We start from the raw sequence: 57,671 nt of genomic DNA on the forward strand, positions 1-57,671 counted from the left end.
ATCACAGAGGACTATCCATTGAAAAAAGAATAAAAGCGGTTTTCTGGTGGTGCTACATGCACTCACCGAAACCGCTTTCATCCACAGAAATACTAAAGGTTATGCCGACCAATGAAAGTATTTCCGATATTTATAATACCATGAATGAACGAGGTAAATTAGAAGGATCAATTCCCACTTGGGGAGACGCTGTTGTTTGGGGAGAACTTCATAAAACTGATTTTGATATTAGTTTTTACTGGGACTAAAAACACACTTTTTGTCCTATAACCCTGCTTTTTGTATTGGTAAATTATATGACAGGTTGTCCGGTTTGCTTTTCTATACCGATAGAGACATTACCTGTCTTTATTTTTTGCCAAAAGATTGTAGAATACCTCAACCTTGTGGGAAACCGGAGCAGATTTTCTTTTGACTACGACCAGGCGGCTTTCCCAGGAGAGTTCATCCAGCTGACGGATGGTCAGCCCATGTCCCCAGCTGACAATGGAGCAGGGGACCAGAGCGATACCCATACCAACCTGAGCCAGCTGCAGGCAGGTACGCGCATCATCGGCAATGCAGAATATGGATGGGGTGAGCATTTCCCGGTTAAATGTATTCAGAATGGTTTTGGACCATCTTCTGTACAGAATAAGAGGGTGATGAGTCAGATCCCGGACGGTCAGTGAACTTTCGGTATTAAAGAATTCAGAAGTCCCGGCAGCGACCATGTGGTCATGCTGAATCGGGGAGATATCCAGACCGTCACCGGAAAAAGGGGTTCTGAGGATAGCCACTTCAATTTTGCCTTTTTCCAGCATATCCAGAAGTTCAAAGGTATTTCCTTCGTAAACCTTAAAGGATACATCTGGAAATGTCTTATGAAATCTGGCAAGGCTTCTGTACAGTCCGGGCGATGCGGAAGAGGAAACCAGTCCCAGTCGTATACTTCCTCTGGCTCCGGAAGTGAGGGAGGTGATTTCATCTTTGGCTACCTGTTCCAGCTCCAGCATTTCCATGGCATAACGATACAGGGCAATGCCGGGTTCGGTCAGCTTTATCTGGCGGGCACCACGGATAAACAGGACGGCGTCCAGTTCTTTTTCCAGCAGATGCATCTGATGGGAAAGCGGAGGCTGAGAAATATGAAGTTTTCTGGCGGCGCCGGTAATGGTGCCTTCTTCCACAATGGTGACAAAATAGGACAGCTGACGTAAATCCATAAACGAGTCCTTTCACGAATCATATTTTATAAATATGGAATACAAAGTAATAGATATTTTTACTATAGATTAACGGGTGGTATTATACAAGTATAGTTTTATGGATAACGGGAGGTTTTATGAATATACTCATCCAATTATTTCTTACATTTGCCAAAATCGGAGCTGTAACCTTTGGTGGGGGATATGCTATGCTTCCTATACTTCAGAGAGAGGTAGTGGACAGTAAGCATTGGGTCAGGGACGAAGAACTTATGGACTATTATGCTATTGGACAATGTACTCCAGGTGTTATTGCAGTTAATGTGTCTACTTTCGTTGGTAACAAACTGGCAGGAATCTCTGGCGGAATAGCAGCTACCCTTGGAGTCATCACACCTTCTATCATCATTATTACGATAATTTCTTTTTTCCTGAACAGTTTTGAGCATAACGTGTATGTAATGCATGCATTTGTTGGTATCCGTGCCTGTGTAGTTGTGCTTATTCTTGATACGGTAATCCGCATGATCAGAAAATCGGTTAAGGATACAAGACAGGGACTCATTTTCACAGGTATACTGTTGGGAGCACTTTTTTCAGGGGTTTCACCGGCAGTCCTCGTATTGGTTGCAGCTGTTGCCGGTTACTTCTTTATGCCGGAATCACTGATAAAAAGGGAGGATAGGAAATGATCTGGATTTCTATGTTTTATGAGTTTTTTAAAACTGGCCTTCTGGCGGCAGGAGGGGGACTGGCAACACTTCCCTTCCTGTATGCTATGGCAGCTAAGACTGGTTGGTTTACTACGATGGATATAGCCAATATGGTGGCGGTTTCTGAATCGACACCAGGACCGCTTGGAGTAAATATGGCTACCTATGTAGGCTTTCAGACGCTGGGAATTCTCGGAGGCATATGGGCTACAATTTCTCTGACCTGTCCGGCCATCATTGTGGTAACCTGCATTTCCAGGGCAATGAAGCGGTTTGAACATTCGGTAATGGTTCAGAAAATTTTTTATGGTCTACGTCCTGCTTCTTCGGCGCTGATTTTAGCGGCAGGACTCGGGGTGATGAAAATTGCTTTTTTTACGGTGGCAGGAGGAGCTGACGCTGGATGGTTTTCACATGTGAACTGGCCTGTCCTTGCCCTGGCTGTTGTTATCTGGGGGGCATACATAAAGTTCAGATGGCATCCCATCATTTATATTGCCCTTTCCGCAGTTGCAGGAATTGTTTTCAGCCTCTGATAGGGAGCCACAGGTATAAGAAATTTCTGCAGAAAATTCTGTTTATGAGAAACACTCTTTTCTATAATTCTATGAAAATCCGTGATATAATGTAGGAGCTGAATTGAATTTTTAGAAGAGGAGATGCGGCATGAACAACAAAACAGGTATCGCAGCAGATGACCGGATCATTATTGCATTGGACGTAAATTCTTTTGATAAAATGAAGAATATTGTCGATATGCTTGGTGATTCGGTCTCTTTTTACAAAGTGGGAATGGAATTGTTCTACAGCGCAGGCAGTCAGGCTGTCACCTATCTGAAGGAAAAGGGAAAACATGTATTTCTTGATCTGAAACTTCATGATATCCCGAATACGGTGGAACACAGCATCGCTGCCGTTGCCCGACTGGGCGCTGACCTGATCACTGTCCATGCTGCAGGGGGCCGCGGAATGATGGAAGCGGCAGTAAGAGGAGCCTCCGAGGCAGCAAAAGAATCGGGACGTCCGAGACCAAAGATCTTGGCGGTAACCGTACTTACCAGCTTTGATGATAAAGGCTGGGCAGAAACGGGCGGACAGCTTCCGATACTGAACCATGTTCTTCGCCTGGCGAAGCTGGCACATGAATCCGGTGTAGATGGCGTAGTGGCTTCTCCAAGAGAAGCGACGGCCATCCGGGAAATCTGCGGAGAACCCTTTGAAATTGTGACTCCGGGCATCCGTCCATCATTTGCTCAGTCCAACGACCAGAAGCGTATTGCCACACCGTCCAGAGCACTTCAGGATGGGGCTTCCCGCCTGGTTATCGGCCGCCCGGTAACTAAGGCAGAAAATCCGCAGAAAGCAGTAAGTCTTATTCTTAAAGAAATCAGAGGAGAATGAAAATGAACGAAAAAGAAGTAGAAGCATTACTCAGAAAAACCAAGGCCATTCTGGAAGGACATTTTTTACTTACATCGGGATTACACAGCCCTCTGTATGTAGAAAAGTTTAATGTACTGCAGCATCCGGAATATACAGAACAGCTCTGCCGTGAATTTGCAGAACATTTTAAGGATAAGGGTATTCAGACCGTTATTGGACCGGCTACAGGCGGTATTATTCTGTCTCAGGTAACCGGACGCCTTCTGGGTGTTCGTTCCATCTTTACAGAACGTGAAAACGGAAAGATGACCCTGCGCCGCGGTTTCCATATTGAACCAGGTGAAAAGGTTCTCATTGTTGAAGATATCGTTACTACTGGCGGTTCCATTAAGGAAGTCGTTGATGTGGTCAACAAGGCGCATGGCGATATCGTAGGCATTGGTCTGTTCGTCGACCGTTCCGGTGGTACAGCTGATTTCGGCGTACCGAAGGAAAAGGTATTCCCGTTGCTCCATCTTACGGTTCCTACTTACAAGCCGGAAGAATGTCCGCTTTGCAAGCAGGGAGTTGCGATTACAGAACGCGGAAGCCACCATTTGAAATAATCAGATTATACCGAAAAAAGGAGGGAGAGCTTCCTCCTTTTTTTCTGCCATGACACGTGTGGAATCTGGTATACTTATCCCTCTATTGCAGGGATTTCACGATTATGCTATAGTACTATCATCAGGTGATAATTGTGACAATACATATTAAGGCGAACAGAGAACAGAGAAGAACAGAGATGCGTGAAACTCTCCGGCAGAATCCTATGCTTACGGATTCTGATCTGGCAGAGATGTTTAGTGTCTCAAAAGCCACAATTCGTCTGGACCGGCAGGCTCTGGGGATTCCACAGATGCGTGAACGAATGGAACATGCGGTACAGAATGAAATGTCTTCATCTGGAGTCCATCATGAGAATATCGAAATTCTCCAGATGACAAGCGACAGAAATGGGCTTGCGCTTCTGGAAATAACTGATGATATGCTTGATGAGTCCGGTTATGTGCCGGCAGAGCGGCTTTACGGAATAGCCATAGGACTGGCCCGTAAGCTGGTTGGAGGCAGGCTGGAAGCTACACAGGTTGGAAATATTAAATACAAGAAACCGGTTACAGCAGGCACAAAGCTTATCATAAAGATGAAAGTAGCGCGCATGAGGCAGGAAAAGAAATACATCTATATCGTTATGGATGATAAGGAAACTGAAGTATTTCGTGCTAAGTTTATCGCAAATATTGCATCGAAGGGACGGTAATAGGAATGAAAAAAGTGGCAGTCGACGCTATGGGCGGCGATTTTGCTCCGCTGGAAATTGTCATGGGGGCAATTTTGGCAGTGAGGGACTTTCATATTCCTGTGGTTCTCGTAGGGGATAGTGAAAGAATCAGAAAGATTCTGGCGGATAACGGAGAGGAATCTAATCCTCTCATAGAAGTACATCATGCATCTCAGGTTATTGAGATGGGTGAACATCCGGGCATGGCTTTCCGCAGAAAGAAAGATGCATCCGTTTCTGTAGGGGCACGGCTGGTTAAAAGCGGAGAATGCGGTTCCCTGGTCGCGCCAGGATCCACAGGGGCGGCTGTAACAGCAGGCCTTCTGGGAATCGGGCGCATTAAGGGCATTGAACGCCCGGCCATTGTTACTCCGATTCCTAATGAAAAGGGCGGTCACACCTTTTTGATTGATTCCGGGGCCAGTGCCAATGCCAAGGCAAAAAATCTGCTGCAGAATGCCCTTTTAGGCTATAACTATGCCAAACGCGTTCGGCATATTGCAGAGCCAAAGGTGGGCCTCCTGAACATCGGGGCAGAAAGCACTAAAGGCAGCACAGAAGCAACGGAAGCCTATGAACTCCTTTCTAAACAGACCTGGTTCCCCTTTGCGGGAAACTGCGAAGGGCGGGATATCCCTACAGGAAAGTTTGATGTAGTGGTTACCGACGGATTTACAGGGAATGTGGTTCTGAAGTTTGGAGAAGGACTGGGACAGCTGTTTGTCACCATGATAAAAGATGCGGCAAACCGAGGCGGAATCACCGCTAAGCTGGGCGCTCTTCTTTTAAAACCGGCACTGAAGAAGTATATGATGAAAAAGCTGGATTATGAGGAAGAAGGCGGTGCACCGCTGCTCGGAATCAATGGTACGCTGATTATCAGTCATGGTGCATCCCGCAGGAGAGCTATCCGCAATGCGGTACGACTGGCGTCTCAGGTGGCGGAAGAGCGCATTCCGGATATTGTCAGAGAAACATTGCAGGAAGAATTGAAAGATTAATACAAAGATTAATACAGAGTCCAAGGAGGTTGCATTTTGAAAAAGGCATTTTTATTTCCAGGACAGGGTTCCCAGAAAGTGGGAATGGTACATGACTTATACACCAGATACGATGCGGTAAAGAAACTGATTGGGGAAGCGGATGAACGACTGGGCTTTTCCATCTCTAAACTTATGTTTGAAGGTCCGGATGATGAACTGATGAAGACAGAATTCACTCAGCCGGCCATCCTTACCGCCAGTGTCGCTGTCTGGACCGTACTTAAAGAACATGGAGTTACTCCGGACGTAGTGGCCGGCCACAGTCTGGGAGAATATTCTGCCCTGGTAGCGGCTGGGGTCATGTCTTTCAGCGACGCGGTACATACCGTTCATCTTCGCGGGAAATACATGCAGGAAGCCGTTCCTCTGGGAGAAGGCGGCATGGCGGCCATTATTGCGCTGAAGCCGGAAATTATTGAAGAAATCTGTGAAAAGATTTCTTCGGAAGGAAAACCGGTTCAGGCAGTAAATTACAACTGCCCGGGACAGGTGGTCATTGCCGGCGCAACGGAAGCGGTAAAGCAGGCCTGCGTGGAAATGAAAGAAGCTGGCGCTAAGATGGCCATTATGTTGAAGGTTTCTGCGCCGTTCCATTCTACTCTTATGGAACCGGCAGCGAAAAAACTGGAATCCGTTCTCTCGGATATCACCATTCATGACGCGCAGATTCCGGTTTACGCAAATTATACGGCTAAGCCGGAACTGAAAGCTGACGAAATCAGAAAGAACCTGATTATGCAGGCGGCTCATCCGGTACTGTGGGATGAATCTGTAAGGAATATGATTGCAGATGGGGCGGATCTGATGATTGAAGCTGGTCCGGGAACCGTTCTTTCCGGCTTCATGAAGCGTATTAGCCGTCGTACACGCACACTTCATGCGGAAGATGCAGAAACCATTGAAAATGTACTGACCAGTCTGGAGGCGGAATAATATGGAAAATACAGCAGTGAAAACAGCACTGGTTACCGGAGCATCCCGGGGCATTGGTGCGGCTATTGCAAAAAAACTGGCGGCCAGAGGATTTATGGTCATTATTAACTATGGTCACAGCAGCGCTGCTGCAGAAGAAGTGAAAAACCAGATTGAACAGGCTGGCGGACAGGCCGTCCTGATGCAGGGGGATGTATCCTCCGGGGACGACGTAGACAGAATGTTTAAAGATATTAAAAAGACCTGGGGCAAGCTGGATGTTCTGGTAAATAATGCTGGAATCAACAGAGATACCCTGCTCGTCCGTATGAAAGAAGATCAGTGGGATGCTGTACTCTCCACAGATCTGAAGAGCGTTTTCTTTACTACTAAGGCAGCTGCTTCCCTGATGATGCGTCAGAGAAGTGGTTCCATCATAAACATCGCTTCCGTTGTTGGTATTACTGGTAATGCAGGACAGGCAAACTATGCAGCTGCCAAGGCTGGTGTTATCGGATTTACCAAATCCGCGGCGAAGGAACTGGCAGCAAGGGGAATCCGTGTGAATGCCATTGCTCCTGGATTTATCGAAACAGACATGACAGACGCCATTCCGGAAAAGATTCGTGAAGGCATGCTGGAAACCATTCCGCTCCGCAGGGGCGGGAAGGCAGAAGATGTAGCGAATGCAGTGGCATTCCTTGCTTCTGATGACGCAGGTTATATTACCGGCCAGGTTTTAAAAGTAGACGGCGGCATGGTAATGTAATATAATCTAGAATGTAAAATTGACATGAAAGGTGGTGAAACAGATGAGCACATTTGACAGAGTTAAAAAGATCGTTGTTGATCAGTTGGGCGTAAACGAAGCTGACGTACAGATTGACTCCACATTCATTGATGATCTGGGAGCTGATTCTCTGGACATTGTTGAACTGATTATGGCATTTGAAGAAGAATTCGAAATCGAAATTCCGGATGATGCAGCAGAAAAGATTAAGACAGTTCGTAATGCAGTTGAATACATCGATCAGCAGATTCAGTAATTGAATAGTTGATAAGGAAATGGTTAATCAATGACGGCCGGGGATAGTTTTTATCCCCGGTTGCCATATGATTGACAATTCTTCAAAAAAGCGGAATCTTGTTGTTCCGTTTTTTTGAGGCATTGTCATATGTCTTGGGTAAGTAATCCTGTGTGTACAGGCATAAATAAAAATAGCTTTTAGAAGCATAGTTAAACAGAGAGGTGCTTTTGATGAAAAGAAGAGTAGCGGTAACTGGACTTGGTGTGGTTTCTCCAGTGGGTATTGGTCTGAAGACATTCTGGAGCAACCTTGTTGCCGGAAAATCCGGAATTACTAACATTACAAGTTTTGATACCACTGATTTCCCGATTAAGATTGCCGGGGAAGTAAAGGATTTTAACGCTTCTGATTTCATTGCGGACAGAAAGGCTGTCCGTCATATGGACAGAGATTCCCAGTTCGCTCTGGCTGCAGCCATTATGGCAGCAGAAGACTCCGGACTGGATATCTCCAAAGAGGACGCCAGCCGTATCGGTACATTCATTGGTACAGGGATCGGCGGAATTATCACTACGGAAGCTACTGTAGAAAGAATTGAAAAGCGCGGACCAACCAAGGTTAATCCGTTTGCAGTTCCTATGATGATTGCCAATATGCCGTCTGCGCATATTTCCATTCATTTTGGACTGGAAGGTCCGGTTCTCACCGATGTTACCGCCTGCGCATCCGGCAATAACGCTATTGGCCAGGCTGCCCGCATGATTCAGTATGGGGATGCCGACATTATGTTTGCCGGTGGTACAGAAGCAGCAGTAAGCAAGGCTCCGATGGCTGGATTCGCGGCTATGAAGGCCCTTTCCAGCAGAGACTGTGCTCCGGAAGAAGCATCCTGCCCATTTGATGCCCGCCGTGACGGATTTGTAATGGGCGAAGGCAGCGGCATTCTGATTCTCGAAGAATATGAACATGCCGTAGCCAGAGGAGCTCACATTTACGCTGAACTGGCAGGATATGGTACCAATGGAGATGCTTACCACATTACCGCGCCAAGACCGGATGGTGTTACACAGGTAAGATGTATGCGCAATGCGCTGGCTGATGCAGGCATTGCGCCGGAAGAAGTCAGCTATGTCAATGCCCATGGTACATCAACCCATCTGAACGACCTGACAGAAACCGCTTCCATGAAGAAGCTGTTTGGAGATAAGGCATATGATATTCCGGTAAGCTCCACTAAGTCCATGACAGGACATCTGCTGGGCGCTGCCGGTGCTGTGGAAGCTGTTGTATGCGCGCTGGCTATTGAAAATGACCAGATTCCACCGACCATCAATTACAAAGAAAAGGATCCGGAATGCGATCTGGACTATGTAACCGATGGCGCGCGCAAGCTGCCTGTTAATGTAACTATGTCCAATGCCTTTGGTTTTGGTGGACATAATGCAGTTCTGGTTATGAGAAAGCCGAGATAAATGAAGAAGAATATTGCCGAAGAACGTCAGGACCGGGTGAAAGAACTAACCCGCTTTGCAGAAGAAAACAAAATCCCTGTAAAGAACATGATTCTTTTAAATACGGCCCTGACGCATACATCCTATGTAAATGAACATAAGAACCAGGTACATCATGATAATGAACGTCTGGAGTTCTTAGGCGATGCAGTTCTTGATTTAGTGGTTGGAGAATATCTTTTTATGCGTTTTCCTTCCTGGCCGGAAGGGGACCTGACCCGGGCCAAGGCCAGCGTAGTATGTCTGCAGTCCTGTGCAGAATGTGCATCCAGGTTTCATATCGGCGAGCATATGCGTCTTGGTAAAGGAGAAGAAAAATCCGGCGGGCGTACTCGTGAAACCATCCTTGGCGATGCGTTTGAAGCCGTAATCGGCGCCATATACCTTGACAATGATTATGAAGTGGTTTCCCGGTTTATTCTTGGACATATGAAGAAGTTCCTTGATATTGTAGATGAGGGAACCTATGACCATGATTACAAATCGGATCTGCAGGAACTTGTGCAGAAGGACGGATGTTCCCATGTTGAATATAAGGTGGCCAGGAGTGAAGGCCCTGATCACGATAAAACCATCTGGATGGATGTATACATCAATGGTAAGTGTATGGGACATGGAACAGGAAAGAACAAAAAATCAGCTGCGCAGAAGGCAGCTAAAGAAGCGATGGCCACATTACAGCATAAATAATTTATTAAAAAGATGGAGCAGTCATATGTCTCCATCTTTTTGATTAATGGACGGCGAAACAGATATAAGCACATAATCCTTGAGGTGTTGGATTCACGTGGACGCATTTCTGGATTAACCAATACACACAGATGAATGTTTCCTCTGGGGATATATGCTGAATCATCCGGGCAACACATAAAACTATCAAATGTGATAAAATTAAGGGAATAGTTGTAAAGGAGATTAGATTTATAATGAACATCGCAGTAGCAGGCACAGGATATGTAGGCCTTTCTTTGGCCACATTGTTAGCTCAGAACAATCATGTTATGGCGGTAGATATTATTCCGGAAAAGGTGGACCTGGTAAATCAGAGGAAATCACCGATTCAGGATGATTATATTGAAAAATATCTGGCGGAAAAGGATTTGGACCTTGTTGCGACACTGGATGCTGAATCTGCTTACAGACAGGCAGATTTTGTCATTATTGCTACACCGACCAATTATGATAGCACCAAAAATTTCTTTGACACCAGCTCTGTAGAAGCGGTTATCCGTCTGGTTATGAAATATAATCCAGATGCCATTATGGTGATTAAATCTACCATTCCTGTTGGATATACAAAAGCTATCCGGGAAAAGACCGGATCAGAAAACATAATATTCAGTCCTGAGTTTTTGAGAGAAAGTAAGGCACTGTATGATAACCTGTATCCAAGCCGTATCATCGTGGGAACGGATTTAAACGACAAGCGACTGGTAGATGCAGCACATACTTTTGCCGGCTTACTGCAGGAAGGCGCAATAAAGCAGGATATCCCGGTAAGATTTATGGACTTTACCGAAGCGGAAGCAGTTAAACTGTTTGCCAATACCTATCTGGCCATGCGTGTTTCCTACTTTAATGAACTGGACACCTACGCGGAAGTTAAAGGACTCAATACAAAGCATATTATTGAAGGGGTATGCCTGGATCCGAGAATCGGCATGTTCTACAATAATCCTTCCTTTGGATATGGCGGATACTGTCTGCCAAAGGATACAAAGCAGCTTCTGGCTAATTATGCCGATGTTCCTGAAAACCTGATTGAAGCCATTGTACAGTCTAACCGCACAAGAAAAGATTTTATAGCCGATCAGGTACTGTCTAAAGCCGGATATTATCATGACAACAGTGCTTATAAGGCTTCCATGGAACATGAAATTGTAGTCGGAGTTTATCGACTTACCATGAAATCCAACAGTGATAATTTCCGTCAGAGCAGTATTCAGGGAATTATGAAGAGAATCAAGGCGAAAGGCGCCTCTGTCATTATTTATGAACCGACTCTGGATGATGGAAGTACGTTCTTTGGAAGCTCGGTAGTAAATAATCTTCAGGAATTTAAGAGAAAATCGCAGGTCATTATTGCCAATCGGTATGATAAAGTTCTGGATGATGTAAAAGATAAGGTATATACAAGGGATATTTACGAAAGAGATTGAGAAGAAGAAGGTGAATTTCATTCACCTTCTTCTTGATTTTCCGGATGTTCATCCATCTTCTTTTATAATGTATATACTAATTATCTCCGGTTATGTTAAAATACAGAGAGAAATTATAAGCAGATGATGGCGTATTTCTTTCTATATGAAATACATAGTCAGATATACGAACAGGAGGTTTGTGAATGCTTACGATAAAAGGACAGAGTATATCCGGATTGATTGCCATTGCTCCATTGCATGTTTTCCATCCGTTTACACCTGATGTAACCAGAAAAGAAATTAAAGATACAGATACGGAAGTTTCCCGTTTTATAACGGCCCGTGATACAGCGTCAACCATTATGCAGAAACTGCATGATCAGGCATTATCCACCAGCGGCGCTGATAATGCCGCTATTTTTGAAAACTACAGACAACTTCTGGCGGCACCGGAATTCACAAATCAGACGACCGGTATTATCAGAAGCCAGAAAGTAAATTTCGAATATGCGGTAAAGCAGGTAGAGGAAAATTACAGACAGATCCTTGCCTCAGATAATGCGGCCTATGCAAGTTCCAGCATGGCTGATTTTTCCGTAGTAGTTAATGCGGTAATTGAGGCCCTGCAGTCCGGAGTGCAGAGAGACACCCTTACCGGGCCATGCATTCTGGCATCCCACGACCTTACACCGGAACAGACCATCCGTTTTGATAAGAGCAAACTGCTTGGTTTTGTAACGGTAGATGGCAATTCCCTGTCTCATACTGCCATTCTGGCCCGTTCCCTTGGCGTTCCGGCCATTCTGGCTACCGGTCATGAAATTGGCGATGAACTGAATGGACATCCGGCCATCATTGACGGATTCACCGGAACCGTATATGTTGATCCGACTCCTGAAATTATTCAGGAAATGAAGCAGAAACAGGCTGACCATAAGGCGCAGCGGGAACTGCTGGAAGAACTTCGCGGACTGCCGGCAGAAACGGAAGATGGCCGACGGGTTGAACTTTCCGCTAATATCAGCTCTGCAGGGGATCTGGCAGCCGTTATTAAGAATGATGCAGAAAGTATCGGACTGTTCCGCAGTGAATTCATATATATGGGACGGGATACTCTTCCCACAGAAGAGGAACAGTTTAAGATTTATAAGCTGGCAGCGGAAACCATGGCCGGCAAGCGAGTGATCATCCGTACCGTGGATATTGGTAACGATAAGCAGGCTTCTGCATTTGGTTTACCGAAAGAAGTCAATCCGGCTCTGGGTATGCGGGCTATCCGTGTAAGTCTGACCCGTCCGGATATATTCAAGACTCAGCTTCGCGCGATTCTCCGCGCCAGCGCATTTGGACGGATTGCCATTATGTTCCCGCTTATTACTTCCGTATGGGAAGTATGGAAAGCGAAGGAAATTCTTGAAAATGTAAAGACAGAACTGGACAAAAATCAGATTCCTTATGATCATCACCTGGAAGTCGGAATCATGGTAGAAACACCGGCGGCAGCTCTGATCAGCGATAAGCTGGCCAAGGAAGTCGATTTCTTCTCCATTGGTACCAACGACCTGTCCCAGTACACACTGGTAGTTGACAGAAATATTCAGGATTCCTCGCAGTTCTTCAATCCGCATCATCCGGCCGTTTTAAAACTTATCCGTATGACCATTGAAAATGCACATGCCAACCATATCTGGGTAGGCATCTGCGGTGAACTGGGCGCAGATCTGACTTTAACCAGAGAGTTCCTGGAAATGGGAGTGGATGAACTGTCTGTAGCACCATATGATATTCTTCCGCTGCGCAAGAAGGTACGTTCTCTCAATCTGTCTGAAAAATAAATAATGATGTATAACCATCAATAGCCATCAGGGGGCTGCGGACCGGTGAAATTTCATTTCCGGAGGCAGCTCCTTTTTGACGGTTCATCTTCGAAGGGATGGGGGATCTCTTTACATAATAATGACAAATTTCCTTATCCTGTATGAATATGGTAAAATATAAGAACAGGTTGTCATTGCAGCATAAATCATTTGTTTTGATTTCTGCAGGAATCTCCTATATACCGAGACGTTTTATGCTCAGATTCGACAGCCTTTTCTGATGTCTTTCCGGCAGAATGTATGATGAGAAAAACCTATGAACATGTTAAAAAAAGAGCGATTGACACAAATAATTATTTTTGTTGTTTCAATGCTTATTGTAGGATTTTTGCTGTGGTATATTAATTACCTCAATCCTCATTTTTATAAGACCATATGGCAGCTCAGTGCCAGAGGCGATATGATGGGACTTTCCGAATATATCGCGTCGTTTGGATACTTTTCGGCCATTATAACCATTGTCCTGCTGGCCATATGCAATATGACCGGTCTTCCCACTATCCCGTTTTTAACTGTAGCGGGTATTATTTTTGGTATAATTCCCGGGATTATCATTTCCTGGCTGGGAGAATTTATCGGCTGTATACTCAGTTTTGTGTTTACCCGCTTTTTCTTCCGCGCGCATGCAGAAAAACTGATTGAAAAGAATAATATGCTCACCCGGCTGGATTCATACAGTAATATGAAGTCCATGCTGATAGCCCGATCCATACCGTATTCACCAAACATTCTGATTACGGCTTTGGGTGCAGTGAGCAGTCTTTCCTTTAAGGCTCATTTCTGGGCGACATTTATAGGGAAATGGCCATCCGTCATCATAGAAGTCTTTCTTGGGCATGATCTGCTCAATCTGGCGGAACATGGTCTCCGTTTCATATTCCTTGTGGTTTTGTGTATCGCCGGATATTTCTATATGCGGTGGAGAAAAAACAGTAAAAACAGAAAATAGTGTGCTGTTTGGCTTACAGACACAGAGAGGATTCAGTTCGAGGGCAGGTCCTGCCGGGCTGATCCTTTTTATTTTCAGCGTTTTTAAAATTAAATTTGCTTTTTTATTCCAGTCTTGCTATTATGAGCTATATACATAGCTAGGAAGGGAAGAAGCTATAGGATTCCTTACAGAGAGCAGCTGGCTGGTGTGAAGCTGCAGGAAGAATATAACGAGTCACCCCGGAGCAGGCATTAACAGTGCACGTATGGCGGTCGTTACCCGCTGGAGAGAGATTATGGTGTTTTATAATACCCATAATTATTTAGGTGGTACCGCGGAAGTCTTTTCGTCCTATAGGGATGGAAAGGCCTTTTTTATTTTGAGGAGTTGAAAAGCATGAGAATGACAGACGAACTTGGAAAGTATGAACCAGGTCAGATTGAACAGAAATGGTATGACTACTGGGAATCTCATGGGGTATTCCATGATGAACCGGATGATACAAAAGAAGCATACAGCATTGTGCTTCCACCTCCGAATGTAACCGGCCAGCTTCACATGGGCCATGCGCTGGACAACACATTACAGGATATTCTGATCCGCTATAAGAGAATGCAGGGATACAATGTACTCTGGCTGCCAGGTAAGGACCATGCAGGTATTGCCACCCAGGTTAAGGTAGAAAGACAGATTGCGGAAGAAGGTCTTACCAAGTATGACCTGGGCCGTGAAAAGTTCCTGGAACGCGTCTGGGCATGGAAGGAAAAATATGGCGACCGTATCGGTAAGCAGATAAGACGTCTGGGCTCTTCCTGCGACTGGAGCCGTGAACGTTTTACCATGGATGATGTCTGTGCCCGCGCGGTACGTGAAGTTTTCGTTTCCCTTTATGAAAAGGGACTGATTTATCAGGGAAACCGTATCACCAACTGGTGCCCGCGCTGTCAGACCGCACTGTCGGATATTGAAGTTGATCATAAGGATGAACAGGGTCATCTCTGGTATTTCAATTACCCGCTCGCTGATGGAAGCGGATATATCCAGGTAGCTACGACCCGTCCTGAAACTATCCCGGGGGATACTGCCATTGCGGTAAATCCGGACGATGAACGGTATGCATCTCTGGTAGGCAAGATGGCTGTACTTCCGGTTAACGGAAGAGAGATTCCTATTGTTGCTGATGACTATGTAGATCCAGCCTATGGTACCGGCTGCGTAAAGATTACCCCGGCTCATGACCCCAACGACTTTGAAGTAGGTCTCCGTCATAATCTGCCGGTAATCCTGATTATGAATACTGACGGCACCCTGAATAAGGAAGCTGGCAAGTATGAAGGCATGACCCGTGATGAAGCACGTAAGGCAATTATCAAGGATCTGGATGACAAGGGCCTTCTCGTTAAGGTGGAAGAACAGGTACATGCAGTAGGTCATTGTTCCCGTTGTAAGACGACCGTGGAACCAATGACTACCAAGCAGTGGTTCGTAAAGATGAAGCCGCTCGCTGGTCCTGCACTGGAAGCTGTTAAGTCCGGAAAGACAAAGTTCGTTCCTGAACGTTTTACCAGCACCTATGTTCAGTGGCTGGAAAACATCCATGATTGGTGCATTTCCCGTCAGCTCTGGTGGGGGCACAGAATCCCAGTATGGTATTGCGATGATTGCGGTGCTGTTTCAGCATCCCGTACGGACCTGACCGAATGCCCGCACTGCCACAGCAAGAACATTCATCAGGATCCGGATGTTCTTGATACCTGGTTCTCTTCGGCACTCTGGCCGTTTTCCACCATGGGCTGGCCGGAACAGACTCCGGTACTTAAGAGATGGTATCCAACCAGTACTCTGGTAACCGGCTATGACATCATCTTCTTCTGGGTAGCCCGTATGATGTTCATGTCCATGGAATTTATGCATGAAGTGCCGTTCAGACACGTATTTATCCATGGTCTGGTTCGTGACTCTCAGGGCCGTAAGATGTCCAAGTCCCTTGGCAATGGCATTGATCCGCTGGAAGTTATTGATAAATATGGCGCCGATGCGCTGCGCTTCACTCTGGTAACCGGTAATACACCAGGCAATGATATGCGTTTCTATTATGAAAAGGTAGAAGGAAACCGTAACTTTGCCAATAAGCTGTGGAATGCCACTAAGTTTACCATTATGAATCTGGACGATTATGAGGAATCCTTCGTTCCGGACACGGCGGATCTTACTCTGGCAGACCGCTGGATTCTCGACCGCCTCAACCGTACCATTGAAGATGTAAGCCGGAACCTGGATAAGTTTGAACTGGGGGCAGCCGCTGATAACATTTATAACTTCGCCTGGAATTATTTCTGTGACTGGTATATTGAACTGGCTAAGAACCGTCTCTATGGGCCGCACAATAAGGACAGACAGGTTACACAGTATGTACTTGTTCATACACTGACACGCATGCTGGCACTTCTTCACCCGTTCATGCCGTTTATTACTGAACATCTGTGGCAGCATCTGCCGCACACCGGTGATAATCTGGCAAGATCTTCCTGGCCTGTTCAGGAAAAGGAATATGATTTTGCTGTGGAAGAAGAACAGATGGAACGCATTATGGATGCCATCAAGGCTATCCGCAATATGCGTGCAGGTTCTAATGTTGCACCTAACAGAATGTGCCATGTTCAGATTGCCTTTACCAGAGATGACCTGGTATCTGCAGTAACAGAACATAAGGAATACTTCGAAAAGCTGGCGCACGTGGAAGAAATCAAAGTACTTGATAAGAACTCCGCTAAGCCGGAAAATGCAGTAGCTTCTGTTGTGACCGGAATGGAAGTCTACATGGAACTTAAGGGTCTGGTAGATGTTGAAAAGGAAAGAGCAAGAGTTCTGAAGGCACAGGAAGCACTTAATAAGGATATTAAGCGCTCTTCCGGAAAGCTGAACAACCAGGGATTCCTGGCTAAGGCTCCAGCCGCTGTAGTGGAAAAAGAAAAGGCCAAGCTGGCTGAAATGGAAAAACAGATGAAATCATTAAACGAACGTCTGGACTTCCTTGCTAAACTTTAATAAACAGGCATAGCAAAAGCCGAAAAGCTGTGAAAAATGACTATTCATTTCTTTCACAGCTTTTTGATTGAAATACATGGCTATAGATTTTCCTTTGTATGATTTATAATGAAGAGGTCATAGATGTATATAGGTCTGCGCATTTTCCTGCCGGTCTGGATGGATAAGCCAGGACAGGTATTCCCGGGAATTTCCGCGGATTATGGATACACAGATGTGCATTAATAAGCAGGGAGGAAAGTTAATGAATTACAGGGAATCGATTTCCTATCTGGAGAAAGCCGTATCTTTTGGTATTAAACCCGGTCTGGAACGAATCAGCGCCTTACTGAAGTATCTGGGAAACCCGGAAAAGAAATATAAGATAATTCATGTCACAGGGACCAATGGCAAAGGAAGTACAACCGCCATGATCACTGCGGCACTGGAAGCAGCACATATTAAGGCAGGGCGTTATGTATCTCCGCATCTGGTAGAGTATACAGAACGTATTTATGCTATGGGAAAGGATATCAGCAGAGAGGACTTTGCTTACGTTGCCACGGCGGTAAGGCATGCAGCGGAATCCATTGTGGAAGAAGGATATGAAGCACCTACGGAATTTGAGCTTCTCACGGCGATGGCCTTTCTTTATTTTGCCAAAGTCGGTGTAGAATATGCAGTGGTTGAAGTCGGGATGGGTGGACTTTATGATTCCACCAATGTCATTGTGCCTGTGGTATCGGTTATTACCAATGTGGCTATGGATCATATGCAGTACCTGGGGAATACACTCACAGAGATTGCGCATAATAAGGCGGGAATCATAAAGGAGTCGGTTCCCTGTGTTACCGCTGCATCCGGAGAAGCATTAACTCAAATCCAGAAGGAAGCAAAAGAAAAACATGCTCCATTGTATATTTATGGGCGAGATTTTGCTGAAATAGCCCGACATGCCGTACATGGAGGACAGATTGTTTCCTTCCGCATCGGGGAAAAGGAAACCGGAGATATACATATTTCCCTTGTGGGGCCTCATCAGGCCATCAATGCCGCAGGAGCTGTCATGGCTCTGAAAATCGTATCCGGCTCCGATCCGCGGGTAACCGGTGATGCTGTCCGCTATGGTCTGGCGCATACCCGCTGGCCCGGTCGCTTTGATATGCACCATGTGGGAAACATACCGTTTGTTATGGATGGAGCCCATAATTCAGCCGGAGCAGTTACATTAAAAGCTTCGCTGGAAGAACAGTTTCCTGATAAGCGCAGACTGGTAGTATTTACCTCACTGAAAGATAAGGATACAGATAAGGTCATCCGGCTTATCATGCGGCCGCAGGATAAGGTATTTATTACGACAGCACCTACGCCACGCAGTCGTTCAGAAGATGATATTGCTGCGATGCTTCCCTGCCCATATAAAGAAGAACCGGATACGGACACAGCACTGAATGATGCAGTGGCAGAGGCAAAAGACGGAGATATGGTTCTCGTATGCGGATCTCTGTATATTCTCGGAGAAGTCATCACATGGCTGAATCGCCAGGAGGATAAATAAATCTGTCGGATAAGAGAACAGAATTTCGTCTTTTCATGGGGAATGTGTTCTCCTGTGATATAATGAGGACTGAACAAATGGGAGAACAGGAGAAACTTTATGCGAGCATTAGGGATAGATCCGGGAACGGGGCGTTGTGGATTCGGGATTGTTGATAAAGAGGGAAACCGGATTACAGCAGTTGATTATGGCATTATTGAAACGCCGAAGGAAATGGATCTGATTGAACGCATTCACATCGTGTATCAGGGGGTACGGGAACTGATTCAGATGTATAAGCCGCAGGTTATGGGAGTAGAGACTCTGTACTTTAACCGCAATATTACTACTGCAATTTCTGTTGCTGAAGCCAGAGGGGTTATTCTGCTTGCCGGATATCATGAAAAGATACCAGTGTATGAATGTACGCCGTTGCAGGTAAAACAGCAGGTCGTAGGTTATGGAAGAGCTGAAAAGAGTCAGGTTATCAAAATGATTATGCAGATGATGCATATTACAAAGAAAATATCTCCGGATGATGCAGCAGATGCGTTGGCTATAGGCATTACATCCATTTACCGGACTGAGCATGAAGCAATCTATGGAGGAATCAGGGGATGATTGGATACATAAAAGGAAAAATAACGGCACTTTTTGATAGGATGTGCTTTATAGAAACCGCAGGGGTAGGATATCGCGTATTTATTACAGATATAGATCACGATGAACTGCAGACGGGGGAAGAATCCAGGCTTTATATACATATGGCAGTAAGAGAAGATGCTATTACTCTGTACGGATTCCTTTCCAGGGAAACCTATGAGGCTTTTCTGTCCCTGCTGACTGTATCTAAAATCGGACCCAAGGCGGCTATGTCCATTCTCTCGGTTATGACACCAGGGACACTGGCGATAGCGGTGCAGAACAGAAATATCAGTGCCCTCACTAAGATTCCGGGAATAGGTAAAAAGACGGCAGAACGAATGCTGGTGGAATTAAAGGATAAACTTAAAGGATTTGTTCCTGCCGGGGAGGTCACTGCAGATGTGGCTGAACCCGCTATAGCTTCAGGCATTGAGGAGGAAGTTATGAATGCGCTCCGGTCTCTTGGTTATATGCCGGAAGAGGTGGCAGCGGTTATTCACAGGGTGGCTCTTGAACATCCTGAATTTACTGATGCAGGTCCGATGATTGGGGCAGTTCTTCGTGAACTTGGGAAGGAGAGAGGTTAAATGCTGGATCATATAAAAAGTCTGAGAACGGAAGAATCCGGTAAGGGAGAGCCAGAAGAAGGACGCATTGTAGCCCGTGAAGATTCAGGGCACGATGGGTGGCAGCATTCCCTCAGACCGAAAGCTCTGTCAGATTATATAGGTCAGCATACACTGCGTCAGAATCTTTCTGTATATATTCAGGCAGCTAAGAAGCGAAAGGAAGCGCTGGACCATGTGCTCCTTTATGGACCACCTGGACTGGGGAAAACTACTATGGCAAACATCATTGCTAATGAACTGGGAGTTAATTTCCGGATTACCAGCGGTCCGGCCATTGAACGTCCGGGAGATCTGGCAGCCCTCCTTACTAATCTGGAAGAACATGATGTGCTTTTTATTGACGAAATTCACAGACTGAATCGTTCTGTAGAAGAAATCCTCTATCCGGCCATGGAGGATTTCGCTCTGGATATCGTCATGGGGAAAGGCCCCGGGGCCAGATCGTATCGTCTCGATCTTCCACCGTTTACCCTGGTGGGGGCGACTACCAGGGCGGGAGCACTGGCAGCACCACTGCGGGATCGATTTGGTATCGTATTCCGTATGCAATTCTATACACCGGAAGAACTGACACTGATAATAAAAAGGGCCGCTTCCATCCTGAATATTGATATAGCCGATGAAGGGGCACGGGAAATTGCACGGCGTTCCCGGGGAACTCCGCGTATTGCCAACCGACTTCTTAAACGGGTCAGAGATTTTGCCCAGGTAATGGGAAGCGGTATAATAACCAATGAAATTGCAGCGCATGCGCTGGCTCAACTGCATGTGGATGGTATTGGGCTGGATGCCATTGATCGTGAAGTGCTCAAAACCATTATTTATAAATTTAACGGCGGACCGGTTGGTGTTGATACCATTGCGGCAGCTGTAAGTGAAGAGCGTGCAACGATTGAGGATGTTTATGAACCTTATCTTATGCAGATAGGATTTTTATCCCGCACTCCCAGAGGAAGAGTGGCTACCCGTGCCGCATATGATCATTTAGGAGTTCCGTGGAATCAGAATTCTTCAGAGACAGGGGAGGAATAGGATTTATGGGGAAAAGTCTGATTTTTCTTGGGGTTATTCTCATTGCTGCAGGAATTCTTATTTCTATTGGTGGTAAAATACCATTTATGGGGAATCTGCCAGGGGATATCCATTTTAAGTCAGGTAATACAGAAATATATTTTCCCTGGGTAACATGTCTTCTGATTTCCTTTCTGGGGACAATTATCCTCAATATATTTTTCAGACATTAATAAAGAGGCAAACATATGATGAAAAAGACCGCCTTAGTTATGGCAGTGTGTCTGGGACTGACAATCAGCTTTCCAGGGGCTGTCCGGGCTGCAAATGGGTCAACAATTAAAGTAGTAAGTATGGATGAGCTGGAAAAGGATTATCCGGAACTGGGTAATTCCGGCAAGCCAGACCTTAATGGCAGCCAGACCGTCGATTCGGGAAAAGTTAAGAAGGCAGACAAAAGTGCAGAAAAGAATAATAAGAAGAAAAAGGAAATAAAAAATAGGAAGAAGAAAGATAACAGTCAGAAAATCCGGAATGTGGATAAGGTTAACAACTTAGGTCCGGATATTTCTGTTGGACTGATTAATGGTAAGGTACTCGTACCGATTACCGGGCTGGTTGATTTTAAGGCGGTGGACCTGTCAGGAAATGAACTGGAAACCTATGATGCGGGTACAATACTTACGGTGACCAGAGATGGAAGCAATATATATATAAATGAAAATGATTATTCCGGACCGATTATCCTTAAGGCACAGGATGATAAAGATTCCGGGGCTGCATTTATTGTAAAAGGCAATAAATACAGGGGCTCTATCAAACTGCTTCCATCGCCTCAGAATGCGGGGGTGACCGTTGTCAATGTACTGCCAATGGAAGAATATCTGTATGGGGTAGTTCCTTCCGAATCTGTCCCAACATGGAAACCAAATGCACTGAGAGCGCAGGCGGTTGCGGCCAGAACCTATGCACTGAAACATAAGAATGGCTTTAAATCCAGAGGATATGATGTAACCGATACGACTGAATCGCAGGTTTATAATGGATATTCTGCAGAAACAAAAGCTACTAATGATGCGGTAGACAGTACGGCCGGTGAAATCATCACCTATAATGGGCAGCCTATTGATGCAGTTTTTTCTGCCAGTGCCGGGGGATACACTGAAAACAGTGAAAATGTATGGGGACAGGTAATTCCTTATCTGCGGGGCGTGAAGGAAGAAGATACTCCGGAAGTAAAGCAGGCGTGGACATCGAAAGTGTCGCTGGATACACTTCAGAAAAACCTGGGCATTGGAAACCTTCAGGAAATCCGTTTGTCCCGGTTGACAAGCGGCCCTATGTTTACTGGAGACCGCGGGGTATCTGGCCGTGTTAAGAGAATAATCTTTGTTGGATCCAATGGACAGAAGACCATAACCGGAGATAATTTCCGACGTCTGTTTGGGTTAAAGAGTACTATGTTTGACTTTGACCTTGAAGGAAATACACTCATGATTTATGGGTATGGCTGGGGCCATGGACTGGGAATGTCCCAGTGGGGGGCCGAAGCTATGGCTGAAAAGCATGATAAGGATGACGATGATTATTATAAGGATATACTGAGCCACTATTATACAGACACAGAAATTACTAAAATATATTAACGGGAGCAGGAAGAATGAAACTAGAAGAATTCAATTATGATTTACCTAAAGAACTGATTGCACAGGAACCGGCAGAACCAAGAGATTCTTGCCGGCTGATGATGCTGGACAGGAAAACAGGAGAATATACCCATCATACATTCCGGGATATACTGGATGAAATACGTCCGGGGGATGTATTTGTATTCAATAACACCAAAGTTATTCCTGCCCGCCTGTATGGGCACAGAAAAGAAACGGGCGGCAAAGTGGAAATCCTGCTGCTTACACCGAAGGGAAATGACAACTGGGAAATTCTGGTTAATCCGGGGAAAAAGGCACTCCCAGGACAGGTTATAGAATTTAATGAACATCTGTCCTGTGAAATTCTGGATAAAACTGATTTCGGAGGCCGGGTGGCACATTTTACCTATGATCAGGACTTTGACAGCATTCTTGAGGAAATTGGTGAAATGCCGATACCACCTTATATTCATAAGAAACTGGAAGATAATGATGAATATCAGACTGTGTATGCTAAGTATAAAGGATCGGCAGCAGCTCCTACCGCGGGCCTTCATTTTACAAAAGAACTGATGGAGGAAATGAAGAACAGAGGTGCGGAAATCCGTTATGTTACTCTGCACGTAGGGCTTGGCACATTCCGTCCGGTATCGGAAGAGAATATTGAAGAACACGAAATGCACAAGGAATTCTATTCCGTTACGGAAGAAACTGCTGAAGCTGTAAACCGGGCAAAAGCTGAAGGCCGTCGGATTATTGCGGTAGGGACTACTTCTGTACGCACGCTGGAATCAGCAGGTCAGAGTGGGAAACTTCAGGCAGGCTCAGGATGGACACAGCTCTATATTTATCCAGGATATACCTGGCATATTGTTGATGCCATCTGCACTAATTTCCATCTCCCGGAATCAACGCTTATCATGATGATGTGTTCTTTCGCAGGGAAAGAACATGTACTCAATGCGTATAAAGAGGCAGTAAGACAGAAGTACAGATTCTTCTCCTTTGGTGATGCCATGTTTATCCGCTGAAAAACAGAACGGTAATGGAGACAGAATAAAGACTGATGGGAGGATGTGTAAGGCCTGAGGACTCATCACATCCTCTTTTATAATGGAGCATCTGGTATTCTGCGCAGGAAAGGCAGATATATCTGTTACACATGCGGCAGAATGATGATATGGTGATATGGCTGGTCATCGGGCACATATCCTGTTATGATTAGCGGAGAGGGTCTTTTGACCAATATTACTAAAGGATAAGGATATAAAAATGGTTATTAATTACGAACTGATTGCACAGGACCCGGCGACCGGAGCAAGAGCCGGCCTGCTGCATACACCACATGGAACATTTAAAACACCGATGTTTATGCCTGTAGGCACACAGGCCACGGTAAAGACTGTGACTCCGGATGAGTTGGAAGAGATGGGGGCCCAGATTATTCTTGGCAACACCTATCATCTGTTTTTGCGTCCGGGAACGGAGCTGATTGCAGAGGCAGGCGGCCTTCATGATTTTATGAACTGGCATAAAGGAATCCTTACAGACAGCGGCGGATTCCAGGTATTCAGCCTTGGAGATACACGTAAGATTAAGGAGGAAGGGGTATATTTCCGCTCGATTCTTGATGGGTCAAAACAATTTCTGTCACCGGAAGTAGCTACCAGAGCGCAGGAAGAGCTTGGGAGTGATATTGCGATGGCATTTGATGAATGCATTCCTTATCCGGCTGAATACGATTATGCTAAAAAGTCCACGGAAAGAACCACCCGCTGGGCAGAAAGATGTCTGAAAGCCCATACACGCAAGGACAGAGGTATGTTTGGCATTATTCAGGGCGGGATGTATAAGGATCTGCGCAAGCAGAGCGCGGCGGAAATCACATCCCTTCCTTTCGATGGGTTCGCTATTGGCGGCCTGTCGGTGGGGGAACCGCATGATCTCATGTATGAGATTCTTGAACATACCACACAGTATATGCCTGTAAATAAGGCCAGATATCTTATGGGAGTAGGCACTCCTGACTGTCTGGTGGAAGGCGTTGCCCGCGGGGTGGATATGTTTGACTGCGTATTCCCTACCCGTGTAGCTCGAAATGGAATGGCGATGGTACATTCTGGAAGAATGAATATGAAGAATAAGCAGTATGAACGTGATTTTACACCGATTGAGGAAGGCTGTCAGTGCTATACTTGCCGTCATTTTACCCGTGCATACATTCGCCATCTGTATAAAGCAGAAGAGTTACTGGCCTTTCGTCTTATTACCATTCATAATCTTTTCTTCCTCCTGCAGTTTATGAGGGATATGAGACAGGCCATTATTGATGGAAATTTTGGGGATTTCAGGGAAAGTTTTATGGCAGGCTATAGTGCCAGGGCAAAATAAATGGAATTTCCATACACAGAAGCTGTAAGAATCAATTTATGATTATATGCTAAATCTCTGAGGATAAATTAAAAAGCATGTGATATAATGGATGGTATGAATTTTCAGGAGGTGAATAATCCATGGGTGAAATTATGACAGCTATTAAGGGCTTCTGGCCTTTGCTTCTGCTGCTTGCTTTTTTCTACTTTGCTTTAGTAAGACCGCAGAAAAAACAGCAGAATAAGAGAAATGCATTCCTTAATGCTCTTCAGAAGGGAGACTATGTCATCACGGCAGGTGGTGTATATGGTCTGGTAAAGAAGATTACAGGCAATGTCGTTTCTGTACAGATAGCTCCAGGGACAATTATCCAGGTTGATAAGCGTGCACTTCAGGCACCGCCGGAAGATGAAGGAGACAAGAAGTCTTCGGAAAAGTCCCAGCCAGCTCACAAAGAAGAGAATAGTGCCAAAGAGGATACAGAAGAAGATGCAAAGGACTGATTCGGCAATGTCCGATATAAAGCAATGTCTTCGAAAGAAAGTGCTCGCCGAAAGGCGGGCTCTTTCTTTTGACAGGATTTCATCCATGAGTCTCACACTGACAGAGAATCTTCTGGCACTGCCTGAGGTTAACGATGCCAGTTGCATTATGGCTTTCCTGGCTATGCCTGGAGAGTCCAATCTGGACGAATTTATCCGGATAATGCTGAAAAAGGGGACAAGAATCTGTATTCCTGTGTGTCTTCCGAAGAGACAGATGGAGGCAGGGCGTATCATGGATATGGAACATTTTGAGAAAGGACCGTTAGGTTTGCGCAACATTCCGTCTGGATATGATGTGATTGAACCGGAACAGATTGATCTTGTACTTGTTCCAGCGGTAGCCTGTGACAGGCAGGGGCGTCGCCTGGGAATGGGAGCCGGCTACTATGACCGGTATCTGGTTCATGTGCCTTATGAAAAACGGATTGCGGCACTCTGGGATTTCCAGGTGCTGGATGAAGATATTCCCGGAGAACCCTTTGATCAGAATGTATCTGCCATTGTAACAGATAAAAGAATTATTAGAATCCGGAAACCAAATGGGGTGAAATTTTGAATAACAAACGACCAAATACGCTGAGACCGGCAAAACTTTTCCGATTCTGGGCAGTTATTGCTGTGATTTTCGGTGTGTTTATTTTTACATTAGTGCCATTGGCCAAAAGCATCCGGCAGGGGCTTGACCTTCAGGGCGGGACCCACATTGTGATGCAGGCAGAAGATACACCTGAAAACAAAGTTACTCCTGAAGCAGTAACTCAGGTTATTGCCATCATGCAGAAGCGTATCAATGAAATGGGACTTACTGAACCTATTATTCAGCGCGAAGGTGCTAATCGGATCATCATCGAATTGCCTGGGGAAAAAGACCCGAAGAAGGCTATTGAAACCATTGGCAAGACGGCGGTACTGCAGTTTAAGGATGAAGACGGTAATGTGGCACTTACCGGAGAAGATCTGAAGACGGCGCAGGAACAGATGGACAGTAACTCGCGGAACCCGGTAGTTGCCCTGCAGTTTACTGATGAAGGGGGTAAGAAGTTCGCAAAACTTACCGCCGACAACATTGGACGCAAGATTGGCATCTACCTGGATGGCAAGCTGCTTACTGATCCTGTGGTTAATGAAGAAATTGATGGGGGAAGTGCGGTTATTACCGGACAGAGATCACTGGAAGAAGCAAAGAATCTGGCTATTCTGCTTCGCAGTGGTGCTCTCCCTGTCAAAGTATCCGTTATGGAAGTCCGTACCGTAGGTCCGTCTCTTGGCCAGGATTCCAAAGATAAGTCCGTTATGGCATTTACCATTGGGCTCTCTCTTACCGTGCTCTTCATGCTGGCTATGTACCGCATGGCAGGTTTTGTAGCAGATACCGCTCTTCTGGTATACGTGCTTATCCTGCTGGGGATACTGAGCGCATTGAAGGCAACTCTCACCTTACCAAGTATTGCGGGGGTCATACTATCCATAGGTATGGCCGTAGATGCCAATATTCTTATATTTGAACGATTTAAAGAAGAAATTGCAGCCGGTAAGGTACTGCGCCTGGCGGTGCAGGCCGGATTTAAGCGCGCTTTTACAACTATTTTTGATGCGAATATGACAGTTATCATTACCTCAGCTATTCTGTTCTTCCTCGGAAGTGGTACGGTCAAGGGCTTTGCTTTTACCCTGGGTCTGGGGGTTGCTGTAAGTATGTTTACTGCCATCACGGTAAGCCGCACATTGCTTATGCTCCTGATTGACGCATCCTGGATTCATAATCCATGGTGGTTCGGTGGAAAGAGGGGGTATGACCGTTGAAAAACTTTGATATTGTAGGACATCGTAAATGGTGGTTCTGTCTGTCCGGACTCCTCGTGCTGATTGCCCTCATCTGTATTATTGTGAAGGGATTCAATTTCGGAATTGATTTCACCGGTGGTACCATTCTGGATTTAAAATTTGCGCAGCCAGTAACCGTGGCTCAGGTCAGAACCGGTCTTGAACAGGACGGCCTGCAGAGCAGCGTCATTCAGCTCAGCGGGGATACTCATGAAGAATCGGGCAAGGAAGTTATTATCCGTACCCGCAGCCTGTCCTCTGAAGAAGCACAGACCATTACCAGCCATATCAGCGCTAAAGTCGGGAAGGCGGAAATCAACCGTGTAGAAACCGTTGGTGCGGTCATTGGGTCAGAAGTAACAAAGAATACCATCCTGAACGTAGGACTTTCCTTTACCATTCTGATTATCTATATGTCCATCCGTTTTGAACATCGCATTGCCTTTTCTGCGATTGCGGCCATTGTACATGATATTATCGTGGTACTTGGGGTATTTGCCCTTTTCCATCTGGAAATTGACGCTTCATTCCTTGCCGCCATTCTGACGGTACTTGGTTACTCCATGAATGAATCTGTCGTAATCTTTGACCGTATTCGTGAAAATATTCATACGCACAGACGTACAGACAGCTTCAAGGTTCTGGCCAACGATTCTATCCGCCAGACTTTCCGCAGAAGCTGCTATACACTGACTACGGTTCTTTTCTGCGTAGCCTCTCTGTACTTCTTTGGCGGGGAAACCACAAAGAACTTTGCTCTGGTTATGCTGGTAGGATTTATCAGTGGCGCATACTCTTCTATATGCGTAGCTACTTCTCTGTGGGTTACCTGGCATGAACATTCCAGAAGCCGCAGAAATGAGACTCCTGATAAGGAATAACCGTTTCGGCCTGTGAATTTGTGAGGATCAGGCGAATTTTTTGCAGAAACAGATTAAAAGGTGTCAGCTATAATCGGCTGACATCTTTTTGATTGGATAAAAGGAATAGATTCTCCATCTCCTTTATGTCAGGTAAAACAGGAAATGTTTCATCATGATATACTGAAGGGCAAATAGTTATTTAGTTTGTCCGGAAGGAGGCAGAGTTATGAAATGTTACGCTGTTATTGCTGCAGGGGAGACGGCTTTTTTTCGGGCCCGGGCCGATGCGCTGCTTTTTATCAGAGCGCGCAATGATAGTAACAGCCGTCTGGAAGTGCAGGAAACGACAGAACAGCAGCTGTCCGCTTTTGCTCTTTATGATTGTACGGAATGTATAAATCTTCCTGTGGCATGGCTGCCTTCCCGGGACATACAGGATTTCTGCCGGAATTTACTGTACCTGTGTACACACCGGGAATATTCCTGCACCGGGCTCAGAGATGTGGATATATTTAAAATAAGCACTGTGGATTTTCTTGATTATATGAAAATGGGAAAGTCAGGTATTTCGCCCCTGGATATAGTTAAATCCTGGATACGACAGCAGGATGAAGTCGATTTAGAACAGGATATGGAGTCCGGATTTGAAAGATTTCTGGCCGAGACGCCGGTTCGTGTTTATTCCAAGGATGAAAGTGCATGGAAAGATATATTCTGTGGGATATGGAAACGGGAGATGGCGGCACGCCGGTATCCTGATAAAAAGGAACCTGTGTTTTCGGATGCGGAATGGCAGATGATTATCCGGCAGTGCAAAATCCCGGACCAGAGAACGACAGGTAAAAACATTCATGCCAGGATACGTAACCGGAGAATTATTATTGATGCCGACGGTTGTCCTGTCATAGGGCTTACAGAGAAGAATGCGAGGAAATATGGATTTGCATGCTATATTTTCTGTGATGATACCCGGGTTATTCATTCCCGGTACAGCCGGGTGATACAGGTTCCGGAAGGAAGGAATGCCGCCGATGAGGCTATTATCTCTTTCTGCCATAATGGAGATCTGGTCATTACTCAGGATTTCGAACTGGCTGAAAAAGTGATGCGTAAAGGTGCGGCGGCAGTTCATCAGAATGGATGGATATATAATAAAGGTTTTTTTAATAAATCTGGTAAGACGGAAAGAAAATCATATATGATCCATTCGTTTCATAGACGTTGTGCAGAAGATGATATGAATTATGAAGAAATACTTACTGAACAGCTGGAAAGAGAAGCAGGGAAATAAAGCACTGATGGGTAATCAGACAGGAATATTGGACTGACAAGTATGGAATGTTGTGTTTATTCAGACTGGAAATGATGGTATAAAACGCAGATAAGGAAATACCTGAATTTTACATTAATCACGTATTGTAAATTCAGAAGGTAAATCCTGATTACATCAGCTGAAATCCCGATAAAAAAGCAGAACTGGGATTGCTCTGTTTCATGGAAAGGGAATAAACCTGTAAAGTATAAATCCATGGGATAGTATATTGATGCATTTAGAGTGAACTATTATACATAGAAGGTATTAATAATGAGACGTGAAAATAAAGAAAAACAGGCAAAACTCTGTTGCGTTTCATGGTGATAAATATTGTAATTTTTTTACTATTCTTGTTGATAATGCGGGACTGATATGTTAAACTTAACCTAAGTCCTAAAAAGGACGAAGTAGTTTTTTATCAGGAGGAAATACCATGAAGGGTACAGTTAAGTGGTTTAGCGCAGAAAAGGGTTATGGATTCATTGAAAAGGAAGATGGCGGCGACGTTTTCGTTCATTTCTCTGCAATCCAGGCTGACGGCTTCAAGACACTGAATGAAGGCCAGCAGGTTGAATTCGATGTTGTCTCCGGCGCTAGAGGAGATCAGGCTGCTAACGTTAGAGTCATTGCGTAATCACTTAAAGACTATAGATATATAGTTTCAAAAAGAATTAATCAATGAAAGTTTAGCCGTAAAAGGACTGTATCAGAAAATTTTGATGCAGTCCTTTTTCAGTTACTAAGGCATGGGGTACGTCGGAGATAAAGATTCGACAGGGGAGGGATAATTTAGGGTTATAGGACATTTTGTGTGTTTTTTAATGCCAATGGAGCTAGTGTTTATCGAGCTTCATTGGCATTTATTTTTTCTGAGATGATTTTTGAGGGTGGATAAAAAGTGATTCGTAAACGGGGAGCGAATTATCTCTGCCTTTGGCGAATCACCTGTATATAGTGGCCAGTCTTTCTTGTTACGTTTCTGATACATATTCCAACTTAACTATTTTCATGGTTTTAAATAACTTCCATTTTAGCTAAATGAGTAATCAACATTGATTTGTTAACTATACGACATTTTGCAAACACTCAGAGAATATCCTTTACATTAGAAAGATTTGTTTTATAATGTAATTAAATAGTAAGATTTTTATAAAATATTAGAAATTTGTATTTGAAATATTAATAGAATTAATTATAATTATAGTAGAGGATGTAAGATACATCTTCGAAAGGAGGATTCATTATGGAAGTTACAGTTAGAGGCAAAAATCTCGAAGTTACCCCGGCTTTGCGCAGCTATGTAGAAAAACACACGGATAAAGTACAGAGATATTTTGATAAACCAGTAAGAATTAATGCTTTACTCCGTATTTCTAATAAGACTGAAACATGCGAAGTGACTGTTTTTGTTGATGGTGTAATTCTTCGTGGGGTTGAAAAATCCGACGATATGTACAAGTCTATTGATTTGGTATTCGACAAGATTGAACGCCAGATTCATAAATATAAGACACGTCTGGCTAAGAGATTTAAAGCAAAGAACGTGCTGAGTGAACAGTTCATCGCAGCTGAACCCAGCAAAGATGAAGCAGCAGGCGAATTTGATATTGTAAGAACAAAGCATTTTACATTATCTCCAATGTCCGCTGAAGAAGCTATTCTGCAGATGAATCTGCTTGGACACAGTTTCTTTATGTTCATCAATGCTGATACCGATGAACCGGCTCTGGTATATCGCAGAAATGATGGCAGATATGGCCTGATCGAAGCCGATAATTAATGAGCTGACTTAGTATCACATTAAACAGGTAAAAAAGATTAACCCTGAGGAATATGATGATTCCTCAGGGTTTTCTGCTGTTTCCGTTACAGAAATAAGTAAATCCGGAATGTAAATCTATATATCAGAATTAATGCACGGAAAGTGGGGTTGCGGACAGATATCTGCTTTTTTGACTATAGCACCTCATTTTGATAAAATATACAAGATATAATTTCGGTTACTGTACCCTTTTGAAATCGAATCTTTGCTAATAAGGAGCTGGGTTAATGTTTAAATTTATCGAAAGACTGTTCAATGGTTCCAATGAACGTGAAATTAAAAAGATGAGGCGGGTAGTTGAGGAACAGATTAATCCGCTGGAAGCCTCCCTGAAAAATCTGAGTGATGCTTCATTGGCACATAAGACGGTAGAATTTAAAAACCGTCTGGCTAATGGAGAAACACTGGATGATATCCTGCCGGAGGCTTTTGCTGTTGTAAGGGAAGCTTCCCGCCGTGTTCTCGGTATGCGTCAGTATGATGTACAGCTTATCGGGGGTATGGTTCTTCACAGTGGCAACATTGCCGAAATGTGTACTGGTGAAGGTAAGACGCTGGTCGCTGTAGCACCTGTTTATCTGAATGCGCTGGAAGGCAAGGGTGCTCATGTCATTACGGTCAATGATTACCTGGCAAAACGAGACAGCGAGTGGATGGGACAGGTTTATAAGTTCCTTGGACTCTCTGTAGGTCTGATTGTTCATGATCTGGATTTTAATCAGAGAAAGATTGCCTATAATTCTGATGTTACCTATGGTACCAATAACGAATTTGGTTTTGACTATCTCCGTGATAACATGGTTACCCGTCTGGATCAGATGGTACAGCGCCCGCTTCATTATTGCTTAATCGATGAAGTGGACAGCATTCTTATTGATGAAGCTCGTACACCATTGATTATTTCCGGTCCGGGGCAGAAGTCCACTGATATGTACTATACAGTGGCTAAACTGGTTCCAAAGCTTGAAAAAGACGTGGACTATACCATTGATGAGAAACAGAAGACTGTGGCTCCGACAGAGGCTGGTGTTGCCAAGATGGAAAAACTGCTTCATGTGGACAATCTATATGACACCAAAAATCTGGAACTGAACCACATTTTCAACCAGGCACTTCGCGCAGAAACGATGATGAAGAGAGACCGTGACTATGTGGTCAAGGATGGCGAAGTCATCATTGTTGATGAATTTACCGGCCGTATGATGTATGGCCGCCGCTACTCCGATGGGCTTCATCAGGCGATTGAAGCTAAGGAAGGATGCAAGGTGGAAAGAGAAAGCCAGACGCTGGCAACCATTACTTTCCAGAATTATTTCCGTATGTATGACAAGCTGGCTGGTATGACAGGTACGGCTAAGACGGAAGAGCAGGAATTCATTAAGATTTATGGGCTTGAAGTTTTCCAGATTCCAACCAACAAACCGATTCGCCGCGTAGATTTGCCAGATGCAATTTATAAGACAAAACGTGGCAAGATCAGAGCCGTTGTACGTGAAGTAAAGAGACGTCATGCCACAGGACAGCCGATTCTTATTGGTACTACATCCATTGAACAGTCAGAAGAATTGAGCCATTACCTTAAGAAGGAAGGCATCGTTCATAATGTGCTCAATGCCAAGTATCATGAAAAGGAAGCTATGATTGTCGCACAGGCAGGTCAGAAGGGGCAGGTTACCATTGCTACCAACATGGCTGGCCGAGGAACCGATATTGTCCTTGGCGATGGTGTGGCAGAACTTGGCGGTCTGGCCATCATCGGTACAGAACGTCATGAAAGCCGCCGTATCGACAATCAGCTGAGAGGCCGTGCCGGCCGTCAGGGCGACCCGGGCAGCAGCCAGTTCTTCCTGTCTCTTGATGATGACCTGCTTCGCATTTTCGGCGGGGACAACATCAAGAAGTTCATGGAAAAGATGGGTCTTGACGAAGATGAGGAAATCAAGAGCAAGATGGTATCCAATGCCATTCGCAAGGCACAGCAGCGTGTAGAAAACCGTAACTTTGAAACCCGTAAGTACGTTCTGGAATACGATGATGTCATGAACCAGCAGCGTCAGGTTCTGTATGAACAGCGCCGCCGTATCCTGGAAGGGGAAGACATGAAGGATCAGATTATTCGTATGGTAGATGAACTGATTAATCATGCCATGAATACCTACGCGGACGAAAAGTTGTATCCGGAAGAATGGGATCTGGCAGGACTTATCAAATACTGTGAAAAGTATTTCCTGGTTCCAGGTGAGATCACGGTGGAACAGATTGAGGATATGAGCCGCGAAGAAATACAGAAGCTTCTCGTTAAGACAGCTCATGACACCTATGAATCCAGAGAAAAGTCCATTGGCTCGGAACTGATGAGAGAGCTGGAAAAGGCGGTTATGCTTAAGGTTGTTGACGCTAAGTGGATGGAACATCTGGACAATATGGATATGCTTAAGGAAGGAATCAATCTCCGCTCCTATGGTCAGCGTAATCCGATTGTTGAATACAAGGTGGAAGCCTTTGATATGTTTGAAGAAATGGAACATATCATTATGGAAACCATTATTCTCTATATGTACCATATTCAGATCCGCGTAACAGAACCAGTACAGGCACCGGCTACAGAAGACCACCTGAAGGGTTCTACGGCTCATTATGTGGATGACAACACCAATGAATCCGTAGCGGAAAACAATATTGATCATTAAGTAAAAGAAAATAACTAAGAATGGATGTGATGACATGCTTGAAGATTTGAAGAAAACCTTATCCGATATGCTGGCGCATGAAAAAGAAATCAGGGATTCACTTTGACCTCCCCAGACTGAAAGAAAAGATTCGCAGTTATGATGTGGAAATGAGCGATCCTTCCTTCTGGGATAATCCGGACAAAGCCCGTGAGATTTCACAGAAAGCTACAGAAGCTAAAGATACCTATGATACGTATACCCGGTTATTTGCTCAGGCAGAAGGTATACAGGAACTTCTGGACATGGCTATTGAAGAAGACGATGAATCAATGGAACCGGAGATTAAGGCGGAAATTGACCGCATTGGCGGTATTCTGAGAGAAAAGGAAATCGAATTACTTCTCAGTGGAAAATATGATACCAACAATGCCATTGTTACATTCCATGCCGGAGCCGGTGGTACGGAAGCGCAGGACTGGACAGAAATGCTCATCCGCATGTATATCAAGTGGGCAGAATCCAAAGGATTTGAGATTGAAGAACTGAACATGCTCCCAGGGGATGAAGCAGGTATCAAGTCTGCTGAATATATGATTCGCGGACGCTTTGCCTATGGACTCCTGAAATCGGAAAAGGGGGTTCATCGTCTGGTCCGTATTTCTCCGTTTGATGCGGCCAAGAGAAGACATACTTCATTCTCCGCGGTAGATGTTATGCCGGAAATTACGGATGATGTGGAAGTCAATCTGAACATGGCCGATGTCCGTGTTGACTATTACCGTGCCAGCGGCGCCGGCGGTCAGCATATTAACAAGACCAGTTCAGCGGTACGTATGACCCATCTGCCAACGGGGATTGTTGCTCAGTGTCAAAGTCAGAGATCGCAGCACCAGAACAAAGAACAGTGTCTGCGTCTTCTCCGTGCTAAACTTTATGAACTCGAACTGGAAAAGAGGGAAAAGGAAAAGCAGGCCATTGATGGAGAACAGCAGGCGATTGAATGGGGGAGCCAGATCCGTTCCTATGTATTCCAGCCATATACTCTGGTGAAAGATAACCGGACCGGAGTGGAAACAGGAAATATTCAGGCAGTCATGGACGGAGGACTGGATCCGTTTATTGAAGGCTTCCTGAAACATAGTAAACTCCATAAATAAAGGAAGAAAAGAATGAAACTTTTTCAGACAACGATTGGCAGGATATTGGCTGTCGTAGTCCTGATCTGCCTTTTGCCGGCGATGTATATCAGCTGGCAGAGAAATCAGGTGGAAACCAGAGCCAGAACTGTGGAAATGGTATATGATTACGACAATATTCTGAGTCGTGCCGCAGTTGAAAGAACCACAGTCGATGATTTATTCGCGTTATATCGCAAGAGTGGGATAACTTCCCTCGCATTGTATGATGAAACGGCAACCAAGCTGGTATCCCGAGGGGATGCCAGAGTTATGAGTGGCAGTGCCATGCATAATGCCGCATTGGATAATCCCGAAATTCGCGATGACTGTGTATATATCCAGCCATCTGCCACCGATACAGATCATGTGATTTTCAATGAACTGAAAAATGCGGTAAGAGATAATTTCCGGCCTCAGGATATCCGTGAACTCACAGTTAATGGTACGGATACTATAGAGGTCAGAGCGGATTATCAGGCATTTATTGAAACTCCGCTTGGAATTTTCCCATCCCGTGTTAAAGCGGCGGCAAGCCATGGATTCTATGTAGTCCTCCGGCCGAAGAACAATCCGGAAGCAGGAAAAGTGGCAATAGATGATTTCCTGAAGGCGGTAGATGCCTCACCGAAGGTCAGCGCGGTCATATTTACAGGTAAGGATGTTCTTGGTTTTTCACACAACCGATACAATCCTTATCTTTCTGAGGAACTGAACAAACGTCATATTCCGGTTGTACTTATTGAAGCGCAGAACCAGCTTGGTTTTGAACCGCAGCAGGGAATTCTGGATATGGCCAGAGAAGACGGGTACCGGAATGTCCGGCTGTACGCCATGTCAAAGGATGAACTGATAAAACTGTCACCGGAAGAAGCATCTTCCCGTTTCTATATCAGTGATATTGAAAGAAATATCCGGATGAATCTGTTCCCATCCTATAAGGATGCCCAGGCGGGGATGACCTTGTCAGAAACGAACGCATCCTACATTAATGATGTTAAAGATCGTTTGATTCATCATGGTTTCCATATTGGCAAAGCTTCCATTATGGATCCCTATTATCCGTCACCCGTACTGAGAGCGGTAGTTATGCTTGGCGCGGCCGCTTTAGGTACTATGGCGCTGCTTCTGATTATTCCGTCCCTTACCCGTTTTGGGTTCTGGATTTTCGGAGCCGGCGTGATTCTGACACAGGGGCTGTACTGGGGAACCCATTCTCATTCGGTAATGGCACTCCAGCTTCTGGCACTGGTCACGGAGATATGCACACCGGTTATTGTGGTGTCATTGTTTATGGATTATTGCTTCGCGAAAAAAGAAGAAGCCTATGTACATTATGGGCTGGTACGTATATTCGCGGAAGCCGTAGTGGTTCTCTGGGTCAGCGGCATGGCGGTACTTCTCTGTGCCAACTATGTATCCGCTCTCCTTGGAGATATTACATTCCTTTTGGAAGTACAGTACTTCCGCGGGGTTAAGCTTACCTTTGTTCTTCCTGTACTTCTTATATCTTTTGTATACATTCAGAAGTTTAAGGTGCTGGGACATCGAATCACCAATGATCGTGATTTTGTCTCATTCGTTAAGGAGTTCTGCAATATTCCGATTAAGATGGGTATCCTGATCCTTATGGGGATACTGGCGCTGACGGGCATTATTTTTGTAGGACGAAGCGGTAATAACGGGGCACCGGTTCCGGGATTTGAAGTGGCCTTTCGCCGGTATCTGGAAGCCGTTATGTATGCCAGACCGAGAGAAAAGGAATTCCTTTTTGGACATCCGGCAGTATTCATGGCCCTGGTTTCTTATTACAGAAAATGGCCTGAACTGCTTCATTTCCTCTTTATACTGGCATTCACTATTGGGCAGGGGTCTATGATTGAGACCTTTGCGCATATGCGCAGCCCATTCATACTGAGCCTTGTACGCGGACTGGATGGTCTGGCCGCAGGTACTGGTATTATGGTACTGGCACTTCTGGCAGTGGCGGTCCTTCTGAGAATCACCAAGTTTTTCGGGGGAAGATATGGCAAAGAATAAAATAGTACTTTCCGGCTATTATGGTTTCAGCAATGCCGGGGATGAGGCTATGCTTTATTCCATTTTGCGCTCACTGACCATGACCATAGATAACCCGGAAATCACCGTAATTTCCGGTCATCCTGAAGTTACAGAACAGCAGTTTAATGTCAAAGCGGTTTCGAGATTCGACGGCTGGGGCATTATCAAGGCTATATGGAAATCTGACATCCTTATCTCCGGAGGCGGAAGTCTGCTTCAGGATGTGACCAGCGCAAACAGTATTCTGTACTATATGCTTATAATTCTCATTGGAGTGCTGATGAGGAAAAAGGTTGTACTGTTTGCACAGGGCATTGGGCCGGTAAGATATCGGGTAACACGTATAACGCTGAAGCATGTGCTAAACCATGTGGACATCATTACAGTCCGGGATAAGGAGTCCAAAGGTTTCCTTACCCGGCTCGGGGTGAGAACACCGATTTATCATACGGCGGATGCGGTTATGCTTTTACCGTCTGTTTCCAAGGATACCGGCCGGAAGATTCTGAATGCCTATGGCGTACCAAAAGATAAAAAGCTTATAGGAATCAGCGTCAGAAACTGGGATGGCATCGAAAAATGGAAAGATGATTTTAACCGGTTTGTGAAAAAGCTGCTGGAAGACGAAAATCTTGCAATAGTGTTCATTACCATGCAGAATCCGGACGACGCAGAAGCGGCCGGCTGTATCATTCAGCCGGATAACAGGAGAGTGTTCCTGGTAAGGAACGTCATCAATGTCAATGAACTTATGTCAGTTATCGGGAATATGGATGTGCTCGTAGGTATGAGACTACATGCCCTTATCTTTGCTTCGATTATGCATGTTCCAACGGTTGGAATTTCTTACGATCCGAAGATAGATAACTTCCTTGATTCTATTCATGAGGAAGTCGCATGCCATATTTCTTCATTTGATGTTGAAAAGTTATATAATAAGACATGTGATTTATTAAAGGAACCTGCTGGCGAACATGACTGGAGTGCAGTAGAAGCTCTAAGAGACCGTTCACAGGAAACCATAAGGCTTCTCAAGAAGCTGGCTATTCATAGGGAGGATTAATATGGCACATTTAACAGAGGAAAGAGTTCTGGAATTGAAAGCTATTGCCAGAAAATTACGTGTGGATATTCTGGAAATGATAACTAAAGCTGCTTCCGGACACACCGGTGGTTCATTATCCATTGCTGATCTCATAACACTTCTTTATTTCGAAGAAATGCATATTGATCCGGCAAATCCAAAGATGGCTGACCGGGATCGTCTGGTGCTTTCCAAAGGACATGCAGCTCCGGCTATGTATGCCGCACTGGCTGAAAAGGGTTACTTTGATAAAGAAGAACTGAATCATCTTCGCCAGGCAGGACATATGCTTCAGGGGCATCCGGATATGAAGCATACTCCAGGTGTGGATATGACCACAGGCTCTCTTGGTCAGGGTATTTCCGCTGCGTGCGGAATGGCACTTGCCTCCAAAATGGATCATGCTTCCTGGAGAGTATATGCGATTTTAGGGGATGGCGAACTGGAAGAAGGCCAGGTATGGGAAGCAGCTATGTATGCTGCCCATTACAAGCTGGACCATCTGACTGCTTTTGTAGATAATAACGGCCTTCAGATTGATGGCCCGGTAAGTGAAGTTATGTCCCCGCTGCCCATTGGTGAAAAATTCAAGGCGTTCGGATGGCACGTAATTTCTGTAAACGGTCATGATATGTCTGCATTACATGATGCCATTGAAGAAGCGCATTCTGTAAGCGGACAACCAACGGTCATTGTGATGAAGACCGTTAAAGGCAAGGGCGTTAAGGAAACAGAAAATCAGGTGGGCTGGCATGGCAAGGCTCCAAGCCCGGAACAGTGTGTTCAGTTTGTTAAGGAAGTAGAGGAGGCAGAATAATGGCTAAGGCAACTCGTGAAGCATACGGTGAAACTTTGAAAGAACTGGGAGCACAGATTCCGGAAATTGTTGTGCTGGATGCCGACCTCTCGGCTTCCACTAAGACTGCTGTGTTTGCAAAAGCATTCCCAGACAGATTTTTCGATACTGGCATTGCAGAAGGTAATATGATGAGTGTGGCGGCAGGCCTTGCAGCTTCTGGTAAGATTCCATTTGCATCCACTTTTGCTGTATTTGGTGCTGGCCGTGCGTATGAACAGATTCGTAATTCCATATGCTATCCAAACCTTAACGTAAAGGTGGCAGTTACTCATGCTGGCCTTACGGTAGGGGAAGATGGAGCTACCCATCAGATGCTGGAAGATATTGCGCTGATGCGTGCCCTTCCCAATATGACCGTAGTTGTACCGGCAGATGCGGCAGAAACCGCGCAGGTAATCCGCTGGGCCGCTTCCTATCAGGGACCGGTATATATCCGAATGGGCCGCGCCAAGGTAGAAGATGTAATTTCTCCGGATGCGGAATTTGTACCAGGGAAGAGCACAACTCTTGCTGATGGCAGTGACGTAACCATTATGGCCTGTGGTATCATGACACAGCAGGCCCTTCAGGCCGCTAAGATGCTTGCTGAAGAAGGAATTTCCGCAAGAGTCATTAATATGAGCTCCATTAAACCTATTGATGAAGCGGCTATCGTAAAGGCAGCAAAGGAAACAGGAGCCATCGTTACCTGCGAAGAACACACGGTTATGGGAGGCCTCGGCAGTGCTGTGGCTGAAGTGGTTGTAAGACATTGCCCGGTTCCGATGGCTATGGTAGGGACTGAAGACGTATTCGGACAGTCCGGAAAAGCCAGTGAAGTACTTAAGGTATATGGTCTTACTCCGGAACACATTGCCCTTGAAGCTAAGAAACTTGTGGAGGCAAAATAAGCCATATGATTACTTTCAACAATGTGACAGTGCAGTATGATGCTTCTCATACCGCTCTTCGTGGGGTCAATATCCACATTGATAAGGGGGAATTCGTCTTTATCGTAGGGGCGAGCGGGGCAGGCAAGTCGACATTTGTTAAGATACTGACTCATGAACTGGTTCCTAAAGAAGGCTCGGTTATTGTCAATGGACAGGATATTACCCGTCTGTCCAACAGCAAGGTGCCTTATTACAGAAGAAAACTTGGCATCGTCTTTCAGGATTTCCGACTGCTTGAAGATAAGACCGTATATGAAAACGTAGCCTTTGTGCTTCGTGTAACCGGTGCGAAAAGCAGGGAAATACGTGAGAGAACAAGTCATGTACTGAACCTGGTAGGACTTCGCGGTAAGGAAAATGAAATGCCATCGAAACTTTCCGGCGGCGAACAGCAGAGAGTGGCTATCGCCAGGGCACTGGCCAATCAGCCGCTTCTCCTTATTGCGGACGAACCGACCGGTAACCTGGATCCTAATACCTCTCAGGAAATTATGGATTTGTTCAGTGCCATCAACCATATGGGGACTACCATTATCATGGTTACCCATAATCAGGATCTGGTTAATGCCATGCATAAGCGGGTTATTCTGATTGATGAAGGACACATAGTCAGTGATGTTGAGAAGGGGGGATACATTTCCCATGTTTAGTACAACCCGATATTTCTGGAGAGAAACATTCCGGTCTCTGTTCAGAAATAGCTTCATGTCTCTCGCATCCATTCTTACAGTTACCCTGTCCATGTTCATTCTCGGTATGTTTGTATGCGTGGTTACCAATATTGACCATATGGCCACCTATCTGGAAAGTCAGGTAGAAATGACGGTGTATCTGGATGATAACCTGTCTACGTCTCAGGTTATGAATGTAGGCAGTCAGATTAAAAAAATGCCGGGACTTACTAAAATTACGTTTACCAACAAAGATCAGGCCATGGTTAAATTCAGAGAAGAACTGGGAGATCAGGCCAGCATCCTTAATGCAGTAAGCGGGAATCCATTGCCGGCATCTTATGCGTTGTCCTTTGACTCTCCTGAACAACTGAAGGCTTCCGCACAGTCGGTTGCTAAGATACAGGGGGTTGAATCCGTTCAGTATGGACAGGATATTATTGAACAGCTGTATAAGGCAGCTCAATTTGTCCGTATTGCCGGAGTGATTATCATTGTATTCCTGGCTGGAGCTGAATTGTTTATTATCTCCAACACCATTCGTCTGACTGTGTTTGCGCGCCGTAAGGAAATCCAGATTATGAAATATGTAGGCGCAACCAATGGATTCATCCGCTGGCCGTTTATCAATGAAGGTCTGGTTATCGGGCTGGTAGGCTCCGGTATTGCGTCCGGTCTGGTTTATTATGGATATCAGCTGGCACTGAAGCAAATCACAGAAGCCGGTCTGGTGTTTATCCCATTTATGAAGACCTATCCGTTTATGATGTATACCGTACTGGCACTTCTTGGATCCGGCGCATTCATAGGTATTCTGGGCAGTGCAATTTCACTTCGTAAGTATATGAAAGTGTGAGTCATGAAAGAACGTAAATATGCAGTTTTTTCCGCTGCGCTTGCGTCATTGCTTCTTCTGAATTCCATAAACCCAATCCTGGCCGATGATACCACAAAGGGGCTGCGTAATCAGCTAAAGGATATTCAGGGACAGCTTTCCAATGCGCATGCAAAAAAGACCAATGCAGAAGCCATCATCCGTGAAATCACGGTTAAACTTGCCACTATTCAGGCTCAGTTGGATGCGGCGAATGCGGAACTGGTCCGTATTCATGCACAGCAGGCTCAGGTGAACCAGCAGATGGTGGTTACAAAACAGGAACTGGCGGTAGCAACACAGCATCTGATGGAGCGTCAGCAGGTTCTGGATAAACGTGTACGTGCGATTTACATTCACGGTCAGCTGAATTATCTGCAGGTTATTATGGGAGCCAAAGATTTCAGTGATTTTGCCAATCGTCTGGAGCTATTGAAACGTGTAGTCAGATCTGACTACAGTCTGCTCCAGGAAATACGACAGCAGCAGGCAGCTATCCAGCTTAAAAAAGATAAGCTGGAAGCCCAGAGACGCCAGCTGGCATCTCTGGAAAGTGATGCATTGCACACGCAGCAGAAGATTGCGGAAAAGAAATCAGAACAGCAGGAAGTTATGGATGAAGCCAAGGCACAGCGTGCCGCAGCTGAACAGATGGAAGCCGAACTTCAGGCGTCCAGTAATGATATTATGCGCCAGATTCAGGCTCATGAAGCTAAAATTCGTGCACAGCAGGAGGCAGCAAGGCGTCAGGCAGAAGCCGCTGCCAGGGCAGCCCGGGCTGCTAAGGCGGCTGGAAGAAAGGCACCACCGGTTCCTGTATATAAACCAATGGTTATCGGTACAGGGAGGCTTAGTCGTCCTTGTGGCGGTCCGGTTACTTCACCGTTTGGTTATCGTATTCATCCGATTTTCCATACTAAGATTTATCATGCCGGAGTCGATTTTGGTGTACCATCCGGAACACCAATTCATGCAGCTGATAGCGGTGTAGTTATTTATGCAGGAAGCGGTATGCGTGGATATGGTAATGTGGTGATTATTGACCATGGCGGTGGCTTATCTACATTATATGCACATAACAGTAGTCTGGCAGTTCGTGCCGGACAGTCAGTAAGTAAGGGTCAGGTTATTGCCAGAGCAGGCAGTACCGGATATGCTACTGGTCCGCATTGTCATTTTGAAGTACGCCGTAATGGTGCACCGACTAACCCAATGGGGTATTTATAATGAAAAAGTTCACTGATTTTTCATGGAAAAAAGGCGGCTTATGGATAGTTTCCAGCCTTGTGGGAGCTATGGCCATAATCGGCCTTTTTCTCTTTACATTTTTTGACAGTCCGAAGGCTTTTTTACAGTTTCTGCATGATTATCAGATTATCAGAACCCGCTACTTCAGACCTGTAAGTGATGAAACTCTGTTTCAAGGGGCCGTTAAAGGGATGGCGTCATCTCTTGGGGACCCTTACTCCCTTTATCTCACTGGCGATGTCTATAAAAGCTTTATGGAGCAGACCACGTCGGCTTTTGGTGGTGTGGGAATCATCATTGGCGAGGACAAGCAGGGAGATTTTTATATCCTTGCAGTATTTAAAAAGGGCGCTGCCCATGATGCAGGAATTCAGCCGGGAGGGAAGCTGGTTGCCGTCGATGGAAAGAAGCTGCATGGCATGGAACCAATGTTGGCGGCTAACCTGGTTCGTGGTAAAGTGGGAACTGCAGTGACCCTGACGATAGAAGAAAACGGTAAGGTTAAGGACTATAAGATGCATCGGTCGGATGTGGTCCTTCCTACGGTGTCTGATCAGATGGTTTCCGGTGACATTGGATACATTCATATATACACATTTGCCACACATACAGGGGAAGAGTTTAAGGAAGCTCTCCGCGATGTAAAGGCTAAAGGAGCCAGAAAACTCATTATTGATGTGCGTATGAATCCCGGAGGATTGATTACTTCGGTAGTCGATGTGGCGGATCAGATTCTTACCCGTGGCCCGGTGGTTAGTTACCAGGCCAAAAACGGGACGAAACAAACCTTTGACATTGACGGCATATCCAAACCTATGCCGATGGTCATCCTTATTGACAGAAACAGTGCCAGTGCTTCAGAAATTCTGGCAGGTGCTGTTCAGGATAAGAAGGAAGGCATTGTCATGGGAGAAAAGAGCTTTGGGAAAGGGACCATTCAGTCTGTGGAGGAATTATCTGATGGAACGGCACTGAAGATTTCCATAGCTCAGTATCTGACTGCCGGCGGACGGAAGATTGATAAGATCGGCATTAAACCGGACGTTGCCGTACAGCAGACGGGAACACCTTTTGATATGAACAGTGATTCTGTGCTTCAGGAGGCTATCCGTAAACTTAAGTAAGCGTAATAGAAAACAGTAAAACGATATGGTGGTCTGTTTAGGACATACCATATCGTTTTTTTCGTGGAAAAGAGAAGTCTGCCAGAATAAGAGCAGACAATCCCTATCAGAACATAAAGATGTACTTCGGGACCATAGATCCTGCAAATAAGTATATACATAAAAATGAACTTACGGTAGAGGTGCACCCGTAATGTGAATAAAACATGAATATCCGTTTATTTTTATGGTTGCCACAGTCTTTTACTTTTGGTACAATGTCAATGTACGTTTCGAAGAGAAACGGAGATACAGACAGGAAAAACAGTATTTTTGACGGAGGAAGGAGCTGTACAAGGCGTAATCTGAGTCAAAAAGACTGTGTTTTTTATTGGTCTTTATTACATTGAAAACCTTAAAAATGATGATGGGAGGACATATGGGAGAATTATCGGCCGTTGTCCTGGCAGCTGGACAGGGAACCAGAATGAAATCCAAATTGCCTAAAGTGCTTCATAAAGTATGTGGAGTGCCAATGGTTAATCAGGTAATCCGGATTATCAAGAACGCAGGCTGTACCCGGTGCATCGCGGTAACCGGATTCAAAGAAGAACTGGTACGTAAGTCACTGGGAGACTCTGTTTCTTTTGTTCACCAGACAGAACAGCTGGGGACTGGGCATGCAGTTATGCAGGCAATGCCATTACTGGAATCGGATGAAGACGGTTATGTTCTGGTTATCTGTGGAGATACACCACTTCTCAGGGCAGAGACAATACGCAATCTGATTGACGTTTGTATCCATAACAGAGCTTCGGCAACCGTATTGACAGCCCGACTGGATAACCCGTTTGGATATGGCAGAGTTATCCGTGATAAGGATGGGCACATGCAGCGCATTGTAGAGCAGAAGGATGGAACAGAAAGCGAACTGGCGGTTAATGAAATTAACACCGGGACCTACTGCTTCCATGTGGCTGACTTAGTGGATGCGCTTCATAAGATTGATAACCATAATGCTCAGCAGGAATATTATCTTACGGATGTATTTGGTATCATGATCCGGGAAAACAAGCAGGTTATCCCGGTCGTTGCGGAAGATGCAGATGAAACTATGGGGGTAAATTCCAGAAGACAGCTGGCAACTGCCAATAAGGTCCTTTATCTTCGCAAGGCAGAAGAACTGATGGACCAGGGAATCACCATTGTTTCTCCTGAAAATACATACATTGGACAGGATGTCATGGTCGGACATGATACGACTATCCTGCCGGGGACCATCCTTTCCGGGAATACCAAGGTAGGGGAAGATTGTGTCATCGGACCGGATACCCAGCTGGATAATGTAACCTGCGGGAATGGAAATACGCTGAATCGTGTGTATGCTCATGATTGCACGATTGGAAATAACAATACCATGGGACCGTTTGTACACCTTCGTCCGGATACAGATATCCATAATCACGTTAAGATCGGCAATTTTGTGGAAGTTAAGAATTCCGTAGTGGATGATGGAACCAAACTGCCGCATCTGATTTACTGCGGTGATGCGGATCTGGGCAAAAAGGTAAACTTCGGCTGTGGTACGGTAACGGTTAATTTCGATGGTAAGAATAAACATCGAACCGTGGTAGAAGACCATGCATTTATCGGATGCAATACCAATCTGGTGGCTCCGGTTCATGTAGGAAAGAATGCGTTTACTGCTGCCGGCTCCACTATTACTGAGGATGTACCGGATAACGCACTGGCCATTGCAAGACAGCGTCAGACAAATAAGATTAACTGGGTGACAAAAGACACCTATAAGGATTAAAATATATATAAGAGTTTATTATTTTTGTTCCCATAAAGGAGAATCGTCATGGACATGGAAGACACTTCAAAACTTAAGATTTTCACAGGTAACGCTCATCCTGCATTAGCACAGGAAATCTGCGATTACATCGGCGTTCCGCTGGGAAAGGCTGTTTGCGGCCGTTTTAACAATGGTGAAATTCAGGTAATGGTTAACGAAAGTGTCCGCGGTAAGGATGTATTTATTATCCAGCCAACCGGCGCGCCGGTTAATGATAACCTGATGGAACTGCTCATCATGGTTGATGCCATGAAGAGAGCATCCGCCCGTCATATCACCGTTATCGTTCCATATTATGGTTATGCCCGTCAGGATCGTAAGACCCGCGGCAGAGAACCAATCAGTGCCAAGCTGGTAGCAGACCTTATGAGTACTGCCGGTGTTACCCGTGTAGTAACCATGGATCTTCATGCAGGCCAGATTCAGGGCTTCTTCGATGTTCCTGTAGATCACCTCATGTCTACTTCTATTCTGGCTAAGTACATTAAGTCCATGAAGCTGGAAAACCTGACCATTGTTTCTCCGGATCTTGGCGGGGTAACCCGTGCCAGAGAACTGGCTGACCGTCTGGGCGCACCGATTGCCATTATTGAAAAGCGCCGTCCGGAACCAGGGGTAGCCAAGGTTATGAACATTATCGGTACGGTAAAGGACAGAAGCTGCGTCCTCGTTGATGATATTGTCGACACAGCCGGTTCCCTCTGCGAAGGCGCTAAGGCACTGGATAAGGCGGGTGCTATGGGTGTTTACGCAGCCGTTTGCCATCCGGTTCTGACCGATCCGGCAACTGAACGTGTAAAGAACTCCTGCCTCAAGCAGCTTATTGTAACCAATTCCCTTCCAATTGAAGATTACAAGAAACAGACCAAGCTTAAGGTTCTCTCTGTAGCACCGCTGCTCGGTGAAGCTATTATGCGTATTTTCCATGATGCTTCTGTAAGCTCTTTGTTTGATAAATAATGAAACTTATTGCAGGATTAGGAAATCCAGGAAAAGAATATGAACATACCCGTCATAATATGGGTTTTGACGTGGTAGATGAACTGGCTTCGCGCTGGCATGTTCTGAACTGGAAAGAGGCATTTAAGGCGGAAATAGCAACAGTGGTTGTCCATGGGGAAAAGGTCTGCCTTATGAAGCCACTGACCTATATGAATCTCAGCGGGGAAGCTGTTGGCGCTGCCGCCCGTTTTTACAAGATTGATGCAGAGGATATCTGGGTTATCTGTGATGATTTGGATCTTCCAGCCGGGCGGACAAGAATCAGGAAAAAAGGTTCAGCCGGTGGCCATAATGGGTTAAAATCCATCATTGCTCATCTGGGAACACAGAATTTTACAAGATTCCGTATCGGAGTGGGGCATCCTCAGGATGGCCATACCGTGGTGGACCATGTGCTTGGTAAACCATATGGTGAGGATATCGCCCGTATTGCGGAAGCAAAGAAACATACCGCTGATTCGGTGGAAGGAGCCCTTGAAATGGGCGTGGATAAGGCGATGAGTGCTTTTAATCCACATAAGGAAAGCCGGAAATAGAAAAATTCCCTGTATCAATTTCAAACTGAACAGCTAATATGATTTGAGGATGTGGAAAGACAATGTCTGTGTTTTCACATCCTCTTTTTGTCTAAACCGTTAGGATTCGGAGATTATTCAAAGAAAGACCGACAGGAGGTATTATGCACGGATTACTTATTGTTTTTGAAGGGATTGACGGCAGCGGCAAAGCCACGCAGTCTGCGGAACTGGTAAAACGGCTTAACGACGCAGGACGACAGGTTATGCATGTATCTTTTCCTGATTACGACAGCCCTTCTTCAGCACTGGTTAAGATGTATCTTCATGGGGATTTTGGGAAAAATCCTTCCGATGTCAATCCCTATGCGTCATCTTTGTTTTATGCATTAGACAGGTTTGCTTCTTATCGGACGAAGTGGAAGGATTTCTATCAGCAGGGAGGAATTGTCATTGCCGATAGGTATACCACCAGCAATATGGTGCATCAGATGACCAAATTTGATGATGAGCAGGAACGTGCACAGTTTCTTGAGTGGCTGGAAAAAACAGAATATACAGAACTTGAACTTCCGAAACCAGATTGTGTCATCCTGCTGGATGTTCCGCTTACCATTTCTGAAAAACTGGTGAAAGAACGGGCGGTTCGAGGCGGATCCATGGATATTCATGAGCAGCATATAGACTATCTCAGGCGTTGTCATGCAGCGTATCAGATACTTTGTCAGAAATATGGATGGAGACGGGTGGAGTGTACCCATGAGGGAGCCATCAGAAGTATACATGATATTGCCAATGATGTATTCTGTGAAATTCAAACCCTTCTGGCCACGAAAGCGCAGGAGGAGAAATAATCATCATATAAGAAAGGGCGTGGTCTGATCCTTTTATGCAGGATATAAAAGGAGTTGACCATGCCTTTTTAGGGTTATAGGACATTTTGTGTGTTTTTAATGCCAATGAAGCTAGTATTTATCGAGCTTTATAGGCACTACAACAAGGGAATTTTGTCGTGGGTTACAAATCTTCCATTTAAGAATTTTGAAGAATTTCCTTATTAAAGGCAACCAGGTCTGCTTTAAAGCTGAAGAATAGGTATTACATATAAAATTTTGCTATGAATTTCCAGAAGGAAGCAGTTTGGTACGCTTTCTTATACCTGTTCATGCACTTGCTAACGACCAGCAAGGTCAATTACTAGATGGTATTCCCGTCTCTGCATCATCGGATAAGAATAGGAGAATTTTATACAAAAAAGGCAAGAATACTATGCGAAGCTCCTTTCTGGAGAGAAAGGGGGGACCATCCGGTGACCGGATGATGGATAGTTGATTCCTCAATGTTGGAGTAAAGGAAATATTGCCAAAGTATTGAACCGGTTCCTATGCTACAATTTGACATCTGATTATCTGTAATGTTTTAAATTATCTTCTTGAGCAACTTTTGTTTTGCACAACTTTTGAACGAAATTTCTTGTAGAATTCAGGAACCACACTTTTTGTCCTATAAGCCAACATTACCTCGGTTGTGTGTGATGCTGTGGAAGGATAACAGCTTGTTCCAGATATAAAAACGCTTAAAACGGCCATTTCGCAAAGAACAAATGTTCTTGAAACGGTATAAAAAAACTGGCCATTACAGCCAATCTTTTTATCTAAAAAATATACTTGTAATTATATTAATTGTAATAGGTAACCCAACAACAAATACACCTATAAACCAATCCGGAACGGGGCAAAAAACACCAACTAAAAATAGAATAAAGAATATGAATGTTACAGTTGTTGCAACGCTATCATCTTTCATTTTAGCAACTCCTAAAAACAAATCTCTGTAAACAGTTTATAACACAAAAAACAATCAATCAATAGAACTTATGTACTGATAATTCAACATTTAAATATGCGTCTGGAAGAATTCCTTTTTCAGAAGACTCATAAAATAGTGCAATCTACACCCGGCGTGAACGTGGTTAAGAGTTATATGGCACATAGGATTTGAGACATTAGCCGTTGGTTAAAATTCAGATAATGTGGATATAGGGAAGAAATAACCATAGGCATAAGCTATAGACATATTTAAATACATTGTGATACACATCTCCCTGATTTATAATAGAGCGCAAATGTATACTCTGGCTGTACAATATTAATCTAAAAGGAGATGCAATCTATGTCAAAAAATGCAAATACAAGTGCCCTTATTATCGGGTTTGCTATGTTTGCGGTGTTTTTCGGCGCTGGCAATCTGGTGTTTCCACCTCTGATTGGGCTTATGTCAGGAAGTTACTGGGGGATTGCCATCCTTGGTCTGGCTATTTCTGCGATTTTGTTCCCTATAGCTACCATTATCGCGGTGGATAACATGGGAGGAACTATCCAGTCGATCTGCGCACCTGTTGCTGCATGGTTTACCAGGGGATACATGGTTATGTGGATTATATTTATCCTCACATGCGGGGTGCCGCGTCAGGCAGGTGTAGGGATTGAAAGCGGACTGCTCAGTGTATTCTCGTCACTTCAGGGTAATGATATGCTCAGGATTGCTCTTCTGGCAGGATATTTCCTTGTTGTATTGATTCTTACCTTGCGCCCTTCTAAGATTGTTGATATTGTAGGGAAATATCTCACACCATTTCTGCTTGTTTGCCTGGCTGTTATGATTGCTCTGGCAGTTCTTCAGCCTCTGGGAACCCCGGTGGCTCCGCAGGTGGATAATGTTTTCTCCTATTCCTTCCTACAGGGATATCAGACAGGGGATGTGGCCGTAGGTATTGCCATTGCTGGTATGTTTATTGCATCCATTAAGGCCAGGGGATATACAGACCCGGCATTACGACACAAAATGACATTGAAGGCGGCCATTGTTGCTTTTCTGGGTCTTCTCATCGTTTATGGCGGACTTCTCTATCTGGGAGCTACCGGTTCTGGTATGTTTGATGCGAAAATGGATCAGACCGCTCTTCTTAATGGCCTGGTTCATGCACTGACAGGGACAGCAGGAAATATGATTCTTGGTATTGGTATTTTTCTGGCATGCCTTACCACGACAATCGGCGTTGGCTCTACCATTGCCAATCTGACCGTGGATTTGTCCGGCGGAAAAATTCCTTTTAACTATATGATGGTGTTTGTATGCCTCTTTGGCATGGCAGAAGCATGTATTGGGGTTCAGGGAATTATTCGTTACACCTTCTGGATTTTTATTGCCATTTATCCTGTGTCCATTGCACTCATGATTCTCGGGGTTTTTTGCAGGTATGTGCCAAATCATGGGGCGTGGAAGGGGGCAGTTGCCATGGCAACGATTATTGGGCTGTTTGAAGGGCTTATGCAGCTTAATGAAAGCGGTATTACGGATCTTCCGTTGATTCTCTTATTCAGGCATATAATTGTATTCCGTTTGCATCCTCTGGTTTTGCATGGGTGATTCCTTCAGTGATTGGATTCATTATCGGAGCGGTTATCGTCAGAATGCAAGGGGGTAATCCTTATCCGATGCTTTCTGAAGATAAATGAGATAATTTAAGGAGTTTAAAATTATGGCATTGGTAATTGACAAGATAGTAGAAGATTCGCTGAATTGTAAGCAGGAAAGGCCGGCATCTCTGGAATCTCTGGTCTTTTCCATTGACGGATATCAGGTGTATGGGACGGCCTTGATACCAGGTGGAGAAAAGGAACAGGTGTATCCTTGTGTCATACTCTGTCATGGATTTCCAGGATTTGCCTCCACTTTTGATATAGCACAGAACCTGCGTCGCACCGGACTGGTAGTCATCAGTTTTTCCTATCGCGGAAACTGGGGAAGTCAGGGGAATTATACTTTTTCCGGGGCCATCGATGATGCTGTTCGTGTAGCTGAGTGGGCTCACGATGAAAAGAATGCAGTACGATATCACATAGACAGAAATAATATCTTTTTTGTCGGGCACAGCATGGGGGGATTTGTTTCTATCAACGCCACCCGCCGTCTTCCCTGGGTAAGAGGTACAGCAGTTATGTCCCCTTATGATTTGCCGTACTGGCCACAGCATGGATTGGCAGCACCGATGCGGGAACTGATTGATTCCAGTCTGTATGTGCTTCATGTGGAATCACCGGAAGCACTCTATGAGGATGTGGAACACTGCTGCCGGCAAAAATATGGTATCTGGCAGGCGTTTGAAGATATAAAAGACCGCAACCTCTATTTTATCGGAGCCTCTGAAGATGATGTGGCTCCGGCAAAAACCATGATAGAGCCTTTGTGGACGCAGCTTGAGAACCATGAGACGGCAGCGATTCAGAATTATGATACATTACCTACCGAACATGCGTATGACAATGTGCGGCTTACCACAAGCCGCATGATTGCGCAATGGATAGACAAGGTTCTTGAACACAAATGAGCTGGTATGGATTTGATGAACTCCTCTGGCAGGAATAGGTCCTCCTGTCAGGGGGCTTTTTCATTGCAGGTAAGAAGAAAAATATTTTCCGGAAAATTCACGATAGCATATGAATATGGCGCTGGCATGGCAGGCAGCAAAAGGAAGATTTCGTGGTAAAATCAGAATGCAGTATGGAAGTATTTTTATAAGAGCTTAAGAGAGGGATATATCACGCTATGATTATCAATACTGGGCAAAGAACAGATATCCCGGCATTTTATCCTGAATGGTTTGCCAATCGTCTTCGGGCAGGTTATGTATGTGTACGTAATCCATATAATCCTCAGCAGGTGAGTCGTTACCGTCTGGACCCCGGGGTAGTGGATGTTATCGGATTCTGTACTAAGAATCCCAAACCTTTCTTCCCATATCTGTCTCTTCTGGAACCTTATGGTCAGTACTGGTTTGTCACCATTACTCCGTATGGAAAGGATATAGAACCTTATGTTCCGCCTGCAGAGCAGGTTATGGAATCTTTTAAATTTCTGTCTTTACGAACAGGAATACATTCTATTGGCTGGAGATATGATCCGATTCTTTTAACGCAGGAATACACAAAAGAGTGGCATATCCACGCTTTTGACAGCATGGCCGGGGTACTGGAGGGGTATACTGAAACGGTGGTTATATCCTTTGTGGATCTGTATCAGAAGGTTCGCAGAAATTTTCCTCAGCTGCAAGAAGTTTCCTGGGAAGACCGTGTGGACATGGGGAAAGCTATGGCAGAAATTGCCAGAAGACATGGAATGGAGATAAAAACATGTGCTGAAGGCAGACTTCTGGAACCATATGGTGTAAACTGCAATGGGTGCATGACTGTGGATGTATATGAGAAAGCCATTGGACAGCCACTGGAGGTTCCTGTTAGAAAACAAAGTCGCGCCTGGTGTTCATGCTATCTTTCCTGTGACATTGGTGCTTATGATACTTGCGGACATCTCTGCAGATACTGTTATGCCAATAATGATGTCCGGATGGTGCAAAGACATCGAATGGACCATGATAAACATTCTCCTTTTCTTATCGGGGGATACAGGGACGGAGACATTATCCATCAGGTGCCACAGCAATCGTGGATTCGGAGAGAGCAAAATTTATTTGAAATCTGAGTTTTAAATGAGTTTTCAGTCTGGTAATTTGAATAATTTTGCTCTATAATGAGGGAGAAATAAAAATGGTTAATTTCTCTTCAGGGCAAGGTGAAAATCCTTACCGGTGGTGATAGCCCACGAGCGCAAGCAGATTTGGTGCAATTCCAAAGCCGACAGTAATAAAACAGTATTGGTTTTTGAGTCTGGATGAAAGACAGAGAAGACATGTAAGATAGAGCCACGCCCTGAAAAGAAACAGGGGGTGGCTTTTTTGAGTGAAGAATTAGACAGGAAATATATGGCCCGTGCGTTACAGCTGGCCCTTCGCGGAGCTGGCCATACGAGACCCAATCCCATGGTAGGGGCTGTTCTGGTCAAGGATGGTCGTATTATCGGGGAAGGCTGGCACAAACAGTATGGTGGGCCTCACGCGGAAGTCAATGCATTTGCCCGCGCCACGGAAGATCCGGAAGGGGCAACATTGTATGTAAGTCTTGAACCCTGTTCGCATTACGGGAAGACACCTCCCTGCGCGGATCTGATTATCCGGAAGAAGGTGGCCCGTGTAGTGGCGGCGCTGGAGGATCCAAATCCTCTGGTGTCCGGACGCGGTTTCCGCAAACTGCGCGCCAATGGCATCCGGGTAACTGTCGGAGTACTGGCGGAAGAAGCCCGGCATATTAACGATGTTTTTCTTACTTATGTTACCAGAAAGCGCCCCTTTGTATTGTATAAGGCCGCTATGAGTCTGGATGGGAAGATTGCCTGCCATACCGGGGAATCCCAGTGGATCAGTTCCGAAAAATCCAGAGAGGAAGTGCAGCGGCTTCGTGGAATCTTATCGGGGATTATGGTGGGAGCCGGAACGGTGATTGCCGATAATCCGCGCCTTACCTGCCGTATGGAGGAATATGAGAATCCGGCCCGCATCATTGTGGATGGGAAGCTTCGCGTACCCTTGGAATCCAGAATCTTTCATGAACCTGGAAGGAATATTATCCTTACCACTTCAGAGGCCTCTCCGGAAAAGAAGAAAGCTCTGGAAAATCTGGGAGTGGAATTGATAGAAGCGGACAGTGAAGAGCCTGGAAAGGTGGATCTGAAGTCAGCCATGCTGGCCCTGGGAATCAAGGGGATTGACGGCATATTGCTGGAAGGCGGACCGACTCTGGCCGCTTCGGCCCTGGAAGCGGGGATTATCGATGCCGTACGATTCTATATTGCACAGAAAATCATTGGAGGCAGGGAAGCGCCTTCTCCTTTTGCAGGAACCGGAGCCGCCCATATGAATGAGGTGGTGCCGTTAACTGACGCAGTGTATGGGACCAGCGGGGATGATCTGTGGATACAGGCCTATATACAGCGGGAAAAGAAAGAACCGGAGGCCGGAGAACAGAAGGTAGAGGAAGCTCAGACGGAGTCCCATGAGGAAACGAACGGGGGAAACAGCTGATGTTTACTGGAATTGTGGAAGAAATTGGAGTGCTCATCGGCCGAAAGGACAGAAGTAATAGCTGTACGCTCACTATTGGCTGTAAGAAAGTACTGGAAAATACAAAGATTGGGGACAGTATTGCAGTAAATGGAACCTGTCTTACTGTGACATCCATGACAGATCATTCCTTTGATGCGGATGTTACACCCGAAACCATGCGCAGAACTTCCTTTTCCATTGTCCGTGCCGGCTCTCCGGTCAATCTGGAAAGGGCACTTCGTGTAGGTGACCGGCTGGGAGGCCATATCGTTTCCGGGCATGTGGACTGTGTCGGAAAGATTATCTCTATGGAAAAAGAAGGCAATGCGATAAACATCACATTTTCCGTACCTGACAGATACATGCGCTATATCCTGGAGAAGGGGTCGGTGGCTGTGGACGGAGTAAGTTTGACCGTAGCCAGACGGATGGAAAAATCCTTTTCCGTAGCCCTGATTCCGCATACCGGAGATATGACCATTCTCCTGAAGAAACATAGCGGAAATCCGGTAAATATAGAATGTGACTGTATTGGAAAATATGTTGAGCAGTTAATGGGCAGGAATGACCGGGAAAGCGGTTTGACCATGGCGAAATTAAATGCCATAGGGATTACAGGAGGATATTATGGAAAATAAATATAATTCCATTGAAGAAATTATTGAAGAACTGAAAAAAGGCCGATGTGTCATTATGCAGGACGCAGAATCCCGTGAAAATGAAGGGGACTATATCTGCGCTGCGGAATTTGCTACACCGGAAAATCTGAATCGCATGGCGTCTGAGGCTAAGGGAGTTATCTGCATGCCTATGTCCGGAGAAGAAGCGGACCGTCTGTGCCTGGCACCTATGATCCGGCACAATACGGATAATCACCAGACCGCCTTTCTGGAATCCATTGATTTCGAAGATACAACTACCGGTGTTTCTGCTTTTGAACGTTCCATGACGGCAATGGCTGCAGTCCGTACGGATATTCGCCCGGATCAGTTCAGAAAACCAGGACATATGTTCCCTCTCCGGGCAAAGAAATGGGGAGTCCTTGAACGTCCTGGCCATACGGAAGCCACCGTGGATCTGTGCCGTCTGGCTGGGCTTCATCCTATGGGACTCTGCTGTGAAATCATGAATGAAGATGGCTCCATGGCACGAAAGGATGATCTGTTCCGTCTGGCTAAGGAAAAGGGAATGAAGATTGGCAACATTCAGGATCTCATTACCTACAGGAAAAAACATGAAAAATTAATGGAAAGAGTAGCGGAAGCCCGCCTTCCTACCCGATATGGCGTATTTAAGATTATCGGATATATCAATAAGCTGAATGGGGAACATCATGTAGCCCTGGTTATGGGGGATGTTTCCGATGGAAAACCGGTTCTCTGCCGGATTCACTCGGAATGTCTTACCGGGGATTGCTTTGGCTCCATTAAATGCGACTGCGGTCCTCAGCTGGATGCGGCTTTACGGAGAATTGCCCAGGAAGGCCGCGGAATACTCCTTTATCTGCGTCAGGAAGGCCGGGGTATTGGGTTAATCAACAAGATTAAGGCCTATGCACTGCAGGATCAGGGATATGATACCGTGGAAGCTAATTTAAAACTGGGATTTGCTCCTGACCTGCGTGATTATATGGTAGGAGCTCAGATGCTCTGGGATCTGGGAGTACAGGATATCCGCATCATGACCAACAATCCGCAGAAGATACATGATGTGTCTGATTATCATATTCACATTGTGGAACGGGTTCCCATTGAAATCGAACCTAATGTGGAAGATGAACATTATCTGGAAGTTAAGCAGGAAAAGATGGGGCACCTTCTTCATCTGCATAAAAAATAATCAGCCAGCATTGGCAATTCACTGAACAGTAATAAAAAAGGAGAATGAATATGAATATTATTTCCGGTCTTTATAATGAAAAAGATATCCGTGTAGGTATTGTGGCTTCCCGTTTTAATGAGATTATCGTATCAAAACTGATTGACGGAGCCGCGGATGGACTTTCCCGCCATGGCGTAGATCTCGACACCGTAGATCTGGCATGGGTTCCCGGCGCTTTTGAAATTCCGCTGGCTGCGCAGAAGATGGCGGAAAGCGGAAGATATGATGCGGTCATCTGTCTGGGAGCGGTTATCCGGGGTGAAACCGATCATTACGAACATGTAGCCTCTGAAGTGACCAAGGGGGTAGCTCAGGTTTCCCTTAAGGCGGATATTCCGGTACTTTACGGCATCCTTACCACAGATACAGTGGAACAGGCACTTAACCGCGCAGGGCTTAAGGCAGGTAATAAGGGATTTGAATGCGCAATGGACGCACTGGAACTGGCATCCCTGTATAAAAAGCTTTCCCGTTAATCAGGAAGCCGGATAAACGATCCGGCATGGGTATAAACATGAACGGGGAGAAACCGTATACTGTAAAAGACAGGCATACAGTGGCCATAAAAAGGCGGTGGACCGAAGGTTCACTGCTTTTTCATATGGCAGAAAATAAGAACGAGATATATCCCGGATGATTCGCATGGTACTGTGAATTCTGATATAATAACTAGGTATTTTTAATTAAAGTGGTTAATCCCGTAAATAGTGAGGTTGTATGAGTACACATGAACGAATAGGATATATTGATATTGCCAAAGCTATTGGTATTATTTCAGTCATTATCGGACATATGTGGTGGTATCAGCCTGAAATGAACCTGATGTACAGTTTCCATATGCCATTATTTTTCCTGATTGGCGGATTTTTCATTAAGAGACGCAAACCTTTTAAAGAAATTGTTCATCAGAAGGCCGTACGACTTCTGAGCCCTTATATATTCACCTGCGCAGCCATCATGCTGGTGACGGTGCTGATGGATTTATTTTTCGCGAAAGGCGGAAATATTGCCGGTGATGTATGGGGATGGTTCCTGGCTTCTCTGTATGGAAGCGGATCCCTTACCAGCCCGGTATTCAATATTCATCCTATAGGACCTATCTGGTTCCTTCTGGCTATGTTTCAAGCACTGGTCATTTATAATTTCGTGTTCGGTACCCGCTGGGCATGGCCTGTATGTATTGCCCTGTTTGCCATTGGTTATGCGGGTGCACAGTGGGCATGGATTCCCCTCAGCATCTGGGGCGCATTTACCGCCATTCTGTTTATCCATATCGGCCATGAGACGAAAGACATCATCCTGTCCCATATGAAGCTTCCTTACGCGATTGTGGCGCTGGGAATCTGGGCCGTCTGCTTTATGTACACCGGACTTAATTTTGAAATCGATGTACCGATGTCCATGGCACGCTGCTATTACAGCAATGTTCCGCTGAATATCCTCGGTGGGTTT

Annotated in this window: 54 protein-coding genes, 1 pseudogene, 1 riboswitch and 1 other annotated feature (1 of these 57 running past the window's edge); of the genes and pseudogenes, 53 read left to right on the plus strand and 2 right to left on the minus strand. The window is 45.2% G+C overall.

The genetic code is table 11. The features are described from left to right. Positions 1-248, plus strand: a pseudogene (locus BLQ79_RS03650) (IS256 family transposase); the annotation flags it as partial. Between the two features lie 90 nt (positions 249-338). On the opposite strand, the gene BLQ79_RS03655 reads toward BLQ79_RS03650, so the two are convergent. Then, positions 339-1,205, minus strand: a complete 867-nt coding sequence (locus BLQ79_RS03655; RefSeq protein WP_091363974.1) for a LysR family transcriptional regulator — start codon at positions 1,203-1,205, stop codon at positions 339-341. A gap of 119 nt (positions 1,206-1,324) precedes the next feature. Between BLQ79_RS03655 and BLQ79_RS03660 the strand changes: the two genes are divergently transcribed. The 44 genes from BLQ79_RS03660 to BLQ79_RS03880 all read left to right on the plus strand — a co-directional run bounded on the left by BLQ79_RS03660 (position 1,325) and on the right by BLQ79_RS03880 (position 48,195). Next, positions 1,325-1,879, plus strand: coding sequence for a chromate transporter (locus tag BLQ79_RS03660; RefSeq protein WP_091363976.1), 555 nt, complete (start codon positions 1,325-1,327; stop codon positions 1,877-1,879). Continuing rightward, positions 1,876-2,436 (plus strand): chromate transporter, encoded by a 561-nt coding sequence (locus tag BLQ79_RS03665; protein ID WP_091363977.1) that lies wholly within the window; start codon positions 1,876-1,878, stop codon positions 2,434-2,436. The genes BLQ79_RS03660 and BLQ79_RS03665 overlap by 4 nt, the downstream gene beginning before the upstream one ends. 130 nt (positions 2,437-2,566) lie before the next feature. Continuing rightward, positions 2,567-3,301 (plus strand): orotidine-5'-phosphate decarboxylase, encoded by a 735-nt coding sequence (pyrF, locus tag BLQ79_RS03670; RefSeq protein WP_091363979.1) that lies wholly within the window; start codon positions 2,567-2,569, stop codon positions 3,299-3,301. 2 nt (positions 3,302-3,303) lie between these two features. Further along, entirely contained in the window at positions 3,304-3,888 is a 585-nt protein-coding gene (gene pyrE, locus BLQ79_RS03675) for an orotate phosphoribosyltransferase (RefSeq protein WP_091363981.1), read from the plus strand. A gap of 134 nt (positions 3,889-4,022) precedes the next feature. Further along, positions 4,023-4,583, plus strand: coding sequence for a transcription factor (locus BLQ79_RS03680; RefSeq protein WP_234944912.1), 561 nt, complete (start codon positions 4,023-4,025; stop codon positions 4,581-4,583). A 5-nt stretch (positions 4,584-4,588) separates the two neighbouring features. After that, the gene (gene plsX / locus BLQ79_RS03685) at positions 4,589-5,605 is read left to right on the plus strand and encodes a phosphate acyltransferase PlsX (RefSeq protein WP_091363985.1); all 1,017 of its coding nucleotides are present in this window, start codon (positions 4,589-4,591) and stop codon (positions 5,603-5,605) included. Between the two features lie 36 nt (positions 5,606-5,641). Then, on the plus strand, positions 5,642-6,580 hold the full coding sequence (gene fabD, locus BLQ79_RS03690; RefSeq protein WP_091363987.1) for an ACP S-malonyltransferase: 939 nt from the start codon (positions 5,642-5,644) through the stop codon (positions 6,578-6,580). A gap of 1 nt (position 6,581) precedes the next feature. Next, positions 6,582-7,328, plus strand: a complete 747-nt coding sequence (gene fabG, locus BLQ79_RS03695; protein WP_091363988.1) for a 3-oxoacyl-[acyl-carrier-protein] reductase — start codon at positions 6,582-6,584, stop codon at positions 7,326-7,328. Between the two features lie 43 nt (positions 7,329-7,371). Beyond that, positions 7,372-7,605 (plus strand): acyl carrier protein, encoded by a 234-nt coding sequence (locus BLQ79_RS03700; protein WP_022513365.1) that lies wholly within the window; start codon positions 7,372-7,374, stop codon positions 7,603-7,605. A 212-nt stretch (positions 7,606-7,817) separates the two neighbouring features. Beyond that, entirely contained in the window at positions 7,818-9,059 is a 1,242-nt protein-coding gene (fabF, locus tag BLQ79_RS03705; RefSeq protein ID WP_091363990.1) for a beta-ketoacyl-ACP synthase II, read from the plus strand. Further along, positions 9,060-9,788, plus strand: a complete 729-nt coding sequence (gene rnc, locus BLQ79_RS03710; protein WP_091363992.1) for a ribonuclease III — start codon at positions 9,060-9,062, stop codon at positions 9,786-9,788. Positions 9,789-10,024: 236 nt separating this feature from the next. Beyond that, positions 10,025-11,257, plus strand: coding sequence for a nucleotide sugar dehydrogenase (locus BLQ79_RS03715; protein ID WP_091363994.1), 1,233 nt, complete (start codon positions 10,025-10,027; stop codon positions 11,255-11,257). A 185-nt stretch (positions 11,258-11,442) separates the two neighbouring features. Beyond that, positions 11,443-13,074: a phosphoenolpyruvate--protein phosphotransferase gene (gene ptsP / locus BLQ79_RS03720; protein ID WP_091363997.1), complete on the plus strand. Its 1,632-nt coding sequence runs from the start codon at positions 11,443-11,445 to the stop codon at positions 13,072-13,074. 298 nt (positions 13,075-13,372) lie between these two features. Next, positions 13,373-14,065 (plus strand): TVP38/TMEM64 family protein, encoded by a 693-nt coding sequence (locus BLQ79_RS03725; RefSeq protein WP_234944913.1) that lies wholly within the window; start codon positions 13,373-13,375, stop codon positions 14,063-14,065. A gap of 132 nt (positions 14,066-14,197) precedes the next feature. After that, positions 14,198-14,404 (plus strand) — a binding site (T-box leader). Positions 14,405-14,443: 39 nt separating this feature from the next. Next, positions 14,444-17,095, plus strand: coding sequence for a valine--tRNA ligase (locus BLQ79_RS03730; RefSeq protein WP_091363999.1), 2,652 nt, complete (start codon positions 14,444-14,446; stop codon positions 17,093-17,095). Positions 17,096-17,339: 244 nt separating this feature from the next. Then, positions 17,340-18,632: a bifunctional folylpolyglutamate synthase/dihydrofolate synthase gene (locus tag BLQ79_RS03735; protein WP_091364001.1), complete on the plus strand. Its 1,293-nt coding sequence runs from the start codon at positions 17,340-17,342 to the stop codon at positions 18,630-18,632. Positions 18,633-18,731: 99 nt separating this feature from the next. Next, on the plus strand, positions 18,732-19,232 hold the full coding sequence (gene ruvC / locus BLQ79_RS03740; protein WP_091364003.1) for a crossover junction endodeoxyribonuclease RuvC: 501 nt from the start codon (positions 18,732-18,734) through the stop codon (positions 19,230-19,232). Continuing rightward, positions 19,229-19,843: a Holliday junction branch migration protein RuvA gene (gene ruvA, locus BLQ79_RS03745; protein WP_091364005.1), complete on the plus strand. Its 615-nt coding sequence runs from the start codon at positions 19,229-19,231 to the stop codon at positions 19,841-19,843. Before ruvC ends, ruvA begins: the two co-directional genes overlap by 4 nt. After that, positions 19,844-20,917, plus strand: a complete 1,074-nt coding sequence (gene ruvB / locus BLQ79_RS03750; protein WP_091364007.1) for a Holliday junction branch migration DNA helicase RuvB — start codon at positions 19,844-19,846, stop codon at positions 20,915-20,917. It begins immediately after the preceding gene. A gap of 5 nt (positions 20,918-20,922) precedes the next feature. Further along, positions 20,923-21,129: a DUF2905 domain-containing protein gene (locus BLQ79_RS03755; protein ID WP_200779820.1), complete on the plus strand. Its 207-nt coding sequence runs from the start codon at positions 20,923-20,925 to the stop codon at positions 21,127-21,129. Between the two features lie 15 nt (positions 21,130-21,144). Next, entirely contained in the window at positions 21,145-22,542 is a 1,398-nt protein-coding gene (locus BLQ79_RS03760; protein ID WP_091364009.1) for a SpoIID/LytB domain-containing protein, read from the plus strand. Between the two features lie 14 nt (positions 22,543-22,556). Then, complete coding sequence (gene queA / locus BLQ79_RS03765) at positions 22,557-23,576, plus strand: tRNA preQ1(34) S-adenosylmethionine ribosyltransferase-isomerase QueA (RefSeq protein ID WP_091364011.1); 1,020 nt, start codon at positions 22,557-22,559, stop codon at positions 23,574-23,576. 241 nt (positions 23,577-23,817) lie between these two features. After that, positions 23,818-24,936 (plus strand): tRNA guanosine(34) transglycosylase Tgt, encoded by a 1,119-nt coding sequence (gene tgt, locus BLQ79_RS03775; RefSeq protein ID WP_091364015.1) that lies wholly within the window; start codon positions 23,818-23,820, stop codon positions 24,934-24,936. Positions 24,937-25,058: 122 nt separating this feature from the next. Further along, a complete protein-coding gene (yajC, locus tag BLQ79_RS03780) occupies positions 25,059-25,421 on the plus strand; it encodes a preprotein translocase subunit YajC (RefSeq protein WP_091364016.1) in 363 nt (120 codons plus the stop codon). Between the two features lie 7 nt (positions 25,422-25,428). Further along, a complete protein-coding gene (locus BLQ79_RS03785) occupies positions 25,429-26,019 on the plus strand; it encodes a 5-formyltetrahydrofolate cyclo-ligase (RefSeq protein WP_234944914.1) in 591 nt (196 codons plus the stop codon). Further along, the gene (secD, locus tag BLQ79_RS03790) at positions 26,016-27,266 is read left to right on the plus strand and encodes a protein translocase subunit SecD (RefSeq protein ID WP_091364019.1); all 1,251 of its coding nucleotides are present in this window, start codon (positions 26,016-26,018) and stop codon (positions 27,264-27,266) included. Before BLQ79_RS03785 ends, secD begins: the two co-directional genes overlap by 4 nt. Further along, a complete protein-coding gene (gene secF, locus BLQ79_RS03795) occupies positions 27,263-28,168 on the plus strand; it encodes a protein translocase subunit SecF (protein ID WP_091364020.1) in 906 nt (301 codons plus the stop codon). The genes secD and secF overlap by 4 nt, the downstream gene beginning before the upstream one ends. 208 nt (positions 28,169-28,376) lie before the next feature. Beyond that, positions 28,377-29,441, plus strand: coding sequence for a DUF188 domain-containing protein (locus BLQ79_RS03800; RefSeq protein WP_091364021.1), 1,065 nt, complete (start codon positions 28,377-28,379; stop codon positions 29,439-29,441). 457 nt (positions 29,442-29,898) lie between these two features. Beyond that, on the plus strand, positions 29,899-30,099 hold the full coding sequence (locus tag BLQ79_RS03805) for a cold shock domain-containing protein (RefSeq protein ID WP_091364022.1): 201 nt from the start codon (positions 29,899-29,901) through the stop codon (positions 30,097-30,099). Between the two features lie 609 nt (positions 30,100-30,708). Further along, positions 30,709-31,245, plus strand: a complete 537-nt coding sequence (hpf, locus tag BLQ79_RS03810) for a ribosome hibernation-promoting factor, HPF/YfiA family (RefSeq protein ID WP_091364023.1) — start codon at positions 30,709-30,711, stop codon at positions 31,243-31,245. Positions 31,246-31,514: 269 nt separating this feature from the next. Next, complete coding sequence (gene secA / locus BLQ79_RS03815; protein ID WP_091364025.1) at positions 31,515-33,977, plus strand: preprotein translocase subunit SecA; 2,463 nt, start codon at positions 31,515-31,517, stop codon at positions 33,975-33,977. Positions 33,978-34,011: 34 nt separating this feature from the next. After that, a protein-coding gene (prfB, locus tag BLQ79_RS03820) for a peptide chain release factor 2 (RefSeq protein ID WP_407639617.1) occupies positions 34,012-35,116 on the plus strand; the annotation gives its coding sequence in 2 pieces (ribosomal slippage) (positions 34,012-34,080 and positions 34,082-35,116; 1,104 coding nt in all). 12 nt (positions 35,117-35,128) lie between these two features. After that, positions 35,129-37,174: a DUF5693 family protein gene (locus BLQ79_RS03825; RefSeq protein WP_091364030.1), complete on the plus strand. Its 2,046-nt coding sequence runs from the start codon at positions 35,129-35,131 to the stop codon at positions 37,172-37,174. Beyond that, positions 37,161-38,258 (plus strand): polysaccharide pyruvyl transferase CsaB, encoded by a 1,098-nt coding sequence (gene csaB / locus BLQ79_RS03830; protein WP_091364032.1) that lies wholly within the window; start codon positions 37,161-37,163, stop codon positions 38,256-38,258. The genes BLQ79_RS03825 and csaB overlap by 14 nt, the downstream gene beginning before the upstream one ends. 1 nt (position 38,259) lies before the next feature. Continuing rightward, positions 38,260-39,096, plus strand: a complete 837-nt coding sequence (locus tag BLQ79_RS03835) for a transketolase (protein ID WP_091364035.1) — start codon at positions 38,260-38,262, stop codon at positions 39,094-39,096. After that, positions 39,096-40,028 (plus strand): transketolase family protein, encoded by a 933-nt coding sequence (locus BLQ79_RS03840; RefSeq protein WP_091364037.1) that lies wholly within the window; start codon positions 39,096-39,098, stop codon positions 40,026-40,028. The genes BLQ79_RS03835 and BLQ79_RS03840 overlap by 1 nt, the downstream gene beginning before the upstream one ends. Positions 40,029-40,033: 5 nt before the next feature. Then, positions 40,034-40,720, plus strand: a complete 687-nt coding sequence (gene ftsE, locus BLQ79_RS03845; protein WP_091364040.1) for a cell division ATP-binding protein FtsE — start codon at positions 40,034-40,036, stop codon at positions 40,718-40,720. Then, positions 40,713-41,597 carry a permease-like cell division protein FtsX gene (gene ftsX, locus BLQ79_RS03850; RefSeq protein WP_091364042.1) on the plus strand — a complete coding sequence of 295 codons (885 nt, stop codon included), beginning with the start codon at positions 40,713-40,715 and terminating at the stop codon, positions 41,595-41,597. Before ftsE ends, ftsX begins: the two co-directional genes overlap by 8 nt. 3 nt (positions 41,598-41,600) lie before the next feature. Then, on the plus strand, positions 41,601-42,842 hold the full coding sequence (locus BLQ79_RS03855; RefSeq protein ID WP_091364045.1) for a murein hydrolase activator EnvC family protein: 1,242 nt from the start codon (positions 41,601-41,603) through the stop codon (positions 42,840-42,842). Continuing rightward, positions 42,842-43,987, plus strand: coding sequence for a S41 family peptidase (locus BLQ79_RS03860; RefSeq protein WP_091364047.1), 1,146 nt, complete (start codon positions 42,842-42,844; stop codon positions 43,985-43,987). The genes BLQ79_RS03855 and BLQ79_RS03860 overlap by 1 nt, the downstream gene beginning before the upstream one ends. Before the next feature lie 418 nt (positions 43,988-44,405). Further along, a complete protein-coding gene (glmU, locus tag BLQ79_RS03865; RefSeq protein WP_091364049.1) occupies positions 44,406-45,782 on the plus strand; it encodes a bifunctional UDP-N-acetylglucosamine diphosphorylase/glucosamine-1-phosphate N-acetyltransferase GlmU in 1,377 nt (458 codons plus the stop codon). Between the two features lie 48 nt (positions 45,783-45,830). Next, entirely contained in the window at positions 45,831-46,784 is a 954-nt protein-coding gene (locus BLQ79_RS03870; RefSeq protein WP_091364050.1) for a ribose-phosphate diphosphokinase, read from the plus strand. Continuing rightward, complete coding sequence (gene pth / locus BLQ79_RS03875; RefSeq protein ID WP_091364052.1) at positions 46,784-47,362, plus strand: aminoacyl-tRNA hydrolase; 579 nt, start codon at positions 46,784-46,786, stop codon at positions 47,360-47,362. The genes BLQ79_RS03870 and pth overlap by 1 nt, the downstream gene beginning before the upstream one ends. 143 nt (positions 47,363-47,505) lie before the next feature. Next, the gene (locus tag BLQ79_RS03880; RefSeq protein WP_091364054.1) at positions 47,506-48,195 is read left to right on the plus strand and encodes a dTMP kinase; all 690 of its coding nucleotides are present in this window, start codon (positions 47,506-47,508) and stop codon (positions 48,193-48,195) included. A gap of 796 nt (positions 48,196-48,991) precedes the next feature. On the opposite strand, the gene BLQ79_RS08260 is transcribed toward BLQ79_RS03880, so the two are convergent. After that, the gene (locus BLQ79_RS08260; protein WP_159427835.1) at positions 48,992-49,147 is read right to left on the minus strand and encodes a hypothetical protein; all 156 of its coding nucleotides are present in this window, start codon (positions 49,145-49,147) and stop codon (positions 48,992-48,994) included. Between the two features lie 366 nt (positions 49,148-49,513). On the opposite strand from BLQ79_RS08260, the gene BLQ79_RS03890 reads away from it, so the two are divergent. The 8 genes from BLQ79_RS03890 to BLQ79_RS03925 form a co-directional block, all read left to right on the plus strand. Continuing rightward, positions 49,514-50,770, plus strand: coding sequence for a branched-chain amino acid transport system II carrier protein (locus tag BLQ79_RS03890; RefSeq protein WP_159427836.1), 1,257 nt, complete (start codon positions 49,514-49,516; stop codon positions 50,768-50,770). A 112-nt stretch (positions 50,771-50,882) separates the two neighbouring features. After that, on the plus strand, positions 50,883-51,731 hold the full coding sequence (locus BLQ79_RS03895) for an alpha/beta fold hydrolase (protein WP_091364059.1): 849 nt from the start codon (positions 50,883-50,885) through the stop codon (positions 51,729-51,731). 218 nt (positions 51,732-51,949) lie between these two features. Then, entirely contained in the window at positions 51,950-52,882 is a 933-nt protein-coding gene (locus BLQ79_RS03900) for a DUF1848 domain-containing protein (protein WP_091364060.1), read from the plus strand. Positions 52,883-52,954: 72 nt separating this feature from the next. Further along, a riboswitch (FMN riboswitch) is annotated at positions 52,955-53,088 on the plus strand. A gap of 47 nt (positions 53,089-53,135) precedes the next feature. Next, a complete protein-coding gene (gene ribD / locus BLQ79_RS03905) occupies positions 53,136-54,317 on the plus strand; it encodes a bifunctional diaminohydroxyphosphoribosylaminopyrimidine deaminase/5-amino-6-(5-phosphoribosylamino)uracil reductase RibD (RefSeq protein WP_200779821.1) in 1,182 nt (393 codons plus the stop codon). Beyond that, positions 54,317-54,976, plus strand: a complete 660-nt coding sequence (locus BLQ79_RS03910) for a riboflavin synthase (protein ID WP_091364062.1) — start codon at positions 54,317-54,319, stop codon at positions 54,974-54,976. The genes ribD and BLQ79_RS03910 overlap by 1 nt, the downstream gene beginning before the upstream one ends. Beyond that, positions 54,966-56,177, plus strand: coding sequence for a bifunctional 3,4-dihydroxy-2-butanone-4-phosphate synthase/GTP cyclohydrolase II (locus BLQ79_RS03915; RefSeq protein ID WP_091364064.1), 1,212 nt, complete (start codon positions 54,966-54,968; stop codon positions 56,175-56,177). The genes BLQ79_RS03910 and BLQ79_RS03915 overlap by 11 nt, the downstream gene beginning before the upstream one ends. 50 nt (positions 56,178-56,227) lie before the next feature. Beyond that, positions 56,228-56,695, plus strand: a complete 468-nt coding sequence (gene ribH / locus BLQ79_RS03920; protein WP_091364066.1) for a 6,7-dimethyl-8-ribityllumazine synthase — start codon at positions 56,228-56,230, stop codon at positions 56,693-56,695. A 241-nt stretch (positions 56,696-56,936) separates the two neighbouring features. After that, positions 56,937-57,671, plus strand: partial view of an acyltransferase family protein gene (locus BLQ79_RS03925; RefSeq protein ID WP_091364068.1) — the 5' portion only. 276 nt of this gene lie beyond the right edge of the window; only the first 735 of its 1,011 coding nucleotides appear in the window; its start codon is at positions 56,937-56,939; the stop codon falls past the right edge of the window.

The sequence above is a fragment of the Dialister histaminiformans genome, assembly GCF_900103425.1.
Taxonomy (GTDB): Bacteria; Bacillota; Negativicutes; order Veillonellales; family Dialisteraceae; genus Allisonella; species Allisonella histaminiformans.

Bases quoted from the DNA above. Each gene is read 5' to 3' on its own strand.
- BLQ79_RS03655 (WP_091363974.1), bottom strand. From the start codon at position 1,205: ATGGATTTACGTCAGCTGTCCTATTTTGTCACCATTGTGGAAGAAGGC.
- BLQ79_RS03660 (WP_091363976.1), top strand. From the start codon at position 1,325: ATGAATATACTCATCCAATTATTTCTTACATTTGCCAAAATCGGAGCT.
- BLQ79_RS03665 (WP_091363977.1), top strand. From the start codon at position 1,876: ATGATCTGGATTTCTATGTTTTATGAGTTTTTTAAAACTGGCCTTCTG.
- pyrF (WP_091363979.1), top strand. From the start codon at position 2,567: ATGAACAACAAAACAGGTATCGCAGCAGATGACCGGATCATTATTGCA.
- pyrE (WP_091363981.1), top strand. From the start codon at position 3,304: ATGAACGAAAAAGAAGTAGAAGCATTACTCAGAAAAACCAAGGCCATT.
- plsX (WP_091363985.1), top strand. From the start codon at position 4,589: ATGAAAAAAGTGGCAGTCGACGCTATGGGCGGCGATTTTGCTCCGCTG.
- fabG (WP_091363988.1), top strand. From the start codon at position 6,582: ATGGAAAATACAGCAGTGAAAACAGCACTGGTTACCGGAGCATCCCGG.
- BLQ79_RS03700 (WP_022513365.1), top strand. From the start codon at position 7,372: ATGAGCACATTTGACAGAGTTAAAAAGATCGTTGTTGATCAGTTGGGC.
- fabF (WP_091363990.1), top strand. From the start codon at position 7,818: ATGAAAAGAAGAGTAGCGGTAACTGGACTTGGTGTGGTTTCTCCAGTG.
- rnc (WP_091363992.1), top strand. From the start codon at position 9,060: ATGAAGAAGAATATTGCCGAAGAACGTCAGGACCGGGTGAAAGAACTA.
- BLQ79_RS03715 (WP_091363994.1), top strand. From the start codon at position 10,025: ATGAACATCGCAGTAGCAGGCACAGGATATGTAGGCCTTTCTTTGGCC.
- ptsP (WP_091363997.1), top strand. From the start codon at position 11,443: ATGCTTACGATAAAAGGACAGAGTATATCCGGATTGATTGCCATTGCT.
- BLQ79_RS03725 (WP_234944913.1), top strand. From the start codon at position 13,373: ATGAACATGTTAAAAAAAGAGCGATTGACACAAATAATTATTTTTGTT.
- BLQ79_RS03730 (WP_091363999.1), top strand. From the start codon at position 14,444: ATGAGAATGACAGACGAACTTGGAAAGTATGAACCAGGTCAGATTGAA.
- BLQ79_RS03735 (WP_091364001.1), top strand. From the start codon at position 17,340: ATGAATTACAGGGAATCGATTTCCTATCTGGAGAAAGCCGTATCTTTT.
- ruvC (WP_091364003.1), top strand. From the start codon at position 18,732: ATGCGAGCATTAGGGATAGATCCGGGAACGGGGCGTTGTGGATTCGGG.
- ruvA (WP_091364005.1), top strand. From the start codon at position 19,229: ATGATTGGATACATAAAAGGAAAAATAACGGCACTTTTTGATAGGATG.
- ruvB (WP_091364007.1), top strand. From the start codon at position 19,844: ATGCTGGATCATATAAAAAGTCTGAGAACGGAAGAATCCGGTAAGGGA.
- BLQ79_RS03755 (WP_200779820.1), top strand. From the start codon at position 20,923: ATGGGGAAAAGTCTGATTTTTCTTGGGGTTATTCTCATTGCTGCAGGA.
- BLQ79_RS03760 (WP_091364009.1), top strand. From the start codon at position 21,145: ATGATGAAAAAGACCGCCTTAGTTATGGCAGTGTGTCTGGGACTGACA.
- queA (WP_091364011.1), top strand. From the start codon at position 22,557: ATGAAACTAGAAGAATTCAATTATGATTTACCTAAAGAACTGATTGCA.
- tgt (WP_091364015.1), top strand. From the start codon at position 23,818: ATGGTTATTAATTACGAACTGATTGCACAGGACCCGGCGACCGGAGCA.
- yajC (WP_091364016.1), top strand. From the start codon at position 25,059: ATGGGTGAAATTATGACAGCTATTAAGGGCTTCTGGCCTTTGCTTCTG.
- BLQ79_RS03785 (WP_234944914.1), top strand. From the start codon at position 25,429: ATGTCCGATATAAAGCAATGTCTTCGAAAGAAAGTGCTCGCCGAAAGG.
- BLQ79_RS03800 (WP_091364021.1), top strand. From the start codon at position 28,377: ATGAAATGTTACGCTGTTATTGCTGCAGGGGAGACGGCTTTTTTTCGG.
- BLQ79_RS03805 (WP_091364022.1), top strand. From the start codon at position 29,899: ATGAAGGGTACAGTTAAGTGGTTTAGCGCAGAAAAGGGTTATGGATTC.
- hpf (WP_091364023.1), top strand. From the start codon at position 30,709: ATGGAAGTTACAGTTAGAGGCAAAAATCTCGAAGTTACCCCGGCTTTG.
- secA (WP_091364025.1), top strand. From the start codon at position 31,515: ATGTTTAAATTTATCGAAAGACTGTTCAATGGTTCCAATGAACGTGAA.
- BLQ79_RS03825 (WP_091364030.1), top strand. From the start codon at position 35,129: ATGAAACTTTTTCAGACAACGATTGGCAGGATATTGGCTGTCGTAGTC.
- csaB (WP_091364032.1), top strand. From the start codon at position 37,161: ATGGCAAAGAATAAAATAGTACTTTCCGGCTATTATGGTTTCAGCAAT.
- BLQ79_RS03835 (WP_091364035.1), top strand. From the start codon at position 38,260: ATGGCACATTTAACAGAGGAAAGAGTTCTGGAATTGAAAGCTATTGCC.
- BLQ79_RS03840 (WP_091364037.1), top strand. From the start codon at position 39,096: ATGGCTAAGGCAACTCGTGAAGCATACGGTGAAACTTTGAAAGAACTG.
- ftsE (WP_091364040.1), top strand. From the start codon at position 40,034: ATGATTACTTTCAACAATGTGACAGTGCAGTATGATGCTTCTCATACC.
- ftsX (WP_091364042.1), top strand. From the start codon at position 40,713: ATGTTTAGTACAACCCGATATTTCTGGAGAGAAACATTCCGGTCTCTG.
- BLQ79_RS03855 (WP_091364045.1), top strand. From the start codon at position 41,601: ATGAAAGAACGTAAATATGCAGTTTTTTCCGCTGCGCTTGCGTCATTG.
- BLQ79_RS03860 (WP_091364047.1), top strand. From the start codon at position 42,842: ATGAAAAAGTTCACTGATTTTTCATGGAAAAAAGGCGGCTTATGGATA.
- glmU (WP_091364049.1), top strand. From the start codon at position 44,406: ATGGGAGAATTATCGGCCGTTGTCCTGGCAGCTGGACAGGGAACCAGA.
- BLQ79_RS03870 (WP_091364050.1), top strand. From the start codon at position 45,831: ATGGACATGGAAGACACTTCAAAACTTAAGATTTTCACAGGTAACGCT.
- pth (WP_091364052.1), top strand. From the start codon at position 46,784: ATGAAACTTATTGCAGGATTAGGAAATCCAGGAAAAGAATATGAACAT.
- BLQ79_RS03880 (WP_091364054.1), top strand. From the start codon at position 47,506: ATGCACGGATTACTTATTGTTTTTGAAGGGATTGACGGCAGCGGCAAA.
- BLQ79_RS08260 (WP_159427835.1), bottom strand. From the start codon at position 49,147: ATGAAAGATGATAGCGTTGCAACAACTGTAACATTCATATTCTTTATT.
- BLQ79_RS03890 (WP_159427836.1), top strand. From the start codon at position 49,514: ATGTCAAAAAATGCAAATACAAGTGCCCTTATTATCGGGTTTGCTATG.
- BLQ79_RS03895 (WP_091364059.1), top strand. From the start codon at position 50,883: ATGGCATTGGTAATTGACAAGATAGTAGAAGATTCGCTGAATTGTAAG.
- BLQ79_RS03900 (WP_091364060.1), top strand. From the start codon at position 51,950: ATGATTATCAATACTGGGCAAAGAACAGATATCCCGGCATTTTATCCT.
- BLQ79_RS03910 (WP_091364062.1), top strand. From the start codon at position 54,317: ATGTTTACTGGAATTGTGGAAGAAATTGGAGTGCTCATCGGCCGAAAG.
- BLQ79_RS03915 (WP_091364064.1), top strand. From the start codon at position 54,966: ATGGAAAATAAATATAATTCCATTGAAGAAATTATTGAAGAACTGAAA.
- ribH (WP_091364066.1), top strand. From the start codon at position 56,228: ATGAATATTATTTCCGGTCTTTATAATGAAAAAGATATCCGTGTAGGT.